Here is a 42,226-nt window from a genome sequence, read left to right on the forward strand (position 1 = left end):
TATTGCTTTGAAATAAGTAAATACCCGATAGCTTATCTAAATATTTGTACTATTAGACATTTAAAAATAACATTTTGCAATTATCATATGTCATATTACAGAACGATTGCGATTTGACATGAATTTAAAACACTTATATAAAGGCTTTATTAGGGACTTTGTTTATTTAATTCATAATAAAAACGCCTAATTTTCCGGTAATATGACATCATTTGTGAGAACAATTGTGATTATCACTTTATATATATAATTTTAGTGCTATAGTGTTACAAAGTTGTTACAAATTTACATAAGGTTTTCAAAAACCCCGGATTTAATGTCAAGGCAGTTAAGAGGCTTTAACAGATGCCTGATTTACATGACTTAAAAAAAGGCCCGTGTTAAGATATTGCTTGTAGATGAGACAGGTGTTCTTTATCTAGAATATAGTCGCACGATAAAGATGCGGTAAATAGCGGGTCATCCACTTGATGGCAGCAGACAACTTAAAAAAAAATTAAAAAGCAGTATTCTTATTAAGGAGAGTATTTACACATGAAATTGAACAAAATTATCTTAGGTACGTCATTTGCATTAGCAGGTTTATTCGCTGCTACAAACAACAATAACGTAGAAGCAGCTACTTGGTCTGCTCGTACAGTTGCTGAAGTTTCAGCTGACTTAGAAGCTACAGACGATACAACAACTTCATACACTATCCAATACGGTGATACTTTAGCAGCTATCGCTAAAGCATCTGACGTAAGTGTAGATGCATTAGTTGCAATCAACGACATCCAAAACGCTAACGTCATCTTCCCAGGCACTAAACTTTCATTCACTAAAGATGAAACTACTGGTGAAGTTAATGAAGTAACAGTTGAAGATTCTGTATCAGAAGAAGCAACTACTTACGATGTAACTGAAGAAGAAGTAACTGAAACAACTTACGAAGCGCCAGCTGAAGAAACTTATGTAGCAGAAGAAACTACATATGAAGCACCAGCAGCTGAAACAACTGCATCAACTACTTCATACTCTAGCAATTCAGCTAAAGAAATCATCGCTCAACGTGAGTCAGGTGGATCTTACACAGCTTACAACGCTGCAGGTGGCTACTACGGTCGTTACCAATTAAACCCAACATTAGTAGCTTACGGTGCATCTCCAGCTGAGCAAGAAGTTGCTGCTGACAAATATGTTGCTGAGCGTTACGGTTCATGGGATGCTGCTTTAGCATTCTGGAATGCTAACGGTTGGTACTAAGACAAAGTTTCTTCTATATAGAAACGGTTATTTAAAATACAATCAAATGAGTCAGGTTTTCCTGGCTCTTTTTTTGTATGCTAGCAATCTAGTTAGCGGATAACCTACATATCTTCTTAAGAGAAGGTTAAATTATAGCCATTAACAACAAAAAAGGTTGACAATAACTTTTTGTATTTATAGAATGTAAAGAGCTATTACTTTTAATAAAATCTCAAACGTAATTTTTGGGATAGCGCCAGGCTTGCTTAGCAAGTGACGAGGACTGAATTGATCGAAATATTCGGCGGATGATTCAGGGGTTGTACAATCCACAGGTGGGAAAAAAGTAAGGCAATCAATGATCTAGACCATCATTTTGCCTTATCAAATTACCGCCACGTACGTAGTAGCCAAATATAAATTGCGATAAGACACCTATATGAATAGGGTCTAATTTTATGTCGCCAAATTAGGAGGAAACTGCAACATGTGTGGTATTGTAGGTTATATTGGAAATGGATCAGCTCAAGAGGTATTATTAAACGGTTTAGAGCGTTTAGAGTATCGTGGATATGATTCAGCAGGTGTATACGTTGTTGATGGAAATGGTCAAAACGGTCATTTATTCAGAGAAGAAGGACGTATCGCTAAACTACAAAGTGAAGTGGACATGACATTAGATGCCCATACAGGTATTGGACATACACGTTGGGCAACACATGGTGAACCAAGCGTTCGCAATGCCCATCCACATCAATCTTCAACAGGTCGTTTCACATTAGTACATAACGGTGTTATCGAAAACTACCGTGAAATGAAAGAAGACATCTTATCTGATGTGACTTTCCACTCAGATACAGATACAGAAGTAGCTGTTAACTTAATCGAACACTTCGCATTAACAGAAGGCTTAGATGCAGAAACTGCATTCTTAAAAGCCTTAAACGTGATTGAAGGTTCATATGCATTTGCATTAATCGATTCAGAACAACCAGGTGTTGTTTTTGCAGCGAAAAACAAATCACCTTTATTAATTGGTAAAGGAACTGACTTCAATACAATCGTTTCTGATGCAATGGCATCAATCGATTTAACTGACCAATACGTTGAAATTCATGACGGTGAAATGGTTATCTTAACTGAAGACAACGTTACTATTAAAAACTTAGCTGGCGAAACAATCGAACGTGCACCATATACAGCACAATTAGATGCCAATGACTTAGATAAAGGGACATACCCTTACTACATGATCAAAGAAATCGACGAGCAACCAGCTGTAATGCGTCGTATTATCCAAGAATACTCTGACGATAACAACGAATTAACAGTTGATCAGGAAATCGTTGATGCGATTAATGCAAGCGACCGCATCTACATCATCGGTGCAGGTACTTCAATGCATGCAGGTTTAGTTGGTAAAAACATCATCGAAAAAATGGTTAACATTCCAGTTGAAGTTCATGTAGCATCTGAATTTGCTTACAACATGCCGGTATTGAGTGAAAAACCATTCTTCATCTACCTAACACAATCTGGTGAAACTGCAGATAGTCGTCAAGTATTGGTTCAAACCAACAAATTAGGCTACAAATCATTAACAATCACTAACGTGAAAGGTTCTACTTTATCACGTGAAGCTGACTACACATTATTATTACATGCAGGTCCAGAAATTGCTGTAGCATCTACTAAAGCATACACTGGTCAAATCGCAGTAATGGCTGTATTAGCTGAAGCTTTACGTCGTGACTTAGGATTCGAAGCACAATTTGACATGGAACATGAATTATCAATCATCGCCAACGCTATTCAAGTAATGATCGATGATAAAGATGAAATTCATGAATTAGCGACTGAATTATTCACTGATAAAGCAAGTGCTTTCTACATCGGCCGTGGTATCGACTACGAAGTAAGTCGTGAAGCTGCCTTGAAAATAAAAGAGATTTCATATATTCAAGCTGAAGGTTTCGCTTCAGGTGAATTGAAACATGGTACAATCTCGCTTATCGAAGATGGTACGCCAGTGGTCGGTGTAATCACTCAAGAAAATACCGCTGCTCACTCTCGTGGTAATATTGAAGAAGTGCGTTCGCGCGGAGCGAATACATTAATCATCTCTATGGAAGGTTTGGACCGTGAAGGTGACGATATTGTCATCCCAGCAGTAGAACCATTGTTATCTGCACTTGTATCAGTCATTCCAACGCAGTTACTAGCATACTATGCGTCATTAGACCGCGGTTTAGATGTAGATAAGCCACGTAACCTAGCGAAGTCAGTAACAGTAGAATAATAAACTTTATCACAAATTTTATTTTGTAGTTTTATAAAAAAGTCTGATTATTTATAATAAAGTTTGAGTAAAACAACCTTTATGGGTATGATGTCCATAAAGGTTGTTTTTTTATTTTAGAATTAAAAAATATTGGCTCTTCGTCAAATAGGATTGATGAGTAATGTTTGCCAGGTAATCATTAGATTACCTGGTTTTTTATACTCTTTTCCATTATTCATTTTTATCTTTATACTATGCTTTCGGAGCAGCCCTTAGGCTGCTTGTACTACCGGTATTTCATTTAGATATAGCTTGTTCGTCATTAATATCCTAGTTCTAAAATTTTGGAAGTTTCGGTATCCATAGGCTATCCGTTTTAAGACCTTAATTTTATTATTCAAACCTTCTATTCGGCCATTCGTTAAGTGTTTATATTTGAAAGTATGCCCAATATATCTTTGAAGTTTGATAAATGTACGCAACACTCGTCTTAGTCCGCTTGGTAATTTAACTAACTTGGACTGCGCTAACTGAGCTTTAAATGCTTCAGAATCATTCTCTTGGAGTGACTCACGCAAGTTATGGATAAGATTATAGGTGTCTTTTAATAATGGATTCTTGTCCAGTAAATAATCTAAAGTACCACCGGTATTTGTAAGCCAATCGAATAACTTGAATGATTGATAATCCCATGAGCTTGGGATTTCTCGGGACATTAAGGATAGTCGCCAATACCTTTTATACTTATTGTACAAGCTATGGTCAGGAACTCTAAAGGCATTCATTACTTCAATACGTAACTTATTTAATTCTAGATTTAATGCTTAAACTAAGTGGAAGCGATCGATAATAATTTTGGCATTGGGAAATACCTCTCAAACAACTTCCATATAAGGCATGTACATGTCCATTGTGACCGTTTCTTAAAAGGACATCATTATTTCATTTTGGAAATAGAACGTGAGTATAAATCCCTTTCGATGTTTATTTTAGGAGCACAACAGGGAATCCATTGGGATATTGTTATTGAGCAATTACTAGGGAATTTGGTCAAAGATAATGGTGCATGGTTGAAAGAATCGTTGAAAGAGATTGAAGACAAAGGCGTTACCGTCCAGAAGGCGAAGCATAGTAAGAAAAATTATGAACATAGGGCCAAATTATTATTATCTAAAATCATCTAAATTTAAAATTTGAATATATTGTTATTTGTAATTTTGTGTGCTGAAAAATTGATACAATAGATATAGAAAATACATGGCTACAGCAAACTTAGGTTTTGAAGAAAAGTTATGGAAGATGGCAGATAAATTACGAGGATCAATGGATTCTGGTGAATATAAAAATGTGGTATTAGGGTTATTATTTTTAAAATATGTGTCTGACGCATTTGAAGAAAAATATGCGGAGTTAAAAGCGGATGAATGGGCAGATGAAGAAGACCGTGATGAATATGTTGCGGAGAATATATTCTTTGTACCGAAAGAAGCACGTTGGTCATTTATTAAAGATAATGCTAAAAAACCCGAAGTAGGTCAATTAATTGATGCTGCGATGGTTGCAATAGAGAAAGAAAATCCGTCATTAGTGGGGGTATTACCTAAATCATTTGCACGCCCGGAATTAGATAAAACACGTCTAGGTGAAACAATTGATTTATTTTCATTTAAAGTCGGTGATGAAGATAGTCGAGAAAAGGATGTTATCGGACGAGTATATGAATATTTCTTAAGTAACTTTGCGAGCGCAGAAGGAAAAAATGGCGGTGAATTCTACACACCATCTTCAGTTGTAGGTTTATTGGTTGAAATGTTAGAACCATACAAAGGCCGTGTATATGACCCTGCATGTGGCTCTGGCGGTATGTTCGTACAATCCTCTAAATTCGTTAAAGAACATCAAGGGCGTATTGATAATTTGTCTGTATATGGTCAAGAATCTAATCCGACGACATGGAAACTTTGTAAAATGAACTTAGCAATTCGTGGGATTGATGGCAATATCGGATCTCATAATGCAGATACATCTTTAAATGATTTACATAAGGGGTTAAAAGCAGATTATATTATGGCCAATCCACCATTCAATATTAAAGATTGGGGTGGTGATAAACTACAAGATGATATGCGCTGGCAATATGGCATGCCTCCAGAAGGAAATGCCAACTATGCTTGGGTACAACATATGATTTCAAAACTAGCACCAGCTGGTACAGCAGGTTTTGTTTTAGCGAATGGCTCTATGTCTTCTAACTCAGGTGGCGAAGGTGAAATTCGTAAAAATTTAATCGAAAATGATTTAGTTGAATGTATTGTTACACTACCAGGTCAACTATTTTACTCAACGCAAATACCTGTATGTTTATGGTTCGTATCGAAAAATAAAATGAAGACAGGCAAACGTGAACGCAATAATAAAATTCTTTTTATTGATGCACGTATAAGTACTGCAGAATGAGAGGTCTGAATGAAGCGATGCCGACCCCGCATGACAACAGGTAAATGGGTCTGTCTTCTCGCTTCAATGGGATATTTGTATGTGTCTTGAACAGGGCAAATGAGCTTCCGCTTTTAAGTTCAGCCAGATGAATCTTGTATCTTGAGCGCTCTGCTCTAAGGCGAGTCGTGATGCCGATTGTGTTTTCTTCTGGAAGAGTTGCGATCGACATATGCCGGACCAGCCCTTTGTCAGGTTTTTCTTCGCTATTGAATCCTTCCAGTACCAGGTGAGTGTGCGCGCCTTCTTCCCAGGTGAAGCCCTCTGGGAGGTCGAGGTAGAATGTTTTTGTGTCTGTGGCCTCATCAATGACGTCTACAAGGGTTGTCTAGTATATCTGCATGTGAATCATCTCCTAAGTGTGAGTCTGTCAGCGAATTGTGTTTAATTAAATTTTGTGAATAGTTTTACGAACTCTGATCTTAAAATCACTATTCAAGGATAAATAGTCAGCAATGTTCGTTAATTACAAAACATTAGAATATTTTAATCTGTAAATTCAGCTTTATAAACATGAAACATGAACATTATACAAAATGTCACTCATAAATAGACGCTCAAAGGTTGACTCTATTCCTTAGACAATCTATGATAAGGCTATATCGATAAATTAGAACGATTGAAAGTATAGATGTGTTTAATGTTCGTGTTTAACCAAGTTCTGAAAGGGGTATTCAGTTGATAAAGAGAGACCTGTTATATGAAGGCAAGGCAAAACAATTATATGAGACCAGTGAACCCAACATCCTTTGGGTCACGTATAAAGATCAGGCCACAGCTGGGAATGGAGCCAAGAAAGAAGCCATAGCCGGTAAAGGGCAGCTGAATAACCAGATTACCAGCATGATCTTCAAAAAGCTGAAGGAGAAGGATATTCCAAGTCACTTCATCATGGAAGTGTCTGAAACGGATCAGCTGATTGAAAAAGTGGATATGTTCGATCTTGAGGTTGTCGTCAGAAATGTCGCTGCTGGAAGCTTTTCCAGACGCCTCGGTGTAGACGAGGGGACGGAGCTGGCCTTTCCGGTTCTGGAATTTTACCTCAAGGATGACGGACTGAACGATCCGCTCATTAATGATGATCATGTGCTTGCACTTAATCTGGCTGACCAGAAAGAAATTGACGAAATTAAAAGACAGGCTCACAACATCAACCAGTCGCTGATTGAGATTTACAGTGAGGCCGGCATCAGATTGATCGACTTCAAGCTGGAATTTGGAAAGGCTGCGAAAGAACAAATCGTTCTGGCAGATGAAATTTCACCGGACACATGCCGTCTATGGGATGAAAAGACGAACGATCGTCTGGACAAGGATGTCTTCAGACAGGATCTCGGCGACATTATCCCACTATATCAGGAAGTACTCGACCGTCTGACGAGAGATCAAAAGGAGAAGTGACTCATGTATAACGTAAAAGTATATGTAACCTATAAAGAATCAATTCTGGATCCTCAGGGAGAAGCGGTAAGAGGAGCCGTTCACCGTATGGGCTTCGATGAAATTGAAGATATTCGTATCGGGAAGTATTTTGAAATCAAAGTGTCAGATACTGCCGACCGTTCAGTTGAAGAAGTCATTGAAACGATCTGCGACAAGCTTCTGGCAAATGTCGTGATGGAAAGCTATCGCTATGAAATCGAACGAGTAAAGGAGACGGTCTAAGCATGAGATTTGCAGTGATCCAGTTTCCAGGTTCCAATTGCGATGTCGATCTGCTTCATGCAATCAGAGACGGTGTAGGAGAAGAAGCTGAATACGTGCCTCACACTGCAGAAAGTCTGGACGGCTTTGATGGTGTCCTGCTTCCTGGAGGTTTTTCGTATGGTGATTACTTAAGAAGTGGTGCCATCTCCCGCTTTTCAAATGTGATGAGTGAAGTGACTCGCTTTGCAGAGGAAGGCAAGCCAGTCTTTGGTACCTGCAACGGATTCCAGATTTTAGTTGAAGCAGGACTTCTGCCTGGGGCTTTGCAGCGTAACGAAAACCTTCATTTTATCTGTAAGACAGTGGAACTGGAAGTGGTCAATAACCGGACGAAATTTACCTCTGAATATGACAAGCAGGAACTCCTCACCATACCCGTCGCTCATGGCGAAGGGAATTATTACTGTGATGAAGAGACACTTGCGGAACTGAAAGCCAACAATCAGATCGTATTCACCTATGCGTCAGACAATCCGAACGGCTCAGTTGAAAATATCGCAGGGATTATAAACAAACAAGGCAATGTTCTGGGTATGATGCCGCATCCTGAGCGGGCAGTCGAAGATCTTTTAGGCTCAAGTGACGGGCTGCGCTTTTTCGAATCGATGGTCAAGAACTTTATAAAGGAGACTGCAGAGGTATGAAGACATTACATGAACCGACGGCCGAACAGATCAGAGATCAGAAAATCTATGCTCAGTGGGGACTGACGGATGAAGAATACCGCATGATTTCCGAGGACATAATCAAACGTCTGCCTAACTATACGGAAACTGGCCTGTTTTCAGTTATGTGGAGCGAGCACTGCTCGTATAAAAACTCCAAACCGGTGTTGAGAAAATTCCCGACAGAGGGACCTCAAGTGCTTCAAGGTCCTGGTGAGGGTGCCGGAATCGTTGATATTGGAGACGGTCAGGCCGTTGTGTTTAAAGCGGAAAGTCATAACCATCCATCCGCTGTTGAACCTTATGAAGGGGCGGCGACAGGTGTCGGAGGCATCATTCGTGATATTTTCAGTATGGGTGCCCGTCCGATTGCGATGCTGGATTCTTTACGGTTCGGTGAACTCGACAACGAACGGACAAAGTATCTGCTTGAAGAAGTCGTGGCAGGAATCGGCGGCTACGGCAACTGTATCGGGATTCCGACAGTCGGCGGAGAAATTGCCTTTGATCCCGTCTACAGAGGGAACCCGCTGGTTAATGCCATGTGTGTCGGTCTGATCGACCATGAGGATATTCAAAAAGGCCAGGCTAAAGGGATCGGTAATACGATCATGTATGTCGGAGCCAAAACAGGTCGTGACGGCATTCACGGCGCAACCTTTGCTTCGGAAGAATTCAGTGATGAAGAAGAGGCTGAGCGTTCAGCTGTACAAGTTGGCGATCCGTTTATGGAAAAACTTCTGATGGAAGCATGCCTGGAACTGATCCAGGACCACAGCGATATTCTCGTCGGTATCCAGGATATGGGAGCCGCGGGACTGGTCTCATCCAGTTCAGAAATGGCATCAAAAGCGGGAAGTGGACTGATCCTTAATCTGGACGATGTGCCGCAACGTGAAGCAGGCATGACGCCCTATGAAATGATGCTCTCGGAGTCTCAGGAACGGATGCTGATCTGTGTGACGAAAGGCTCTGAAGATCGTGTTAAAGAGCTGTTCTCACGTTATGAACTGGATGCAGTAACTATTGGAGAAGTGACTGGTGACGGGCAGTATCGTCTGTACCATGAAGGAAGACTGGTCGCTGACTTACCGGTAGACGCATTGGCGGAAGAAGCACCTGTCTATCATAAACCATACACTGAGCCGGAACGTATTCAGGCATTTAAAAAGCTTGATCCATATAAACCGGACATCACTGATACAGAAGAAACATTGAAACAACTCATGCAGCAGCCTACAGTTGCTTCAAAAAAATCGATTTTTGAAACATATGATTCAATGGTCAGAACAAACACCGTGGTCGGTCCAGGAAGCGATGCGGCAGTTCTGCGCATCAGAGGGACCCGCAAGGCGCTTGCCATGACGACTGACTGTAATGCCCGCTACCTTTATCTCGATCCGGAGAAAGGTGGACAGATGGCTGTAGCAGAAGCTGCAAGAAATATCGTGGCAAGCGGGGGCGAGCCACTGGCAATAACGGACTGTCTGAACTACGGGAATCCCGATAAGCCTGAAGTGTTCTGGGAGCTGTGGACATCCGCGGATGGGATTGCCAAAGCCTGTACGACATTAAATACACCTGTCATTTCAGGAAACGTATCGCTATACAACGAAACAAATGGGGAAGCGATCTATCCGACACCTATGATTGGCATGGTCGGACTGGTCAAGGATCTAGATCATGTGACAACATCAGAATTTAAACAGGCTGGGGATAAAATTTTCGTCATTGGGGAAACAGAAGCTGACTTTAACGGATCTGAACTGCAGAAAATGCAACTGGGGAGAATCGAAGGAGAGCTTTTCGATTTTGATATAGATAAAGAAAAAATGATTCAGGATAAAGTTCTGCAGGCGATTCGTGAAGGACTTATTCAAAGTGCACATGACTGTTCTGAAGGTGGACTGGCCGTGGCGCTGATGGAATCAGCCTTTGGGAATGAGCTGGGGCTGTCTGCGACACTAGATATGCCGTCAGAGTGGCTGTTTTCAGAATCGCCGTCCCGTTTTGTTCTATCTGTCAGATCTGAAAACGCCGAAGCAGTCAAAGAAGTATTTGGACAAGATGCCGTTGAAATCGGTGAAGTAAAAGATACACGAATCGCTGAAATCCGTACGCAGACGGAAGAGCTGACTATTGATGTTAAAGAATTGAAAGACTTATGGGAAGGAGCCATTCCTTGGTTGCTGAAATCAAAAGCTTAAATGAAGAATGTGGCGTATTCGGTGTGTGGGGACACCCGGATGCAGCTCAGCTGAATTTTTTCGGTCTGCATAGCCTGCAGCACCGCGGTCAGGAAGGCGCAGGGATTGTGACCAATCGCAATGGGCGTCTGAAAGGACACCGTGACTTGGGACTTTTATCTGAAGTGTTTAAAGATGAACGTGAACTGATCCGCCTGTCGGGAGAAGCTGGGATTGGACATGTCCGTTACAGCACTGCCGGTAGCAACAGTATCTTAAACATTCAACCGTTCCTGTTCAAGTTTCACGATGAGGAGCTGGCGCTGGCCCATAATGGGAATTTGATCAATGCAGTGAGTCTGCGCCAGGAACTCGAGCAGGCTGGGGCGATTTTTCATTCAAACTCGGATACTGAAATCCTGATGCACCTGATCCGTAAAAGCAAGCAGGATACACTGATCGACCGAATCAAAGAAAGTCTGAATACCGTAAAAGGTGCGTTTGCTTATGTCATGCTGACGCCTGATGCATTGATCGGTGCACTGGATCCGAACGGTTTCCGTCCTTTATCCATTGGACAGATGGAAAATGGTGCCTACGTACTTGCAAGTGAAACCTGTGCCCTTGATGTTGTCGGAGCAGAATTTGTCCGTGCCGTTCAGCCGGGTGAACTGGTTATTATCGATGATTCGGGTTACCGAATCGAAACCTATACTGACCAGACACTGCTTCAGATCTGCTCCATGGAATTTATCTACTTTGCTCGCCCGGATTCAAATATTGCTGGAGTCAATGTCCATACTGCACGTAAGAATATGGGCAAACGTCTGGCTGAAGAAGCACCGGTCGATGCAGATATGGTTATCGGTGTCCCTAACTCATCTTTGTCCGCAGCTAGCGGGTATGCAGAAGCGAGTGGGATCCCTTATGAAATGGGACTAGTCAAGAACCAGTATGTTGCACGCACATTCATCCAGCCGACTCAGGAACTGAGAGAACAAGGTGTAAGAATGAAACTCTCTGCTGTTCGAGGTGTGGTGGCCGGTAAGAAAGTGATCATGGTGGATGATTCCATCGTTCGCGGCACGACTAGCCGACGCATCGTTCAGTTATTGAAAGAAGCTGGAGCAGCGGAGGTACATGTCCGCATTTCATCTCCACCTTTGAAATACCCATGTTTCTACGGAATCGATATTCAGAACCAGAAAGAACTGATTGCTGCAGATTATTCAGTGGAAGAAATCCGAGAGAAAATCGGTGCAGACAGTCTGTCATTTTTAAGTGTCGAAGGGACAGTGGACTCGATCGGACTGAAGTTCGATGCGCCACATAATGGTCTGTGTATGTCTTACTTTACTGGAGACTACCCGACACCTTTATATGACTATGAAACAGACTATATGAATACTCTGGCTAAACTCAGAGAAAGCAAGCCGTTAAGGGTATAAAAAACAAGACAAGACCGGGCGAAAGATGGGGCACGTGACCATACTGACGGCTGATACCGAGAAGACACTGAAAGACATTGAAGAAACGAAAATCTGGAATTAGGAGACTGGTATAATGATCGAACGCTACACGCGACCTGAAATGAAAGAATTATGGTCAGAGGAGAACCGCTACAAGTCATGGCTGGAAGTTGAGATCCTAGCTGATGAAGCCTGGGCCGAACTGGGAGAGATTCCTAAAGAAGACGTTCAGAAGATCCGAGCGCATGCCTCTTTTGATATTGCCCGTATTCTGGAAATCGAAAAAGAAACGAAACATGACGTGGTCGCTTTCACACGAGCCGTTTCTGAAACGTTGGGAGACGAAAAGAAATGGGTCCACTACGGATTAACCAGTACAGATGTCGTTGATACAGCTTACGGTTACCAGCTGAAACAGGTCAATGATGTACTCAGAAAAGACCTTCAGCAGCTGCTTGAAGTTATCGGTGAAAAAGCGAAAGAGCATAAGCATACGGTGACCATGGGACGCACGCACGGTGTTCACGCTGAACCGACTACCTTTGGTCTGAAGCTGGCGCTCTGGTATTCAGAAATGAAACGCCACATCGAACGGTTCGAACACGCAGCTAAAGGCGTAGAAGCCGGAAAAATCAGTGGAGCAGTTGGAACGTTTGCCAATATCCCGCCATTTGTTGAAAAGTATGTCTGCGATAAACTGGGAACGCGTCCTCAGGAAATTTCGACCCAGGTTCTGCCGCGCGATCTGCATGCGGAATATATTAGCACCATTGCCCTTATTGCAACCAGCGTTGAAAAGTTTGCGACCGAAATCAGAGGCCTGCAGAAGTCGGAAACTAGAGAAGTGGAAGAAGGTTTTGCTAAAGGTCAGAAAGGCTCCTCAGCAATGCCTCACAAACGTAACCCGATCGGATCTGAGAATATGGCCGGACTGGCGCGTGTGATCAGAGGGCACATGGTGACAGCTTACGAGAACGTCAGCTTATGGCATGAGCGTGATATTTCGCACTCATCTGCGGAACGCATTATTTTGCCTGACAGCACGACCCTGCTAAACTACATGCTGAACCGATTTGCCAATATCGTCTGCAATCTGACCGTGTTCCCTGAGAACATGAAACGCAATATGGATGCAACACTTGGTCTGATCTACAGCCAGCGTGTATTGCTGAAGCTGATCGATAAAGGCCTCAGCCGGGAAGAAGCTTACGACCTGGTTCAGCCCAAAACTGCCATTGCTTGGGATGAACAGACAGCATTCCGACCACTGCTTGAAGAGGACGAGAAGATTATGTCCATTCTGAATGCTGAAGATATCGAAGATGCTTTTGACTATAACTACCATCTGAAAAATGTAGATGAAATATTTGAACGTGTTGGACTGAATTAATTTAAGCACCTGTCGGGACAGTAAAAGGGATTGTTTCGGCAGGTGTTGTTTGGTAAGACCGTAATGGAATTTTTGAATTAAGTTTGATAGCTTATAAAATGTAGGCTAAAATGTTTTAATTTTAAATTGTCTAGTTTCGGATTTTGACTCAATTCTGAACAGATATATGGAAATAATCAAACTTTTTTATAAAAAGAAAATCTGCTTAACTATGAAACCCGTATGTTTTGATCAATCTTTGTTCAAAACGCGTGAGTTTCTTTTATGATAAAAACAAAGTTTGTAGCTTCCTTTTAATCAAACTTTATTTCAAACCAACACATTTTCGAGCTTAACTCGTTTGATTGTCTGATTATGTGAGAAATAGGGTGGGGGAACATTGTTTCTAAATCAATGCCACCGATGTGAAAAAGCCAAGCAATTATCCTATTGCTTGGCTTTTTTATCATTTATTTAGTATGTAAAATAAAAAAAACCAGGAGAAGCTAGTTTTTTTAGAAAGGGAATAATGACTATATTGCTCAGTATTTTATCATGTGTTTGGTGGGTTACTTTCAGCTTAGTAACCTAATTAAGGCTATAAATGATTTAGTCGATTATATAAATAATAAGAGATTCAAGCTTATCCCTAAAGCTAAGCTTGACCTCTTATTAAAGCTTTTATTTGTCATAATCACTTAATGATGCACATTGATTATTCAGTAGAGATGGTGCTACCACCTGTAACTTTAATAATTTCTCCACTGATATAAGAAGAATCATTTGAAGCAAGAAAAACATAAGTCGGCGCAAGTTCAGCAGGCTGACCGGAACGTTCTAGTTGAGTATCTTGCCCAAAACTTTCTAGTCCACCCTCTAGTTGTCCACCATCTAATTGTAATGGTGTCCATACTGGACCAGGTGCTACACCATTGACCCGAATGCCTTTTGGTGCAAAGTATCCAGATAATAGGGCGGTGAAAGTTGATATTGCCCCGTTAGTTACGGCGTAATCGAAGAAAGAAACTGAAGGATTAAATGAATTCACGGAAGAAGTTGTAACAATTGTACTTCCAGGCTCTAGGTATTTTTCAGCTTCTTTCACTGATTCATACATACTGATAATATTTACTTGGAAGGTGTCTCTCACTTGTTGCATTGGTAGATCTTCAAGCTTTTCATGAGCAATTTGCTGCGCTGCATTTAAAACTAAAATATCTAGTGCACCAAAGGCCTTAACTGTTTCTGACACAATTTTAGCGCCATTTCCCTCTTCCTTAAAATCGTATGGTAATAAGAGTGCTTTACGACCTTCTTTTTCAATCAACTCTTTTACTTCCTCAGCGTCTGATTCTTCGCCTGGTAGGAAATGGATAGCCACATTGGCACCTTCTCTTGCGAAGGCGATAGCTACCGCTCGACCAATACCGGAATCTCCTCCTGTAATTAGCGCATTACGACCGGTTAGTTTTCCTGAACCTTTATAAGTGTCTTCACCGCAGTCAGGTACAGGTTTCATTTTATTTTGCAGAGCCGGTCCCTCTTGGTCTTGTTTAGGGAATCCGTCTTTATGATATAGTTCCTTTGGATTTTTTAAGTTAGACATATGAAATTCCTCCTATGTGACCTATCCAATATTAGTTATATTATTCACTATAACAACGCTTTATTAGATTTGCAAATATTTACCATTATCTTATAAAGCGTTGTGCGATGCCCTCTATATAATCTCCGATATGCATACGAAAGTTTTGTAAAAGGAAGATGCAATAAATAAAAGACACAGGGTATAGTATAAGTATGAATCATTGAAAGGCAAAATGATTGAAAGTTGTATACACTGACTAAAGGAAGGATTGTAGTAATAAGGAATGTACAATTAAATAGCCCATGACACCGACTCTAAGTCTGTCATAAGCTATTTGTTTATTTATAAGTAAAACTCGGTGACTATTTATTTAAGAGGCTTGCAGCAGCACTATCTAGGTAAACAGTCACATTAGGATGTTCTTGTAACAGACTTGCAGGTACATCTTCAGTCACAGGACCTTCAACCATATCCTTAACCGCTTGAGCTTTAGATTCACCAAAAGCTAGTAGTAGTATACGTTTAGATTGCATGATAGATGCTAGTCCCATAGAGAAAGCTTTGGTTGGTACATCTTCTACAGAATCGAAGAAACGAGCATTTGCTTGAATAGTACTTTCTGCTAAGTCTACTAATTGCGTTTTCGTATGGCGAGAAGAACCTGGCTCGTTGAAACCGATATGTGCATTTTGTCCAATACCTAGAATTTGTAAGTCAATTGGATGCTCATCTAATAGTGTATTGTAGCGAGTAATTTCTGCCTCAACATCTGTTGCTAAACCGTTAGGGATGAACGTTTCTTTGAAAGGTTTCTTACTGAAAAGGTGCTTGTCCATAAAAGTTGCGTAGCTTTCTGGGTGGTTAGCAGGTAAGCCAAAATATTCATCTAGGTTTAAAGCAGTTGCGTTACTAAAGTCTAAGTTAGAAGATGTTAAATATTCATATAAATCTTCTGGTGTTGAACCCGTTGCTAAACCAAAAGTTGTTGCACCGCTGGCTAATGCCTGGTCAAATTCATGTAAAACCTCTTTAGATGCTTCTTTTGCGGTATCAAAAATCTTGATATCCATAAATAATCCTCCTAAAATGTGAATTTTTGATCAAAATCTGAACTTTACTGTCAGTCTATCATAGAAAGGTAGAAAGAGGAACAAAGAAAAAGTGTCATGCTTAAGTGTGCCAAACTTACATGCTGAAATCATTGTAACCGCTTCCGATTACGAATAAGATTATAGATGAATTAAACAAAGGAGGAGAACGCTTATGTCGGAGAAAACAAAAGATTCAGGTTTAAAGGCATCAGTTCAAAAATTAGGTTCTTATTTATCTAGTATGGTTATGCCCAATATCGGGTCATTTATTGCTTGGGGGATTATTACAGCACTGTTCATTCCAGATGGGTGGATGCCAAATGAAGCATTAGCAAACTTAGTAGGTCCAATGCGTGACTACCTACTACCAATTTTAATCGGTTATACCGGTGGTTCCATGGTTTATGGTCAACGTGGGGCTGTAACTGGTGCCATCGCCACAATGGGTGCGGTTGTAGGGGCCTCAGAAATTGTAACAGGTCAAGCAACAGTGCCAATGTTTATTGGGGCAATGGTTTTAGGTCCTTTAGGTGGTTGGGCCATCAAGAAATTTGATGAGAAATTCCAAGATAAAATCCCGTCAGGTTTTGAAATGTTGGTTAACAACTTCTCAATCGGGATTATCGGTTTCTTATTAGTATTAGTTGGTTTCTATGCAGTTGGGCCATTCGTTTCAGGAATGACAACCATCTTTGCAACAGGTGTAGACTGGATTATTCAAAGACGATTACTACCATTGGCTAATGTATTTATCGAGCCAGCCAAGATTCTATTCCTTAATAACGCATTGAACCATGGTATTTTAACGCCATTAGGGTCACAACAAGTAGCAGAAACAGGTCGTTCAATTCTTTACCTATTAGAAGCCAACCCAGGTCCTGGTCTAGGTATTCTATTAGCCTTTACCGTATTTGGAAAAGGGTCAGCAAGATCATCAGCACCGGGTGCGATTATTATCCACTTCCTAGGTGGTATTCATGAAATCTACTTCCCATATGTGATGATGAAACCTTTATTATTCCTAGCCGTTATTGCTGGTGGGGTATCAGGTACATTAACTTTCCAACTATTAAATGCAGCCTTAACTGGTCCAGCATCACCAGGTTCAATCATTGCCATCCTTGGTATGACAGCACCAGGTGCATACATTGGTGTTATCGGTGGGGTATTAGTTGCAACACTTGTTTCATTCTTAGTAGCGGCACCAATTATTAAAATGGACCGTGAACAAGACCAAGCCAACTTTGAAGAAAGCCAAGCGGCGGCTAAAGCAGCAAAAGCAGATTCAAAGGGTCAATCAACTGAAGATACAAACGTTGGGTCAGCATCAGTAGAAGGTGAAATTCCAGCGCCAGAAGATATCAACAGCATTATTTTCGCATGTGACGCAGGCATGGGATCAAGTGCCATGGGTGCTTCTCTATTACGTAAAAAAGCGAAAAAATTAGGTTACGACATGTCGATTACCAATACAGCCATTTCTAAATTGGAAAATCAAGCGGGCGTCTTAGTTATCACACAAGAAGAGTTAACGGACCGTGCTAAACGACAAGCGCCTTTAGCTGTTCACGTATCAGTAGGGAACTTCTTAGACGGTGACCGTTATGATGAAATTTTAGGTGAAATGCAGGCAGCATCTGAAGAAGAGGCGAGCCCAGCAGCACAGGAAAGTCCAGCAACCACTACAAGAGGTGTTGTTCATACAAATGTACAGTTAATTCAAGTACCTTTCCATGAAGATAAACCGTCTGCTTCAGTCATGGCAGCATCTAACTTACGAAATGAATTGAAAAAAGCGGGCTCAGACCTTGTTGCTGAAGCAGTACCTTTTGCACAATTACAAAATTACCCGCAAACGTTGATTATCGTTGATGCAGACACGGTTCACCCTGCTAAAGAAGTGGCTCCGGAAGCACAATTTGAAGAAGTTTCGAAATTATACGAGCAAAACCAGTACAACAAGCTGTTAGATAAGGTAAATTAGTCATATCGAAACATGTAGAGTTTGACTAAGGAGCGATGGAAGTGTATTTTACAGAGCGAGAAAAGAGTATCTTGAATTTATTGCTGGCCTATCCAAAAGGTGTGACCCAAAAAGACATCCAAGATGAACTCGATATAAGCAAACGCACAGTGTATCGTGAAATTAGCCATATTGAAGAGTCGCTCAGACAGCTGAACTTGCGGTTAGACAAGCCAAGAAATGAAGGGTATTACTTAATTGGTAGTGATGAGGACAAGGTGGCGTTGAGGGACCAGCTTAATGCCCATCCTTATGGTGGTTTATCCAAGGCCCAACGCCAAAATGCCATTGCCTTAATGGTCTTGTCGGGTCAAGGGATTAGCACAGTTGAAGCTATGGCCTATGATTTTTCCGTCAGTGTACGGACGCTCAATACGGATATGGCTAGTATAAAAGCCAGTTTGAGTGAATATACTATTCAAATTGAAAGCTCTAGTCATTCTAACTTGAAGGTGAAGGGTGAAGAGACGGTTATCCGGCAATTAATTGTCAATTTGTTGGATTACAATATCAAGGAAATTGATTTCTTTCTCTATTTCAACCAAATGACTGAACAAGGGCAACTGCCTCATTCAGAGGATGCCTTTTTCATCCAGTTGATCCCGAGTGAGATATATGAAATTGCCCACCAAATATTTAAGTCGGAATTGATTCACCATAAGTTGTCCAACTTACCAGATAACCAATTGAAGACGATTATCCTGAGTTTTGTGGTGAATATTTTCCGTATCCGACAAGGGTATAGTATTCATAGTGAAATCCTAGCTAAAGACCAGTCGAGTCATTTCGTCCGCTTGTCTCATCAAATGTATGAGATTATTGCCAAGGAAATGAAGCTGGCCATTGATTTCAATGAACGCCATATGTTTGCGCGTCAGTTGGAAGGGATGAATTTCAACCGACCACAAAATATCTTCTCCAACAACTTTGATACGGAATTGTCCTATCGAGTGGCGGAGTTAACTAGAAAAATTTCGGCCAAAACAGGTTACGATTTTAGACAGGACAACCGCTTGTTTGAAGACTTATTGACCCATTTAAATGCGGCCTTAAAACGTTTAGACCAAGCGATTACCAGTGATGATATTATCTTAGATAAAATGATTGCAGGCTACCCTAATTTACATGAAGCAGTGGACCTATCGTTGAAAGAGGTCTTTCCGGATGTTACCTTTACTAAGGAAGAGATGGCTTATATTATTATCCATTATGCCTCGTCTATTGAGCGCCAGCCGATCTCCCGCAACTTGAAGATTGTCATCCTAAGTGCTGGCGGGTTTGGTACCAGCAAAATCTTGGAGAGCCGTTTTTCCAATAAGATTCCAGAAGTGAAGCATTTGGATATTGTGAAGGTTTCGCAGATGTCCAAGGTCGATTATGACCAGTATGATTTGATTTTATCGACTAGTTTCTTGGCAGGCTTTAATTATCCATATCAGGTGATTTCGCCCTTACTTTTGGATGATGAGATTATGGCGATTCGCCAAGAGATTAAACACTTATCGCAGTCAAAAGAGCGTACCCAGGCGAGTCAACAGGCAAATGGGTCAGCGGACATGCAGTTTGAACGACTTTATCAATTGGTCAATACGGCCAATAAGATTCTCGAGAAATTTGATATTCACCAAGTTCAATCTAAGGAAACAGTTGAAGCTAGTTTGTTAGAAATCATCCAGGGATTATCTGACCAAGTGGTGGAGGATCCTGACCAAGTGACGAAACGAGTGATTCAGCGCTATCTGGAAGCGCCCATTGGGATTCCGCATTCAAACATTGCCTTATTCCACTCGACCAACCCACAAGTCAAGGAAGCCTTCTTCTCCATATATGAATTAGACCGACCGTTTGAAATATTGGGCATGGACCGGACGACAATTAAATTGAAACGAATCTTGTTATTACTAGCCCCAGAACCATTATCTAGGGAAAATGAACTGTTGCTGGGTAAGATATCCTCTTCCATCATTGACAATGATTTGAACACGGAAATCTATAAAAGTGGGACAAAGGCCATCGTATTACAACTATTGAGTGCATTGTTTGTAGAAGAAACCACCACATTTGAATAAAGGATGAGACAAAAAGGGCGCGAACGAGACCGCTCAGCTCAACAACACTGGAAGACTAAGACAGTACCGCACGCAGTGAGGTGTAACTCAGTGTGAAGTGGACTTGAGCTGGTCGAGCGAACCCGACTAGGATGTGAGAGCCCGTAACTTTAAGTTACAAGTGAGATTAAAAAGGGTGCGAACTCAATACTGGGTGAGCGCAAGGAAACCGAGTCTGGACTTTACAGTGCAGCTCAAGCAAAATAAGGATGTGATTGAATGGAATTGAAAAAAGAGTTAATACAGTTGAATAATACATTTACAACAAAAAAGGAAGCCATTCGCGCTGCCGGCCAATTATTGGTACAAGATGGTGCGGTAGATGCTGATTATGTAGAGGGTATGATCGAGCGTGAAGGCATTGTGTCTACATACATGGGCAATTTTGTCGCTATCCCACATGGTACAGACGATAGTAAAAACCACGTCAACCATACGGCAATTTCTTTTGTGCAAGTGCCAAAGGGCGTTAACTTCTCTGATAATAGTAAAGAAGAGAAATTAGCTGTGGCTATTTTTGGAATTGCTGGCGTTGGTGATGATCACTTAGATTTATTGTCTAAAATTGCAGTCTACTGTTCAGATGTGGCCAACGTTGTCCGTCTAGGAGATGCAAAAACGGCTGAAGAAGTTATTGATATGTTGAAGGAGGTTGAAGCGTAAATGAAAGCTGTACATTTTGGTGCTGGCAATATTGGTCGTGGATTTATAGGTGAAATCTTACATAAGAATGGTTTCGACATCACTTTTGTAGATATTAATGAAACATTAATCGATGCCTTAAACGCTCGTGATAGTTACGAAATTGAATATGCTGATGAGGCTCACCAACGTTTAACTATTTCTGGTTTCAGTGGATTAAACAACGGTAAAGAACCTGAAGCGGTAGCTCAAGCGGTAGCTGAAGCCGATATTGTGACAACTGCTATAGGACCTAATATCTTACCTTATATTGCTGAATTAATTGCTAATGGCATTAAATTACGTCGGGAGAATGACGATACACGTCCAATGGATATTGTTGCTTGTGAGAACATGATTGGTGGGACTGATTTCTTAAATGAGAAAGTGTCAGCTTATTTCGATGAGGTTGATCGTATCTACGTTGACCAATATATTGGTTTCCCTAATGCAGCAGTTGACCGTATTGTTCCTATGCAAAGTCACGAAGATCCTCTGTTTGTATCTGTTGAACCTTTCAGTGAATGGGTAATTGACCAAACAAATGTAAAAGGTACTCAAATCCAACTTGAGGATGTATTGTATGTAGAAGATTTACTTCCTTATATTGAACGCAAATTATTCTCTGTGAATACTGGTCATGCCACAACAGCCTATACTGGTAAACACTTTGGATATGAAACAATTGACCAGGCCTTAGAAGACGACAATGTCTTACAACAATTACAAGCAGTGTTAGCAGAAACTGGTGCCTTATTAGTTGAAAAATGGGGCTTTGACCCTAAAGCACACGCAGCTTATGCCAACAAAATCGTAGGCCGTTTCCAAAACAGCCACATTTCAGACACTATTACACGTGTTGCCCGTACACCAATCCGTAAATTAGGTTACGACGAACGCTTTATCCGTCCAATTCGTGAGGCAAAAGAACGTGGCCTAGCTTACGACGCTTTACTTGAAACAGTCGCATACATTTTTGAATACAGTGACGCAGACGATGAACAAAGCCAAGAACTGCAAAAAATGTTAGCAGACCAACCACTTGACCAAGTTATTCAAACGGTTACTGGACTTGAAGACGCTGACTTAGTAGCTGAAATTGCTAGTAAAATTAAATAATGATCCAGGCAGGTTATTTTGAAATAACCGTATTAAGATGGGGATTGCAATGTCCGGTTGCAATCCCCTTTTTCAATGATTTGTGATAGTTATAACCGTTCAATATACGACGGAAATCGATATCTTCAAATAATTGATATGGAGGAGATTAAAAGGTAAAGTGGCTATAACTCATTGGATAGAGACCGCATAGTTTTTATCAGAAAGGACGGTGGCATATGGTTGATTTTCAACCTTCAAATATTTTTCAATTCTTGCCAAGTCAATATTTCTCAAGTTTAACGGCAGCGATATCGGACCTTAAGAGTCGCTATGATGACGTGATCGATTTAGCGGTTGGGACGCCAGATTTACCGGCACCACAAGCCCTGAAAGAGGCGTTACGGTCGGCTATCGATAACCCGAAATATGACCGGTATGGCCCGTATCGCGGGGAAGACTTGCTAAAGCAAGCGGTGGCCAAGTTTTACCACCATCAATTTGGGGTAGACATTGATCCAGAAACAGAAGTGGCTCTATTCCACGGGTCTAAAGAGGCCATTATGAAGGTGAGTCAGGTCTTAGTCAACAAGGGGGACGGAATTTTACTGCCCAATCCTACCTATCCAGACTATCTATCGGCCATTGGTTTAACCCAAGCGGATACGATTTTTATGGACCTACTGGCGGAAAATAATTACCTGGTTGATTTTGACCAGGTTGCCCAAGGGGACCGCGACCGTGCTAAGGTCATGTACCTGAATTACCCCAACAATCCAACGGGCGCCTTAGCAACGCAAAATTTTTTTGAAGAAGCAGTGGCAGTAGCCAAAAACAACAATATTTTTGTGGTTCATGATTTTGCTTATGGGCCGTATGTTTTTGATCACGAGAAGCCCATATCATATTTGGAAACGCCATGTGCTAAGGAAGTGGGACTTGAATTATTTTCTTTGTCTAAAATTTACAATATCCCAGGATGGCGGATTGGTTTTGCAGTGGGAAATGCCCAGGTAGTGGGTTATCTAAATAGCCTACAAGACCATACGACAGTCGGTATGTACGGGGCTATGCAAGAAGCGGTTGCTACTTTAATGGTAGAAGAAAATCAAGATTTTATTGATGAAATGAAAGCTACTTATCAAGCTAGACGAGATGCAGTTATTCGTATATTTAACCAGGTGGGTATTGAAGTGGTGCCATCTAAGGGAACAATTTACCAATGGATGAAGACGCCAAGTGGGCTAGATGCAGAGACTTTTGTGCAAATTCTTGCTGAAGAAGTGCATGTGGCAGTGGCGCCGGGTAATGGTTTTGGTAGTGCAGGAGAGGGGTATATCCGAATTGGCTTAATTGCTGATACAGTTATTTTGCAAGAAGCAGCTAGTAGGATTGCTCGAGTATACAAGCAATTCAATAACTAATCATTATATATGGAGGAGAATAACAGATGAAGAAATGGACTAAAGGGTTGTTAACGGTATTAGGGACGGCGACACTTGTATTAGCTGGTTGCGAAAATCAAGCAAGTGAATCAACAGCTACTAATGAAGATGAGACGGCAACATCGGGCTTGCTAGAAGATTGCGTCCTAACGATTGGTGTCACAGCAGGTCCCCACGAAGAAATTTTTGAATTAGTAAAAGAAAAAGCAGCAGCGGATGGTTTGGATATTGAATTAGTGGTATTCAATGATTATATTGCACCAAATACTGCCTTAGCGGACGGTGAATTAGATCTTAACTCTATTCAAACTGGGCCTTATTTAGAAACCGTGATCGCAGATACAGGCTATGAATTTACACAGGCCTTCGAAAATATCACGATTCCAATGGGGGTATACTCTGAACAGTACGATACAGTAGATGAATTACAAGAAGGCGATACGATTGCAGTACCAAATACCCCTTCTCAAGAAGGGCGCGCACTTCTAGTATTAGAACGAGCTGGTGTCATTACTTTGCCTGAAGGGTTAGGTATTGCCGCTACAGTGGATGATATTGAAGAAAATCCATTGAATTTAAACTTTATTACCGGTGATCCAGCTCAATTTATCGCCCAATTACCGGATGTTGCAGCAGCGGGCATCAACTCAAACTACATCCTAGACGCAGGCTTATCAGCTGAAGAACTAGCCATTGCTATGGAAGATCCTGAAGATACTACATGGGTAAACTGGGTTGTATCACGTACTGAGGACGCCGAAGATCCCGTTATCGCACAACTAGAAGAATATTATAAGACAGACGAAGTTAAAACCTTTATCGAAGAAACATTCAAAGGTGCAGTAGTTGCTTCTTGGTAAAAAGTATAGCCGTTTTTATTCGACATTCATTGGTTTTTAGCTTATTCTTTACTTATAAGTATTGGAAGAGTTCAATGTTGAAGGAGCGATAAATATGCGACAAATTGCGATCCAGTTATGTTTCAACAACCAAGCTGAAGAAGCAGTTAAATACTACACTGAAGTTTTTAGTCAAAGTGAGATTACTCGTGAAATCCACTATCCAATGGCTAAAGGTGAAGCTGTTGCTTACGATTTTACGATCGAAAATCAAGCATTTGCAGCTTTTAATGGGGATAGTGATTTTAAAATGAACCCCTCATTCTCCTTGATGATATCGCTAGATACTGCTGAAGAGGTAGATACTTTATATGCTAAATTAGCAAAAGGTGGAAAAGACTTGATGCCGTTGGATGCTTATCCGTTTAGCGACCGCTATGCTTGGGTAGAAGATCAATTTGGTTTATCATGGCAAATTATGCTGGCACCAGACGTGCCAAAAAACCATAAAATCCGTGTATCTCTATTGTTTGCCGGTCAGTATTGTGGTCAAGCAGAGCAAGCTTTAAAGGATTATGCAGCTATTTTTCAAATGGCAGCGCCAGGCCACATCAATTATTACCAAGAAGGTGAAGCTCAAGATGCGCGTGCTAAGGTGAATTATGCCGAGTTAAATGTTGGCGACCAACAATTAGTCTTTATGGACCATGGTCTTGGTAGTGATGAAGAGTTTTCTGAAGCTATTTCTTTCCAGATCATTGCTGGTGCACAATCAGAAGTAGATTATTACTGGGAAAAATTATCAGCAGATGAAAAATCTGAACGTATGGGTTGGTTGAAAGATAGTCACGGTATTTCTTGGCAAGTAGTGCCACAAGCCTACTTACAAATCATGGAAACAGCCAATGAAGAACAAAAGAAACGAGTCCTAGATGCATTATTTAAAATGAAAAAAATGGATGTAGCCCGTTTAGAAAATGCCAAATTTGGTATCGGCTAACAAGCAATACGGAAGTGGACCTATGCCTATCGTGTCATAGGTCTTTTTGATTGTAAGGGTTTTTATTTTGGTTTAAAAATATTTCGATTATAATATATATAGAAATACAATTTAGAAAGGGGTCTTTTGATGGAATTAGGTTTATCAGGAAAGGTAGCTATTATTACAGGGGCCAGCCGTGGAATCGGATTTGAGACAGCTAAGTCATTAGCGAGCGAGGGGGCTGACGTGACAATTGTTGCCCGCCGTGAGGATCGTCTTGTCGATGCGCAAAGAGCTATTCAAGAAATCACAGGTCGAAAAGTCCACTATGTCGTTGGGGACGTAACTGCCGAAGAAGATGCTAAAAAAGTAGTTGCTGAGACAATTGATCAATTTGGTCGTATTGATATTTTAATTAATAATGCGGGTGGATCGTCTGCCCATAGTTTCGATGCAGTCGACAATGCTGAATGGCAACGAGACTTGAATATTAAAGTTTTTGGTGTAGTGAATTTTACTCGTGAAGTGTTGCCACATTTTAAGAAACAAAATTCAGGTGCTATTGTGAATTTAACCGCTATCGCCGGAAAAACACCTCCAGCTAATTCATTGCCAACGTCAACTAGCCGTGCTGCTGGTCTTGGCTTAACAAAGGAATTAAGTAAAGAATTAGGTGAGTATAATATTCGTGTGAATGCTGTCTCTATTGGTTTAGTGCGTAGTGAGCAAATCGAAAAACGTTGGCAAGACAACGCTGCTGATCAAACTTGGGAAGAATTTTCTAAAAGTCAATCAGCAAATACACCTTTAGGTCGTATTGGTGAAACGGTGGAAGCTGCCAATGCCATTACTTTCTTAGTATCTGATGCAGCTTCTTATATTTCGGGTGTGGCACTCAATATTGATGGTGGTGCGGCTTCAGTCATGTAAATATGTTTTACGGGTAACAAGCTTTGTAGAAGAGGATGTTGAAATACATGAAGAATGTATATAGTATCAATATTATCAAACAAGCGTATAATGTGGATGATGGGCGTCCACGTCATTCCTATGAAAACCAGATCCTACTCTATCATTTGGATGAAAATATCCAAAAAGAAGAATTGATTCGTTTTATTAAAGCGGATAATTTGGAAGAACCTTACGAAGTGGTTGAAGGCACTTCAATCCAATGGGCGGTTGCTAAAGTTATTGATGTTTTTGAAGTTTTAGGACTTGAAGGTCAATTTGATGAAGGACAAGAGGTGTATAGTAGATTTTTCCCGGATGACTATGATTTACCGGTTATTTTAGAAAAGTATTTCCCAGATTATGTGTTTGAGGATGCAAAAGAATAAACGTCTAGGTTGATTATCAGTGAGATAGATTAAAAAAAGGAAAAGGGTTAACCCTTTTCCTTTTTGCGTCCAAATAGAATTTGTAAGTCAATAGTAATACCATCTAATGCCATAGCTTCTGTCATTTGACTTTCGTTGGCATGCCACATTAACGGTGTCATTTGAATTAAATCGCGTATCTGCTCCTTATTTAATGGTCGATATTGTTGGTAGTGGCTTTGACCAAAGTCATTGAAGGCTGCTTTAAATTTAGCAATGGACGCAGAAGTGTCGTGTTTTTGTTCATCCACTGGTAGAATGATTTTCCGTAATTCTTTTAAATAGTTAGGGCCGGGTACAATTTTTAGGGCCCAACCTTGGTCGGAAAGTGCTCGGTTTAGTTCAGCGTAGTTAGAGGGTGAAAGGATGGTAAGCGTACCCTCTACTTGTCCATCTTTAAATGGTAATTGACTTAAATCAGCAACCACCCAAAGGGCGTTGGTATAGTGTTTGGCAGCGGAAAGGATACCATCTTTAGCTAAGTCTAAGCCTAGGAATTGTGGCATTTGATCTTGATCGTTGCCCACATGTGCCTGCCAGGTTTGTGCTAGCTGATTGAGGTGACTACCTTCTCCAGTGCCTAAGTCAATTAGGTTGCTAACTTGCGTCAAGTCTACCCCTTTTTCAATTAATAGGTCTAAGATTTGTTTGTAAACCCCGGCGTATAGATTTGCGTCTTGCATGATTCGTTGGCGAGCAGTGAATAGGTCGCTGTTGTAGTGTGCTTCTTGGTGATTAGGTGCAAGGTTAATGTAACCTTGTTTAGCGATGTCAAAGCTGTGATTGTGATTGCAACGGACTTGATTATGACTAAAAGAAAGATTGCTTTTGCAGATAGGGCAGGTCATGCGCGTAGCCCAGTAATTAAATTTTTGAATTGCTTGTGTTCGTTTTGATTCCATAGGTCACCCTTTTTGAATTTGTCATAGTTCTCACTTTTATTATAGCATGTTAGAATAGACTTATTAACGATGATTCATGTGTTTAATGCTGGCTGTCTTTTTTTCATGCTAGCTATTCATAATGGTTTGAGAAGTGAGGGAATATGCGAAATAGAAATAAAAGATGGCTATATAGCGCATTTATAGCGAGTGTTATGAGCCTGTTGCATGTGATGTTAGAGATGTGGTTCCCAAATCCAAGTTTTCAAGCAATTCTTGGAGATGGTATAGCGGTTCAACAAGGGATTTATTATCCAACTTTATTTATAATTTATTTTTTGATTTATACATTCATGACTTATGCTTACTATCTAGTCGATTTTCGCTTGCCAGGAACCAAAGGAACTAAGGTAATGCTTTATGTTATTTCAGAGTTATTGGTTTTCTTAGTTTACCGAGCTGAACCCATGCCCCATTTAGTGGAGACGGACTGGATGATTAATCCGGTTAAAGCGATTTTGATTTTCATGATACAAGGTCAGTTGATTTACCGGTTAATGGCTCGCCAACGGTTAATGTATAAGCCAAAACCTTTTTTCTATACTAGAGGCCTACGTGTTTACATACTAGTTTTTGCGATCATGAGGCTAGTGGCTTATCTAGGCCTAGATATTTATGGAGCGGATGATGGGCAGTTACCAGTAGCTATTCTTTGGTCCGGTATTATGGGACTTTCAATTGGCTTATCTTTTGGTGCAATACAACGCTATATCATCCGGCAAAACCATATTGGCAAAACCAATCAGTTTGCCCTACAGTTCTTTGCTTGGATTGCAGTAGCCAATTATGCCATGATGTATCTACGGTATGATGTCGGCATTTTTGACTTACTAGCTCGTTTAGGTTTGGATATTGCAGCTGTTTGGATTGCGACCTTTATCGTTCTCCATTGGCAAATCAATGAACGAACACCTGTATATCCATTAGATACAAATTCACAAATATAAGTAATTATTGGCTAGGGTCCAGTTGTCCTAGCCTTTTTCTTTTACAAAAAAATACCCGCTAATAAGCTGCGGGCATTAAGGTTGTATTATGCTTCTTGTTCTTCTGTGTATACTTGGTCTAAAACTTGTTGGAATACTTCTACAGGTTGGGCACCTTGTACCGCGTATTTATTATTAAATACAAAGAAAGGGACACCTTGAACGCCAACTTCACCTGCGCGGAAGATATCAGCAGTAACTTCAGCTTGGAATTGATTTTCACTGGCTAGAATTTCGCGGACCTTGTCTCCATCTAATCCGACTGACTCAGACAGCGCAACGATTGTATCTTCGTCGCTGATTAAAGCGCCATCTTCGAAATAAGCTGTATAGAATGCTTTAAAATATTCGTCATCTTTGCCTTGTGTTTTCGCATATTGGAATACACGATGTGCAGGCATGGTGTCTGCCATTTTCATATCAGAAAAGTTGAAGTTTAAGCCAGTGGCTGCAGCCATTTGTGTGACTTGATTATTCATTTGTTCTGCTTGTTCAACAGTTGTATCTTTTAAATCTGCAAAAGCTTCATAGAAGTTTTTGCTTGGGTCATATTTTGCACCAGGCATTAATTCGAAGGATTTGTGTTCAATCGTAATTTCATCTGCGTGGTCAAAGTTATCCATTGCGCGTTCCAAGTGTGTTTGTCCAATGTAACAGAAGGGACATACAAAGTCAGACCAAATAGTAATTTCCATGAAGGTAAATCGCTCCTTATAATTGTTTATTTGTGATCTTTGGTTGTTTGATCATTATTTGTATCCTTTTCTTGATGATCTTTTTCCTTATCGCCATCTCCATCACCGTCAATATTAACGATAGAGGCAAATAAGTCTTCTAACTCAGTAGATTTGCGGTTTTCGATACCCATGCTAACGCTCCTCTCTACAATTTACTTATAGTAAGTATTATAAGTGTGTCTGTTAAGGAATGCAAAGTCTAAGATCTAAGGTGAAGGGGGGATGCTAATACTGGGACAGGTGCTTAAATATTCGCCTTTATTAGCGATAACAAAAAGGTCAAAGAAAATGTCTACATTTCCTTTGACCTAATCTTATATATAAAATTACTGCTAAAATCTAGTATTCATAACCGTGTGGGTTATCGAACAAATCTAGACCCTTCAAGTCTTCCACATTTTGTGAACCTGTTAATTGCATTACACGTGTTAAATCTTTTTGGAAGTAGTCAAGTACTGAGTAAGCACCTTGCCAGCCACCTAAAGCTAAACCAAATAAGACTGGGCGACCTAAAGCAACAACGTCTGCACCTGAAGCTAAAGCTTTGGCAACGTGTTCACCACGACGTACACCTGAATCAAAGACGATAGGTACACGTTTGTTTACACGTTCTGCAATAGCTGGAAGGGTGTCAAATGAACCTGGAGCCTCATATAATTGACGAGCTCCGTGGTTAGATACCCAGATACCTGATGCACCAGCTTTGATTGCCATATCTGCATCTTCTGGGTGTTGAATACCTTTAACGAATACTGGTAATCCAGAATGAGCGGCGATTTCCTCAATATCTCTTGGTGAGATTTTTTGTTTTGAAGAACCGTAGATATTGTTTAATGACATACCTTCTGCTGTACCACGTAAGTAACGTTGAACAATTGGCATACCAAAAGGATAAACGAATTTATTCTTCACATCACGGTCACGGTTTCCAGAAACAGTTGAGTCAGCTGTAAGGATGATAGCAGTTGCACCATCAGATTTAGCTTCGTCTAAGATATCACGGTTTTGTTGGTCATCTTTAGCCATGTAGATTTGGAACCAACGAGGTCCGCCATTTAAGCCTTCAGAAATTTCTTCAAATGTTGCACCAGAATAAGCTGAGATGGACATGATTGTACCAAATTCTGAAACTGCACGTGCAGTACCAGCTTCTTTAGTAGCATGGGCTAAACCATGTGCAGCAATTGGGGCCATGATGAATGGGGCTTTAATTTTATGACCTAAAATTTCAGTACTTGTATCAGGCGCTTCAACATCTTGCGCTAGACGTGGGTATAGTAACTTATGTTTCCAAGCACGGTCATTAGCACGTTTAGTCCACTCATCACCAGATGCACCGGCAATATAGTTAAAACCACCATGTGGTACCACTTTACTTGCTTCTTCTTCTAAGTCGTAAGTATTGACAACATCAATATACTTAATTTCACTAGGTGCATTATATTCAATGTCATTGTTATTCATTATATTCTCTCCTCCTAAATGTAAAATAAATAGAGCAAGACAAATCTATCAACATTCCTATTTTAGCGCTTATGATGTCAAAAGGGAATGGTTTATAAATCGTATTAAATCAACTTCTGCAAAGTATCCTTAAAAAAACCTTGAATTGTTACGTTTTCATAATTATTCAAAGAAATTTTATATCATGTTGAATGAAAAAAGAATACAAAAATGTTTCTAAAAAGCAAGAAAAAAGACCAGAGAACCTGGTCTTTAGGTATAGCTAATAATATTAGTTTAGTGATTTAGATCATGGCCAAGATGATGAAATTAGCTAAGAACAAGAATGATGCAGCCCATAAGATTGGATGAATTTCTTTTGTTTTCCCTAGTGCTACTTTCACGATGCAGTAAGTGATGAATCCTGCTGCAATACCATATGAGATTGAGTAAGCATAAGCCATAAATACTGAAGCGAAGAAGGCAGGAATTGCAACCTCTAAGCTAGTCCAATCAATCTCACGAATAGCTGACATCATCATAATACCAACGATGATTAAGGCTGGTGCAGTTGCAGCACTTGGTACTAAACCAACGAAAGGTGAGATGAAAGCACATAAGAAGAAAGCAATAGCAACAAATACAGATGTTAAACCTGTACGGCCACCTAATGAAATACCTACAGTAGATTCAGCATATACAGTTGTATTTGAAGTACCGAAGACCGCACCTAATGAGGTACCAACAACGTCACCAAAAAGTGCTTTATCTAATTTAGTGTTCATGACGCTTGATTGATCCATATTATCAATGTCTTCTTTAGTAAAGATACCCGAAGCGCGACCTGTTCCAATGAAGGTACCAATTGTATCGAATACATCAGATAAAGAGAAAGCAAAGATTGTCATGATTACTAATGGGTAACGGGATGGATCAGCGAAAAGTGATAGTAATCCTTCTTTACCAAAGGCTGCTCCGAAAGTAACACCCAAGTCTTGGAAGGCAGCGCCTAAACCAGATTGGTCGAAGTTCACAGTGGCTAAAGCAGCTGGGTTTAAAATAACGTAGATAGTTGAAACCGCGATGATACCAATTAAGATCGCACCTTTTACATTTTTCAATAATAAAATGATGGTTAGGATTAGGCCGAATAGTGCTAACAATGAAGTTTGGTCTGTAAAAGTAGAAATTTCTGGTAGTGTTGACCCAGTAGAGTTGATTGTCGCTAGACCGCCTTCGAATACAGATTGAGTGGCATCAAATGGTTGACCGTTAACAGCTGTGATGTTTGCTGCTTCAGTTGTAAAGTTGATGAAACCGGCATTTTTAACACCAATGTAAGCAACGAATAAACCAACACCAGCACCAATTGCATGTTGTAATGAGTCTGGAATTGCTTTAATAATTAATTGACGTAATTTAGTTACTGTGATGAAGATGTTGAATAAACCACAGATAAATACCATTGCCAACGCTTCTTGCCAAGTAAAGCCCAGTGAGAAAACTACTGTATAAGTAAAGAAAGCATTTAATCCCATACCTGGTGCCAATGCGTAAGGTACGTTAGCAAATAATCCGATAAATAATGTCGCTAAAGCTGATGAAATGATGGTCGCTAAGAATACGCCTTGGTAAGGCATACCTGTTTGAGATAAAATTGCTGGGTTTACAAAAATAATGTAACTCATTGCAAAGAAGGTTGATAAACCGGCAATCAATTCAGTTGAAAAGTTTGACCCATTTTCCTTCAATTGGAAAAATTCCTCTATTTTTTTCACTTTTCTTGCTCCTTTTATGAATTTAATTAACTACTTCTATCATTATAAAGACTCGAGAGGAAAAATCAATACTAAACACGAATGTTTAGTTAATTTATTTTTCAATCGTTCGCAAAAACCTTTTTATGTATAAATTCCGCTTATTCACGAGCAAAAAAAGCCTTTTACAGGTTGTTAAACTAGTAAAATCATTTTTACTAGTGATAAGGATGATTATGGTGAGTAATTTGATGCACGTATGCTAGAATGAAGATAGCAAAAAGAGTCGCAGTTAATATAGGAGGTCAGCCATGGCTAAAGTAACGAATTTAACGTTACGTCACAAAACGTTGTATAAGTTATTTGTTCGCAATTTTACAAAGGAAGGGACTTTCAAATCGATTATTCCAGAGCTTCAACGTTTGAAAGATTTGGGCGTAGACATTATTTTACTGCAGTCTATCTTTCCAACTACTGACTTGAGGGTTGCTGATAATTTGAAAGGTAATCCAATGATCGTGAAAAATATCTCTGAGGTTTCCCAGCAGTATGGGAGCTTAGATGATTTTCAAGAATTAGTGGACAGTATCCATGAGATGGGTATGCAAGTGATGTTAAACCTACAATTATTCCATTTGGCAAAGGATTCGGAGTTAGTTAAAGAACATCCTGAATATTTCTTACATAATGAACAGGGCGAAATGATTTCTCGATTGGACATCTATGATAGTTCCTACGATTTAGACTATACCAACCCTAAATTATGGGATTACATCATTGAAAATCTAAAATATTGGGCTAAATTTGTGGATGGGTTTGCGGCAAACCATGCCCAACTGGTTCGTCCTGAATTTTGGGCGTCAGCACGGGCTGAAGTGGAAGATGTTCATCCATATTTCTATTGGGTGGCTGCAACCATGCCTTTATCAATCCTAACGAAGTTACAACAAATGAATATGCCTTATTGGACAGAAGGGGAATTATATCCTAACTTTGACGTAGTTGATCAAATTCCAGGTTCCTTCTATAAAAATCGTTTTTATCATGGAGAATTGTCCTTGGAAAACTTTGTTGGTACCTTAAATTACCAAGAGTTGATGTTGCCAAATACATACGTAAGTATGCATTCTTTAGAATTTGAGGAATTCCCACGCTTTGCAAAATGTGTTAAACCAGGTAGTGAACTAGAAAATTGGACAGCTTTTTCCTTTTTCCAAAAAGGGATAGCCAGCGTATTTATGGGACAGGAGTATGGATCAAAAGAACGATTTAACTTCCAAAGCGGTGAAACGATTAACTGGGCTATTAATCAAGATTTAACCCCGTTGATTAATCGTATGTCACAAATTAAGAAACGGGAAGTATGTAAGAGTGGCTATTATACGACTATGCCTGCTGGAGATTCAACAGTGGTACTTTCTTACCATTATTACACGCAGCATTTGTTTGGTATTTTCAAATTGAAAGAAGAAGAACAAGTTGCTGAAATTGAATTGGGCATACCTGATGGAGAATATAAAGATGAAATTTCTAAAGCTAGTTATCAGGTTGTGAATGGTCGTGTAACGTTTGGGGATAAGCCAGTTGTCATTTCATATGAAGGTGATATGAGGCTGCCAGAATATTTTAAAAAAGATGGAGGAAATGCATAGATGTATAAATTAATCGCATTTGATATTGATGGGACTTTAGTAAATTCGAAAAAAGAGGTATCTCAAGCGACCAAAGAAGCGCTTCATAAATTGCATGATGCGGGTATCCATGTAGTTATCTCATCGGGTCGACCTTATAAAGGCGTACTATTAAATGCAGATTTAGTTGGCCGTGAAATCGTACCATTTGTTTCTTGTTTTAATGGTGGCTTAGTAAAAGAAGTAGCAACTGATCGTACCGTCTTTTCACATGCCTTAACCAACGATGAATTACAAAGTTGGGTTGACTTGGCTAAGGAATATGATTTAGATGTGCATGCCCATGACGATGAATATGTGCTTGTTCAAGATGAACCAAAAGACCAATACGTAGAAGTTGAATCTACTTTAAATGAAATGCCAATCAGAACGGTCGATTTCTATGATGGTGAAATTACGGCACCAAAAGTCATGATTACGGCTGAACCTGGGAAGTTAGACGCCTTTATCGCAACATTGGACCCTGAATTGTACGAAAAATACTCGATTATGAAATCTGAGCCATTCTTCTTAGAAATTATGCCAAAAGGCGTTGATAAAGGAGAAGCTTTAGCTAAGTTAGCAGAAAGTTTAGGGATTGATCAAAGTGAAACAATGGCCTTTGGTGACCAAGCGAATGATTTATCCATGATTAAATGGGCTGGTTGTGGTGTGGCTATGGGTAACGCAATTGACGACTTGAAGGACAATGCGCAATACGTTACAGCAAGCAATGATGATGAAGGGATTGCAAAAGCATTAGAAAAATTGGTGTTCGTCGCAGAATAAAATTTTGCGTGACCAATAAGTTCTAACGCCTATAAATAGTGATTTTAGAGATTTTTTGTTATACTGTTAGTATGACAAGCTGTCAGCTTTAAATGAGAAATTGAACAGATTTTAAGGAGTGAAATGAATGTTTGACAACACGGATATTTTAGCAACAAACGCTATTCGTGCTTTAAGCACAGATATGGTGGATAAGGCGAATTCTGGACACCCAGGTTTACCTTTAGGTGCTGCACCAATGGCATATGCCCTATGGTCAAAACACCTACGTCAAAACCCACAACACAGTAAGTGGACTAACCGCGACCGATTTGTATTATCGGCTGGACATGGTTCTGCAATGCTTTATAGCTTACTTCACTTATCAGGATTTGATGTATCTTTAGAAGATACGAAAAACTTCCGTCAATTCGGTTCGAAAACCCCTGGACATCCAGAGGTACACGAAACTGACGGTGTAGAAGCAACAACAGGTCCATTAGGTCAAGGTTTTGCTAATGCAGTAGGTATGGCAATGGCAGAAGCGCATGACGCTGCTGTTTACAATAAAGACGGTTTTAACGTTGTGGATCATTTTACTTACACCCTAGTTGGTGACGGTGACTTGATGGAAGGTGTGACGCAAGAAGCAGCATCTTTAGCTGGTCATTTAAAACTGAACAAATTAATCGCTTTATACGATTCAAACGACATTTCATTAGATGGTCCTACTTCTAAAGCCTTTACTGAAAATGTTGGTGATCGTTTCAAAGCTTATGGCTGGGAACATATTTTAGTGAAAGATGGTAACGACTTAGATGCCATTAACACTGCAATTGAACAAGCTAAAGCCAACACTGATCAACCAACATTGATTGAAATTAAAACAATTATTGGTTTCGGTGCTGAAAAACAAGGTACTTCTGGTGTTCATGGTGCGCCATTAGGTGCTGAAGGTTCTACTTTCGCTAAGAAAAAATTTGGTTGGGACTACGATGCATTCGATATTCCTCAAGAAGTTTACGACCGTTTCAATGAAGTTGTTGCGTCTCGTGGCCAGTCCGAAGAAGAAGCTTGGAACCAATTATTCGCTGACTATAAAGCAGCTTATCCCGAATTAGCAACCCAATACGAGCGCGCTTATGCAGGTAAATTACCTGAAGGTTGGGAAGCAAACATTCCTGTTTATGAAGTAGACGATAAAGCAGCAGCAAGTCGTAAAACCTCTCAAGCAGCTATTCAAGAAATTGGTAAAGCTTTACCAGAATTCTGGGGTGGGTCAGCTGACTTATCTTCATCTAACAACACAATGAACGATGCAGACGAAGAATTCCAAGCAGGTTCATACCAAGGCCGTAACATTTGGTATGGTGTGCGTGAATTTGCAATGGCTGCAGCTATGAACGGTATTGCTTTACACGGTGGTTCTAAAACATACGCGGGTACATTCTTCGTATTCTCTGACTACTTACGTCCAGCAGTTCGTTTAGCGGCAATCTCTAAATTACCAGTGACTTATGTATTTACCCATGACTCAATTGGTGTTGGTGAAGATGGTCCAACACATGAACCAGTTGAACAATTAGCTTCATTCCGTGCAATGCACAACGTAAATGTTGTTCGTCCTGCAGACGGAAACGAAGTAGGTGTGGCTTGGAAATTAGCTTTAGAATCAGAAGAAACACCAACAATGTTAGTCTTATCTCGTCAAGACTTACCAGTTATTGAAGGGACTAAAGAAAACGCTGAAGAAGGCGTTCGTAAAGGTGCTTACGTAATTTCACCAGCTGCTGGCGAACAAGAAGGTATCTTAATCGCGACTGGTTCTGAAGTGAGCTTAGCGATTGAAGCGCAAACGCAATTAGCTGAAGAAGGCATCAACGTATCTGTTGTATCTATGCCGTCTCAAGAAATCTTCAATGCACAAGACGAAGCTTACAAAGAGTCTGTATTGCCAAAAGCAATCACTAAACGTGTAGCTGTTGAAATGGGTTCTTCATTCGGATGGGCTAAATACACTGGCTTAAACGGTGCAATCGTTGGTATCGACCGTTTTGGTGCTTCAGGTAAAGGTGCCGTAATTCAAGAGGAATACGGCTTTACAGCTGAAAATATTGCCAATACTTATAAAGGTTTAGCTGACTAATTCGTCAGCTACCACCTTTGTCACTACGTCAGTCATGAATTAGCCAACAGGAGGCTTTTGAAAAATGAAATTTTTCTTAGATACTGCAAACATTGATGAAATTAAACGAATTAATGACTTAGGTTTAGTTGACGGTGTAACAACTAACCCATCTCTAGTAGCTAAAGAAGGACGCGATTTTGAAGAAGTAATCAAAGACATCGCTGGTACAATTGATGGTCCAGTTTCTGCTGAGGTTACTGGTTTAACCTACGAAGAAATGGTTGAAGAAGCACATGCAATCGCTAAATGGGCTGACAACGTTGTTGTTAAAATCCCAATGACTGAAGCTGGTTTAAAAGCTGTAAACACACTTTCTAAAGAAGGCATTAAAACAAATGTCACTTTAATCTTCTCTGTTTCTCAAGGATTAATGGCGGCTAAAGCTGGTGCAACTTACATTTCACCATTTATCGGTCGTATCGATGACTTAGGTCAAGACGGCTTGAAATTAATCGTTGAATTACGTGAAGTATTGGATATCTACGGTTACGAAGCTGAAATTATTGCGGCATCTATCCGTCACATTGCCCACTTTGAAGGTTCTGCTTTAGCGGGCGCTCACATTGGTACTATTCCAGGTAGCCTATTCCCTAAATTATGGGGTCACGTCTTAACTGACAAAGGTATCGAAGGCTTTACAGCTGACTGGGAAGCTTACCAAAACCGCGACAAATAATTTATTATCAAAAGATCAACATCAATTGAAGGAAGGGCGATTGTGATGGATGAGGTTAGACGTATCTTTCAAACCTACGAACCACGCCCTCTCGACGTTGAAAAAGCATATGCCGTCTTAATCCCTCTAGCCAAATTGGACGGGGAATGGCATATTTTATTCGAACACAGGGCAAACGGCATTTCCCAAGCTGGGGATGCCGCTTTTCCTGGTGGTCGGGTAGAAGCGGGCGAAGGTTTTGAGCAAGCCGCGGTCCGTGAAACGACGGAGGAGTTGGGGGTAAGCCCTGATAAGATCGACGTGGTTGGTGAAATGGATTATATTGTCATGGGCAAACGAATTATCGGTTGTCATGTGGGTGAATTAGCCATTGAAAGTTTGGATGATTTGACCCTCAACAAGTATGAAGTGGACCATGTTTTTACCATCCCTTTGCGTGAGTTGAAGACCATGACGCCTGACGTCCATTATGTAGCCCACCACCAGCAAGTGGCGGATGATTTCCCCTTTAACCTAATTCCAGGGGGGAAACAATATAATTTTAGTCGATCTGAACAACGGGAAATTCTTTTTTACAATATTCAAGGGGAACATTTATGGGGAATGACTGCTAAATTAACTGCCCGTTTCGTGGATATACTGAAGGGTAAACATCTTTCATTTAATCAGGATGACAAGGAAGGCTAGCTCAATGTTAGCCTTTTATTATTGGGCGGATTCGTGGTATGATAACGCCACATATATTATAAATTTAGATATCGAGGTTTATTATGGATCATCAAAAAGAACGGACCGCCAGATTAACTGTGATTAGTTTGATGTTGGCGATTTTAATTATTCAAACTTTTGTTCCTGGAATAGGCTATATCCCGATTGGACCAGTCCAGGCAACAATTATTCATGTAACAGTTATTATCGGTGCTAGTTTATTTGGGCCACAAACTGGACTTATCCTCGGTGCTTCTTGGGGTATTTTGCGGATGATCAAGGCAGCAATTGTGCCCGATATCATGTCAGTAGTTTTCTTAAACCCCTTAGTATCTGTTATTCCGCGGATGCTAGTTGGCTTTATTTCAGGATGGATTGCTATATACCTTGATGGTAAGGTGAAAGATAGAACAAAATTTATCATTACAGGTGTTACCGGCTCTATAGTGAATACAGTTACTGTTTTAGGTGCGATTTACCTATTTTCAGCAGAAGCTTATGCGAATGCGCTAAATATCCCAACATCTGCTTTAATTGCTACATTCTTAGTTACCATTGGCGGTAATGGGTTATTAGAAGCTGTCACTTCAGGGATTATAACGCCTATTCTATCCTTACCTTTAAGTAAATCACTTAAAAGGTCCGGAATGAATGATTAAATGGAGGTCAGATTTATGACACAAGTAACTTGTAAACGAACTAAGGCAGTACAATCACATCGAATTATGCCTAATCAAACCAATTTTTATAAGAATTTATATGGTGGCCAAATATTATATATCATGGATAATGTGGCTTCTGTATCCGCAGGTCGGTTGACGCCATATGGTACAATGACTGCTAATATGGACGATATTCATTTCATAGCGCCTTTGCCAGAAGGCGATATTGCCCATGTTGAAACCTATGTAACGGGAGCAGGTAAACGTTCGATGGAAATTTTTGCCAAGGTCATTGGTGAGAAACATACCGGTGAGCGTTATCTAGCTGCAACGGCCTTTCTAACCTATGTAGTCTTGAAAGACTATGTAGACCCTGACTATCATTTACCGGAAGTTGTTGCACATACAGATGAAGAAGTCTACTTATGTAACGGTTATGAAGGCCGAAAATCAGGTCACGCCCAAAAACGAATCTTAACGAAAGAATTGGTTAGTCATTTAACAGTTGACTTGCTTGATTAATGAAACTAGTCTTTTCTCATGGGAAAAAGACTAGAGATATTGACTTTTACTAGCTAATCAAGCAAAATATAGGCTGTAAGCTAAGCGAATAAACAAACGATTTGTAGACTAGTAATGTTGTTAAGGATTAAGCGAGATATGATCAGGTGTAAGCATATCCCCACTGACTACATGAACCTACTACTTATAAAAATCGCCTTGAAAAAGGCACGGTGGCGCCGTTATCGTCTTTGAGAGAGTTGGAGACCTTTTGTATCTCTGACTAAAAAAGGTGGCACCGCGAGCATTTCGTCCTTTATGGATGGGATGCTCTTTTTGGTTGAAGGAATATTTTTTTAAAAGGAGTATGAAAATGGCGAAGCAAGAAGCAACAGAAAACTTACAACAAACAGATTTTTCAAAATGGTATTTACAAGCAATTCAACAGGGCGATTTAATGGATTACGGTCCTGCCCGTGGGACAATGATTTTTAAACCAGATGGCTTTTTATTATGGGAATCATATAAAGATGCCTTTAACAAAATGTTGAAGAAGGAAGATATTCGTAACGCCTACTTCCCAATGTTAATTCCAAAACACTTCTTTGAAAAAGAGGCTGACCACGTAGAAGGTTTCGCGCCTGAATTGCCATGGGTAACTGAAGCAGGTGAAGAAAAATTAGAAGAGCCATTGGCATTACGTCCAACTTCTGAAACTTTATTCGGAAACGCTATGTCTGACTGGATTAATTCATACCGTGACCTACCAATGGAATTAAACCAATGGGCTAACGTCTTCCGTTGGGAAAAACGGACATTACCATTTATCCGTACATCAGAATTCTTGTGGCAAGAAGGTCACACAGCGCATGCAACTGAAGAAGAAGCACGCGAACGTACGATGAAAATGTTGCACTACTATACTGACCTAGTAAAAGAAGTATTTGCAATGCCAGTTTATGAGGGACAAAAAACACCATCAGAACGCTTTGCTGGTGCGGTAGATACCTTCTCGATTGAAGCGATGACAAAAGATACAAAAGCAATTCAAGCGGGAACTTCTCACTATTTAGGTCAAAACTTTGCAGAAGCTTTTGATATTAAATTCTTGAATGAAGACAACCAACATACATACGTACATACAACATCTTGGGGTTCATCAACCCGTTTAATCGGTGCCATGATCATGATCCACGGTGACGAACAAGGATTGGTCTTACCGCCACGCGTTGCCGGTACCCAAGTTTCTCTAATTCCTGTTGGGAACATCAAGAAAAATCCACAAGTACTTGAGAAATTACAAGAAATCAAGGCCACTTTATCAGCAGCTGGCTTACGCGTAAACCTTGATGATTCAAACAACTCACCAGGTTACAAATACAATGAGTCTGAAGTACATGGTGTACCATTAAGAATTGAATTTGGTCCACGTGATATGGAAAACAACCAAGTCATGATTAAAATGCGCGATGTTGATGGTAAAGAGGCATTTTCACTAGATCAAGACATAGTAGCTGAAATTAATAACCGTTTTGATGAAATGCACCAACGTCTTTACGATAAAGCGGTAGCTTTCCGTGCTGAGAATGAACATTTTGATATTGATACAATGGATCAATTGACTGCTCACTTAGCAGCTTGTGAAGAAAATGGCGAACGTCCAGGTTGGATTTTAGCTGGTTGGGATGGTACTGATGAATCAGAAGCAGCCATCAAAGAAGCCACAGGATTCACTTCACGTAATATCCCATTCAACCCACCAGTAGAAAAAACAGTTGACCTATATTCTGGTAAACCTGCTAAATACACTGTGTGGTATGCACGCGCTTATTAATAACTACCATAACGAGACAGGATAACCATCTTGTCTTGTTTTATATGAGAGCTAGGCATAGAATTAACGTACTCTTAAAATATAAAACATCATTCATTCACAATAAGTGGGAAATTGTCACAGTATTATCATATTTTCTTGGTAAAATTCATATGCATGGGATGAGGACCATAGAATATTAAAAATGAATAAGGAGTAATGCATGTCGAAAAGCAGAAAAAAATCTAGTATTAAACCGCTAGTGCCCTTCTTCGTTCTAGGAGTGGCTTTAATAGCAGTATTAATTGCTATATTTAAATATAATGATGAGGGTGAAGGGAATGCATCAAGCGATTCATTAACAGCGACAGTAGACGAATCTACTGCAAGTGAATCTTCAGGTAGCACCCCATTAACCTTAAGTGATGAAGAAGTATACAACCTGGATTTAATGCAAGCGTCAGGTATTGAACTAATCGATACTAGTCAATACGCCTCAATGGATGAATTGATTGAAGTGACAATGGCAGAATTTGGGGTAGATGAAAGCCAAGTTTCGCTACAATATACCAACTTTAAAACTGACGAAAGCTACACAATTAACGAAAGTACCTTCCAAACTGCCGCTTCTACGATTAAGTTACCGCTAGCAGTAATGTATGTAGATGCGATTGAAGAAGGCTATGTTGACTGGGATACAGAGGTTACCTATACATACGCAGACTATGAAGAGGGTGACGGTACC

35 protein-coding genes and 4 pseudogenes are annotated in these 42,226 nt (G+C 40.2%); 30 read left to right on the forward strand and 9 right to left on the reverse strand.

Features of this window, described 5'->3' with window-relative positions; translation table 11 throughout:
* Positions 1-534 precede the first annotated feature (534 nt).
* Both ACRCJ0_RS00225 and glmS read left to right on the forward strand, forming a co-directional pair.
* Entirely contained in the window at positions 535-1,245 is a 711-nt protein-coding gene (locus tag ACRCJ0_RS00225) for a LysM peptidoglycan-binding domain-containing protein (RefSeq protein WP_431389120.1), read from the forward strand.
* A 469-nt stretch (positions 1,246-1,714) separates the two neighbouring features.
* Positions 1,715-3,526, forward strand: coding sequence for a glutamine--fructose-6-phosphate transaminase (isomerizing) (gene glmS, locus ACRCJ0_RS00230; protein ID WP_431389121.1), 1,812 nt, complete (start codon positions 1,715-1,717; stop codon positions 3,524-3,526).
* A 254-nt stretch (positions 3,527-3,780) separates the two neighbouring features.
* Here the strand turns inward: glmS and ACRCJ0_RS00235 are convergent.
* A pseudogene (locus ACRCJ0_RS00235) lies at positions 3,781-4,314 on the reverse strand (transposase); the annotation flags it as partial.
* A gap of 27 nt (positions 4,315-4,341) precedes the next feature.
* On the opposite strand from ACRCJ0_RS00235, the gene ACRCJ0_RS00240 reads away from it, so the two are divergent.
* The 9 genes and pseudogenes from ACRCJ0_RS00240 (at position 4,342) to purB (ending at position 13,421) form a co-directional block, all read left to right on the forward strand.
* Positions 4,342-4,692, forward strand: coding sequence for a Tn7-like element transposition protein TnsE (locus ACRCJ0_RS00240; RefSeq protein ID WP_431389122.1), 351 nt, complete (start codon positions 4,342-4,344; stop codon positions 4,690-4,692).
* Positions 4,693-4,765: 73 nt separating this feature from the next.
* Positions 4,766-5,947, forward strand: a pseudogene (locus tag ACRCJ0_RS00245) (type I restriction-modification system subunit M); the annotation flags it as partial.
* A 735-nt stretch (positions 5,948-6,682) separates the two neighbouring features.
* Entirely contained in the window at positions 6,683-7,405 is a 723-nt protein-coding gene (gene purC, locus ACRCJ0_RS00250; RefSeq protein WP_003142099.1) for a phosphoribosylaminoimidazolesuccinocarboxamide synthase, read from the forward strand.
* A gap of 3 nt (positions 7,406-7,408) precedes the next feature.
* A complete protein-coding gene (gene purS / locus ACRCJ0_RS00255; protein WP_091264757.1) occupies positions 7,409-7,669 on the forward strand; it encodes a phosphoribosylformylglycinamidine synthase subunit PurS in 261 nt (86 codons plus the stop codon).
* Between the two features lie 2 nt (positions 7,670-7,671).
* The gene (gene purQ, locus ACRCJ0_RS00260; RefSeq protein ID WP_003142095.1) at positions 7,672-8,355 is read left to right on the forward strand and encodes a phosphoribosylformylglycinamidine synthase subunit PurQ; all 684 of its coding nucleotides are present in this window, start codon (positions 7,672-7,674) and stop codon (positions 8,353-8,355) included.
* Positions 8,352-10,583 carry a phosphoribosylformylglycinamidine synthase subunit PurL gene (purL, locus tag ACRCJ0_RS00265; protein WP_431389123.1) on the forward strand — a complete coding sequence of 744 codons (2,232 nt, stop codon included), beginning with the start codon at positions 8,352-8,354 and terminating at the stop codon, positions 10,581-10,583. Before purQ ends, purL begins: the two co-directional genes overlap by 4 nt.
* On the forward strand, positions 10,559-12,010 hold the full coding sequence (purF, locus tag ACRCJ0_RS00270) for an amidophosphoribosyltransferase (RefSeq protein ID WP_003142092.1): 1,452 nt from the start codon (positions 10,559-10,561) through the stop codon (positions 12,008-12,010). Before purL ends, purF begins: the two co-directional genes overlap by 25 nt.
* A pseudogene (locus ACRCJ0_RS00275) lies at positions 12,009-12,113 on the forward strand (hypothetical protein); the annotation flags it as partial. The gene purF and the pseudogene ACRCJ0_RS00275, both read left to right, overlap by 2 nt.
* Positions 12,114-12,125: 12 nt before the next feature.
* The gene (gene purB, locus ACRCJ0_RS00280; RefSeq protein WP_094518550.1) at positions 12,126-13,421 is read left to right on the forward strand and encodes an adenylosuccinate lyase; all 1,296 of its coding nucleotides are present in this window, start codon (positions 12,126-12,128) and stop codon (positions 13,419-13,421) included.
* Between the two features lie 694 nt (positions 13,422-14,115).
* On the opposite strand, the gene ACRCJ0_RS00285 is transcribed toward purB, so the two are convergent.
* Positions 14,116-15,006 carry an SDR family oxidoreductase gene (locus tag ACRCJ0_RS00285; protein WP_069285456.1) on the reverse strand — a complete coding sequence of 297 codons (891 nt, stop codon included), beginning with the start codon at positions 15,004-15,006 and terminating at the stop codon, positions 14,116-14,118.
* A 344-nt stretch (positions 15,007-15,350) separates the two neighbouring features.
* Positions 15,351-16,058, reverse strand: a complete 708-nt coding sequence (locus ACRCJ0_RS00290) for a glucosamine-6-phosphate deaminase (RefSeq protein WP_149255835.1) — start codon at positions 16,056-16,058, stop codon at positions 15,351-15,353.
* A 193-nt stretch (positions 16,059-16,251) separates the two neighbouring features.
* On the opposite strand from ACRCJ0_RS00290, the gene ACRCJ0_RS00295 reads away from it, so the two are divergent.
* The 9 genes from ACRCJ0_RS00295 to ACRCJ0_RS00335 all read left to right on the forward strand — a co-directional run bounded on the left by ACRCJ0_RS00295 (position 16,252) and on the right by ACRCJ0_RS00335 (position 26,592).
* Positions 16,252-18,063 carry a PTS mannitol transporter subunit IICB gene (locus ACRCJ0_RS00295; RefSeq protein WP_271735916.1) on the forward strand — a complete coding sequence of 604 codons (1,812 nt, stop codon included), beginning with the start codon at positions 16,252-16,254 and terminating at the stop codon, positions 18,061-18,063.
* 35 nt (positions 18,064-18,098) lie between these two features.
* Entirely contained in the window at positions 18,099-20,171 is a 2,073-nt protein-coding gene (locus tag ACRCJ0_RS00300; protein WP_271735915.1) for a BglG family transcription antiterminator, read from the forward strand.
* 258 nt (positions 20,172-20,429) lie between these two features.
* Positions 20,430-20,873 carry a PTS sugar transporter subunit IIA gene (locus ACRCJ0_RS00305; protein ID WP_271735914.1) on the forward strand — a complete coding sequence of 148 codons (444 nt, stop codon included), beginning with the start codon at positions 20,430-20,432 and terminating at the stop codon, positions 20,871-20,873.
* A complete protein-coding gene (locus ACRCJ0_RS00310) occupies positions 20,874-22,010 on the forward strand; it encodes a mannitol-1-phosphate 5-dehydrogenase (protein ID WP_431389124.1) in 1,137 nt (378 codons plus the stop codon).
* 218 nt (positions 22,011-22,228) lie between these two features.
* Positions 22,229-23,413, forward strand: a complete 1,185-nt coding sequence (locus ACRCJ0_RS00315) for an aminotransferase class I/II-fold pyridoxal phosphate-dependent enzyme (RefSeq protein WP_431389125.1) — start codon at positions 22,229-22,231, stop codon at positions 23,411-23,413.
* Between the two features lie 26 nt (positions 23,414-23,439).
* Positions 23,440-24,294 carry a MetQ/NlpA family ABC transporter substrate-binding protein gene (locus ACRCJ0_RS00320; protein WP_431389126.1) on the forward strand — a complete coding sequence of 285 codons (855 nt, stop codon included), beginning with the start codon at positions 23,440-23,442 and terminating at the stop codon, positions 24,292-24,294.
* A 94-nt stretch (positions 24,295-24,388) separates the two neighbouring features.
* Positions 24,389-25,273 (forward strand): VOC family protein, encoded by an 885-nt coding sequence (locus ACRCJ0_RS00325; protein ID WP_431389127.1) that lies wholly within the window; start codon positions 24,389-24,391, stop codon positions 25,271-25,273.
* 129 nt (positions 25,274-25,402) lie between these two features.
* Complete coding sequence (locus ACRCJ0_RS00330) at positions 25,403-26,185, forward strand: SDR family NAD(P)-dependent oxidoreductase (protein WP_431389128.1); 783 nt, start codon at positions 25,403-25,405, stop codon at positions 26,183-26,185.
* Positions 26,186-26,232: 47 nt separating this feature from the next.
* Entirely contained in the window at positions 26,233-26,592 is a 360-nt protein-coding gene (locus ACRCJ0_RS00335; RefSeq protein WP_016897290.1) for a hypothetical protein, read from the forward strand.
* 47 nt (positions 26,593-26,639) lie between these two features.
* Here the strand turns inward: ACRCJ0_RS00335 and ACRCJ0_RS00340 are convergent, their stop codons facing one another.
* A complete protein-coding gene (locus ACRCJ0_RS00340; protein WP_431389136.1) occupies positions 26,640-27,314 on the reverse strand; it encodes a putative RNA methyltransferase in 675 nt (224 codons plus the stop codon).
* A 60-nt stretch (positions 27,315-27,374) separates the two neighbouring features.
* Positions 27,375-27,533 (reverse strand): annotated as a pseudogene (locus tag ACRCJ0_RS00345) (putative RNA methyltransferase); the annotation flags it as partial.
* Positions 27,534-27,745: 212 nt separating this feature from the next.
* On the opposite strand from ACRCJ0_RS00345, the gene ACRCJ0_RS00350 reads away from it, so the two are divergent.
* Positions 27,746-28,519 carry a hypothetical protein gene (locus tag ACRCJ0_RS00350; protein ID WP_149315448.1) on the forward strand — a complete coding sequence of 258 codons (774 nt, stop codon included), beginning with the start codon at positions 27,746-27,748 and terminating at the stop codon, positions 28,517-28,519.
* Positions 28,520-28,605: 86 nt separating this feature from the next.
* Here the strand turns inward: ACRCJ0_RS00350 and ACRCJ0_RS00355 are convergent, their stop codons facing one another.
* The 4 genes from ACRCJ0_RS00355 to ACRCJ0_RS00370 all read right to left on the reverse strand — a co-directional run bounded on the left by ACRCJ0_RS00355 (position 28,606) and on the right by ACRCJ0_RS00370 (position 32,507).
* Entirely contained in the window at positions 28,606-29,253 is a 648-nt protein-coding gene (locus ACRCJ0_RS00355; RefSeq protein WP_431389129.1) for a DsbA family oxidoreductase, read from the reverse strand.
* Positions 29,254-29,279: 26 nt separating this feature from the next.
* The gene (locus ACRCJ0_RS00360) at positions 29,280-29,426 is read right to left on the reverse strand and encodes a hypothetical protein (RefSeq protein WP_165695905.1); all 147 of its coding nucleotides are present in this window, start codon (positions 29,424-29,426) and stop codon (positions 29,280-29,282) included.
* A 208-nt stretch (positions 29,427-29,634) separates the two neighbouring features.
* Positions 29,635-30,759 (reverse strand): L-lactate oxidase, encoded by a 1,125-nt coding sequence (gene lctO / locus ACRCJ0_RS00365; RefSeq protein ID WP_270370986.1) that lies wholly within the window; start codon positions 30,757-30,759, stop codon positions 29,635-29,637.
* A gap of 284 nt (positions 30,760-31,043) precedes the next feature.
* A complete protein-coding gene (locus tag ACRCJ0_RS00370) occupies positions 31,044-32,507 on the reverse strand; it encodes an NCS2 family permease (protein WP_431389135.1) in 1,464 nt (487 codons plus the stop codon).
* 299 nt (positions 32,508-32,806) lie between these two features.
* On the opposite strand from ACRCJ0_RS00370, the gene ACRCJ0_RS00375 reads away from it, so the two are divergent.
* From ACRCJ0_RS00375 to ACRCJ0_RS00415, 9 genes are all read left to right on the forward strand, one after another.
* Positions 32,807-34,147, forward strand: coding sequence for an alpha-amylase family glycosyl hydrolase (locus tag ACRCJ0_RS00375; RefSeq protein WP_431389130.1), 1,341 nt, complete (start codon positions 32,807-32,809; stop codon positions 34,145-34,147).
* Complete coding sequence (locus tag ACRCJ0_RS00380; protein ID WP_069285442.1) at positions 34,148-34,954, forward strand: Cof-type HAD-IIB family hydrolase; 807 nt, start codon at positions 34,148-34,150, stop codon at positions 34,952-34,954.
* A 127-nt stretch (positions 34,955-35,081) separates the two neighbouring features.
* Positions 35,082-37,079, forward strand: coding sequence for a transketolase (gene tkt, locus ACRCJ0_RS00385; protein ID WP_431389131.1), 1,998 nt, complete (start codon positions 35,082-35,084; stop codon positions 37,077-37,079).
* Positions 37,080-37,143: 64 nt separating this feature from the next.
* The gene (gene fsa / locus ACRCJ0_RS00390; RefSeq protein ID WP_069285440.1) at positions 37,144-37,797 is read left to right on the forward strand and encodes a fructose-6-phosphate aldolase; all 654 of its coding nucleotides are present in this window, start codon (positions 37,144-37,146) and stop codon (positions 37,795-37,797) included.
* Positions 37,798-37,842: 45 nt separating this feature from the next.
* Positions 37,843-38,484, forward strand: a complete 642-nt coding sequence (locus tag ACRCJ0_RS00395; protein ID WP_431389132.1) for an NUDIX hydrolase — start codon at positions 37,843-37,845, stop codon at positions 38,482-38,484.
* An 83-nt stretch (positions 38,485-38,567) separates the two neighbouring features.
* Entirely contained in the window at positions 38,568-39,164 is a 597-nt protein-coding gene (locus ACRCJ0_RS00400; protein ID WP_048729824.1) for an ECF transporter S component, read from the forward strand.
* A gap of 15 nt (positions 39,165-39,179) precedes the next feature.
* Positions 39,180-39,689, forward strand: coding sequence for an acyl-CoA thioesterase (locus ACRCJ0_RS00405; RefSeq protein WP_016897276.1), 510 nt, complete (start codon positions 39,180-39,182; stop codon positions 39,687-39,689).
* 352 nt (positions 39,690-40,041) lie between these two features.
* Positions 40,042-41,502: a proline--tRNA ligase gene (proS, locus tag ACRCJ0_RS00410; protein WP_431389133.1), complete on the forward strand. Its 1,461-nt coding sequence runs from the start codon at positions 40,042-40,044 to the stop codon at positions 41,500-41,502.
* Positions 41,503-41,704: 202 nt separating this feature from the next.
* On the forward strand, positions 41,705-42,226 hold a 522-nt coding region (locus ACRCJ0_RS00415; protein ID WP_431389134.1), incomplete at its 3' end, for a serine hydrolase.

Source organism: Aerococcus sp. L_32, from assembly GCF_050689315.1.

Bases quoted from the DNA above. Each gene is read 5' to 3' on its own strand.
- ACRCJ0_RS00225 (WP_431389120.1), top strand. From the start codon at position 535: ATGAAATTGAACAAAATTATCTTAGGTACGTCATTTGCATTAGCAGGT.
- glmS (WP_431389121.1), top strand. From the start codon at position 1,715: ATGTGTGGTATTGTAGGTTATATTGGAAATGGATCAGCTCAAGAGGTA.
- purS (WP_091264757.1), top strand. From the start codon at position 7,409: ATGTATAACGTAAAAGTATATGTAACCTATAAAGAATCAATTCTGGAT.
- purQ (WP_003142095.1), top strand. From the start codon at position 7,672: ATGAGATTTGCAGTGATCCAGTTTCCAGGTTCCAATTGCGATGTCGAT.
- purL (WP_431389123.1), top strand. From the start codon at position 8,352: ATGAAGACATTACATGAACCGACGGCCGAACAGATCAGAGATCAGAAA.
- purB (WP_094518550.1), top strand. From the start codon at position 12,126: ATGATCGAACGCTACACGCGACCTGAAATGAAAGAATTATGGTCAGAG.
- ACRCJ0_RS00285 (WP_069285456.1), bottom strand. From the start codon at position 15,006: ATGTCTAACTTAAAAAATCCAAAGGAACTATATCATAAAGACGGATTC.
- ACRCJ0_RS00290 (WP_149255835.1), bottom strand. From the start codon at position 16,058: ATGGATATCAAGATTTTTGATACCGCAAAAGAAGCATCTAAAGAGGTT.
- ACRCJ0_RS00295 (WP_271735916.1), top strand. From the start codon at position 16,252: ATGTCGGAGAAAACAAAAGATTCAGGTTTAAAGGCATCAGTTCAAAAA.
- ACRCJ0_RS00300 (WP_271735915.1), top strand. From the start codon at position 18,099: ATGGAAGTGTATTTTACAGAGCGAGAAAAGAGTATCTTGAATTTATTG.
- ACRCJ0_RS00305 (WP_271735914.1), top strand. From the start codon at position 20,430: ATGGAATTGAAAAAAGAGTTAATACAGTTGAATAATACATTTACAACA.
- ACRCJ0_RS00310 (WP_431389124.1), top strand. From the start codon at position 20,874: ATGAAAGCTGTACATTTTGGTGCTGGCAATATTGGTCGTGGATTTATA.
- ACRCJ0_RS00315 (WP_431389125.1), top strand. From the start codon at position 22,229: ATGGTTGATTTTCAACCTTCAAATATTTTTCAATTCTTGCCAAGTCAA.
- ACRCJ0_RS00320 (WP_431389126.1), top strand. From the start codon at position 23,440: ATGAAGAAATGGACTAAAGGGTTGTTAACGGTATTAGGGACGGCGACA.
- ACRCJ0_RS00325 (WP_431389127.1), top strand. From the start codon at position 24,389: ATGCGACAAATTGCGATCCAGTTATGTTTCAACAACCAAGCTGAAGAA.
- ACRCJ0_RS00330 (WP_431389128.1), top strand. From the start codon at position 25,403: ATGGAATTAGGTTTATCAGGAAAGGTAGCTATTATTACAGGGGCCAGC.
- ACRCJ0_RS00335 (WP_016897290.1), top strand. From the start codon at position 26,233: ATGAAGAATGTATATAGTATCAATATTATCAAACAAGCGTATAATGTG.
- ACRCJ0_RS00340 (WP_431389136.1), bottom strand. From the start codon at position 27,314: ATGCAAGACGCAAATCTATACGCCGGGGTTTACAAACAAATCTTAGAC.
- ACRCJ0_RS00350 (WP_149315448.1), top strand. From the start codon at position 27,746: ATGTTAGAGATGTGGTTCCCAAATCCAAGTTTTCAAGCAATTCTTGGA.
- ACRCJ0_RS00355 (WP_431389129.1), bottom strand. From the start codon at position 29,253: ATGGAAATTACTATTTGGTCTGACTTTGTATGTCCCTTCTGTTACATT.
- ACRCJ0_RS00360 (WP_165695905.1), bottom strand. From the start codon at position 29,426: ATGGGTATCGAAAACCGCAAATCTACTGAGTTAGAAGACTTATTTGCC.
- lctO (WP_270370986.1), bottom strand. From the start codon at position 30,759: ATGAATAACAATGACATTGAATATAATGCACCTAGTGAAATTAAGTAT.
- ACRCJ0_RS00375 (WP_431389130.1), top strand. From the start codon at position 32,807: ATGGCTAAAGTAACGAATTTAACGTTACGTCACAAAACGTTGTATAAG.
- ACRCJ0_RS00380 (WP_069285442.1), top strand. From the start codon at position 34,148: ATGTATAAATTAATCGCATTTGATATTGATGGGACTTTAGTAAATTCG.
- tkt (WP_431389131.1), top strand. From the start codon at position 35,082: ATGTTTGACAACACGGATATTTTAGCAACAAACGCTATTCGTGCTTTA.
- fsa (WP_069285440.1), top strand. From the start codon at position 37,144: ATGAAATTTTTCTTAGATACTGCAAACATTGATGAAATTAAACGAATT.
- ACRCJ0_RS00395 (WP_431389132.1), top strand. From the start codon at position 37,843: ATGGATGAGGTTAGACGTATCTTTCAAACCTACGAACCACGCCCTCTC.
- ACRCJ0_RS00400 (WP_048729824.1), top strand. From the start codon at position 38,568: ATGGATCATCAAAAAGAACGGACCGCCAGATTAACTGTGATTAGTTTG.
- ACRCJ0_RS00405 (WP_016897276.1), top strand. From the start codon at position 39,180: ATGACACAAGTAACTTGTAAACGAACTAAGGCAGTACAATCACATCGA.
- proS (WP_431389133.1), top strand. From the start codon at position 40,042: ATGGCGAAGCAAGAAGCAACAGAAAACTTACAACAAACAGATTTTTCA.